Origin of the sequence: Aeromonas sp. 603079, from assembly GCF_049172135.1 — a bacterium.
Taxonomy (GTDB): Bacteria; Pseudomonadota; Gammaproteobacteria; order Enterobacterales; family Aeromonadaceae; genus Aeromonas; species Aeromonas veronii.
Genome location: NZ_JAAKPX010000013.1, coordinates 57,251 through 113,724 on the forward strand (window position 1 = coordinate 57,251; position 56,474 = coordinate 113,724).

General features: G+C 57.9%; 56 protein-coding genes (2 of these 56 running past the window's edge). 23 read left to right on the forward strand and 33 right to left on the reverse strand.

Features of this window, described 5'->3' with window-relative positions; translation table 11 throughout:
- The 9 genes from sfsA to G5287_RS11435 all read left to right on the forward strand — a co-directional run.
- Positions 1–344 carry the 3' end of a DNA/RNA nuclease SfsA gene (gene sfsA / locus G5287_RS11395; RefSeq protein WP_421231303.1) on the forward strand. Its footprint begins 400 nt before the window's first position, so the window shows 344 of its 744 coding nt (coding positions 401–744); its start codon lies beyond the left edge, outside the window; it ends in the stop codon at positions 342–344.
- A 119-nt stretch (positions 345–463) separates the two neighbouring features.
- Positions 464–913, forward strand: coding sequence for an RNA polymerase-binding protein DksA (dksA, locus tag G5287_RS11400; protein WP_005335644.1), 450 nt, complete (start codon positions 464–466; stop codon positions 911–913).
- A gap of 111 nt (positions 914–1,024) precedes the next feature.
- Positions 1,025–1,933, forward strand: a complete 909-nt coding sequence (gluQRS, locus tag G5287_RS11405; RefSeq protein ID WP_421231304.1) for a tRNA glutamyl-Q(34) synthetase GluQRS — start codon at positions 1,025–1,027, stop codon at positions 1,931–1,933.
- Between the two features lie 257 nt (positions 1,934–2,190).
- A complete protein-coding gene (gene pcnB, locus G5287_RS11410) occupies positions 2,191–3,657 on the forward strand; it encodes a polynucleotide adenylyltransferase PcnB (RefSeq protein WP_323888564.1) in 1,467 nt (488 codons plus the stop codon).
- An 11-nt stretch (positions 3,658–3,668) separates the two neighbouring features.
- Complete coding sequence (gene folK / locus G5287_RS11415; protein ID WP_202005848.1) at positions 3,669–4,178, forward strand: 2-amino-4-hydroxy-6-hydroxymethyldihydropteridine diphosphokinase; 510 nt, start codon at positions 3,669–3,671, stop codon at positions 4,176–4,178.
- Positions 4,175–4,969, forward strand: a complete 795-nt coding sequence (panB, locus tag G5287_RS11420; RefSeq protein ID WP_005335640.1) for a 3-methyl-2-oxobutanoate hydroxymethyltransferase — start codon at positions 4,175–4,177, stop codon at positions 4,967–4,969. Before folK ends, panB begins: the two co-directional genes overlap by 4 nt.
- Before the next feature lie 201 nt (positions 4,970–5,170).
- Positions 5,171–6,028 (forward strand): pantoate--beta-alanine ligase, encoded by an 858-nt coding sequence (gene panC, locus G5287_RS11425; RefSeq protein ID WP_005335639.1) that lies wholly within the window; start codon positions 5,171–5,173, stop codon positions 6,026–6,028.
- A gap of 24 nt (positions 6,029–6,052) precedes the next feature.
- Positions 6,053–6,403, forward strand: coding sequence for a putative quinol monooxygenase (locus G5287_RS11430; protein ID WP_005354654.1), 351 nt, complete (start codon positions 6,053–6,055; stop codon positions 6,401–6,403).
- Between the two features lie 152 nt (positions 6,404–6,555).
- The gene (locus G5287_RS11435) at positions 6,556–7,920 is read left to right on the forward strand and encodes a cation:dicarboxylate symporter family transporter (protein WP_421231339.1); all 1,365 of its coding nucleotides are present in this window, start codon (positions 6,556–6,558) and stop codon (positions 7,918–7,920) included.
- An 83-nt stretch (positions 7,921–8,003) separates the two neighbouring features.
- Here G5287_RS11435 and G5287_RS11440 read toward each other — a convergent pair whose 3' ends face one another.
- From G5287_RS11440 to hpt, 8 genes are all read right to left on the reverse strand, one after another.
- Positions 8,004–8,531 carry a rhodanese-like domain-containing protein gene (locus tag G5287_RS11440; RefSeq protein ID WP_421231305.1) on the reverse strand — a complete coding sequence of 176 codons (528 nt, stop codon included), beginning with the start codon at positions 8,529–8,531 and terminating at the stop codon, positions 8,004–8,006.
- 4 nt (positions 8,532–8,535) lie between these two features.
- The gene (locus G5287_RS11445; RefSeq protein WP_149152220.1) at positions 8,536–8,973 is read right to left on the reverse strand and encodes a MauE/DoxX family redox-associated membrane protein; all 438 of its coding nucleotides are present in this window, start codon (positions 8,971–8,973) and stop codon (positions 8,536–8,538) included.
- Positions 8,970–9,278: a DUF3343 domain-containing protein gene (locus G5287_RS11450; RefSeq protein WP_149152221.1), complete on the reverse strand. Its 309-nt coding sequence runs from the start codon at positions 9,276–9,278 to the stop codon at positions 8,970–8,972. Before G5287_RS11450 ends, G5287_RS11445 begins: the two co-directional genes overlap by 4 nt.
- Positions 9,275–10,057: an acyl-CoA dehydratase activase gene (locus G5287_RS11455; protein WP_421231306.1), complete on the reverse strand. Its 783-nt coding sequence runs from the start codon at positions 10,055–10,057 to the stop codon at positions 9,275–9,277. The genes G5287_RS11450 and G5287_RS11455 overlap by 4 nt, the downstream gene beginning before the upstream one ends.
- Positions 10,058–10,066: 9 nt before the next feature.
- Positions 10,067–11,218, reverse strand: coding sequence for a double-cubane-cluster-containing anaerobic reductase (locus G5287_RS11460; RefSeq protein ID WP_421231307.1), 1,152 nt, complete (start codon positions 11,216–11,218; stop codon positions 10,067–10,069).
- A gap of 226 nt (positions 11,219–11,444) precedes the next feature.
- Complete coding sequence (locus tag G5287_RS11465) at positions 11,445–12,218, reverse strand: ABC transporter permease (protein WP_005362866.1); 774 nt, start codon at positions 12,216–12,218, stop codon at positions 11,445–11,447.
- Positions 12,215–13,132, reverse strand: a complete 918-nt coding sequence (locus tag G5287_RS11470; protein ID WP_005354634.1) for an ABC transporter ATP-binding protein — start codon at positions 13,130–13,132, stop codon at positions 12,215–12,217. Before G5287_RS11470 ends, G5287_RS11465 begins: the two co-directional genes overlap by 4 nt.
- Positions 13,133–13,243: 111 nt before the next feature.
- On the reverse strand, positions 13,244–13,774 hold the full coding sequence (gene hpt / locus G5287_RS11475; protein ID WP_368166394.1) for a hypoxanthine phosphoribosyltransferase: 531 nt from the start codon (positions 13,772–13,774) through the stop codon (positions 13,244–13,246).
- A 201-nt stretch (positions 13,775–13,975) separates the two neighbouring features.
- On the opposite strand from hpt, the gene G5287_RS11480 reads away from it, so the two are divergent.
- Positions 13,976–14,590, forward strand: a complete 615-nt coding sequence (locus tag G5287_RS11480; RefSeq protein WP_245148390.1) for a TetR/AcrR family transcriptional regulator — start codon at positions 13,976–13,978, stop codon at positions 14,588–14,590.
- A 67-nt stretch (positions 14,591–14,657) separates the two neighbouring features.
- Here G5287_RS11480 and G5287_RS11485 read toward each other — a convergent pair whose 3' ends face one another.
- Positions 14,658–15,269 carry a flavin prenyltransferase UbiX gene (locus tag G5287_RS11485; protein ID WP_421231308.1) on the reverse strand — a complete coding sequence of 204 codons (612 nt, stop codon included), beginning with the start codon at positions 15,267–15,269 and terminating at the stop codon, positions 14,658–14,660.
- Positions 15,266–16,636: a UDP-N-acetylmuramate:L-alanyl-gamma-D-glutamyl-meso-diaminopimelate ligase gene (mpl, locus tag G5287_RS11490; protein WP_421231309.1), complete on the reverse strand. Its 1,371-nt coding sequence runs from the start codon at positions 16,634–16,636 to the stop codon at positions 15,266–15,268. The genes G5287_RS11485 and mpl overlap by 4 nt, the downstream gene beginning before the upstream one ends.
- Before the next feature lie 258 nt (positions 16,637–16,894).
- Between mpl and G5287_RS11495 the strand changes: the two genes are divergently transcribed.
- Positions 16,895–17,596, forward strand: coding sequence for a phosphatase PAP2 family protein (locus tag G5287_RS11495; RefSeq protein ID WP_042052374.1), 702 nt, complete (start codon positions 16,895–16,897; stop codon positions 17,594–17,596).
- A gap of 69 nt (positions 17,597–17,665) precedes the next feature.
- On the opposite strand, the gene galE is transcribed toward G5287_RS11495, so the two are convergent.
- The 7 genes from galE to barA all read right to left on the reverse strand — a co-directional run bounded on the left by galE (position 17,666) and on the right by barA (position 26,677).
- Positions 17,666–18,679: a UDP-glucose 4-epimerase GalE gene (galE, locus tag G5287_RS11500; protein WP_042052373.1), complete on the reverse strand. Its 1,014-nt coding sequence runs from the start codon at positions 18,677–18,679 to the stop codon at positions 17,666–17,668.
- Between the two features lie 116 nt (positions 18,680–18,795).
- Entirely contained in the window at positions 18,796–19,785 is a 990-nt protein-coding gene (locus G5287_RS11505) for an FAD-binding oxidoreductase (RefSeq protein ID WP_421231310.1), read from the reverse strand.
- Positions 19,786–19,906: 121 nt separating this feature from the next.
- The gene (hcp, locus tag G5287_RS11510; RefSeq protein WP_245098425.1) at positions 19,907–21,556 is read right to left on the reverse strand and encodes a hydroxylamine reductase; all 1,650 of its coding nucleotides are present in this window, start codon (positions 21,554–21,556) and stop codon (positions 19,907–19,909) included.
- Positions 21,557–21,845: 289 nt separating this feature from the next.
- On the reverse strand, positions 21,846–22,313 hold the full coding sequence (locus tag G5287_RS11515; RefSeq protein WP_021229540.1) for a Dps family protein: 468 nt from the start codon (positions 22,311–22,313) through the stop codon (positions 21,846–21,848).
- Between the two features lie 155 nt (positions 22,314–22,468).
- A complete protein-coding gene (locus G5287_RS11520; protein WP_245098402.1) occupies positions 22,469–23,356 on the reverse strand; it encodes an N-acetylmuramoyl-L-alanine amidase in 888 nt (295 codons plus the stop codon).
- A gap of 34 nt (positions 23,357–23,390) precedes the next feature.
- On the reverse strand, positions 23,391–23,870 hold the full coding sequence (locus G5287_RS11525) for a DUF1456 family protein (RefSeq protein ID WP_005343323.1): 480 nt from the start codon (positions 23,868–23,870) through the stop codon (positions 23,391–23,393).
- 89 nt (positions 23,871–23,959) lie between these two features.
- Complete coding sequence (gene barA, locus G5287_RS11530; protein ID WP_421231311.1) at positions 23,960–26,677, reverse strand: two-component sensor histidine kinase BarA; 2,718 nt, start codon at positions 26,675–26,677, stop codon at positions 23,960–23,962.
- A 153-nt stretch (positions 26,678–26,830) separates the two neighbouring features.
- Between barA and rlmD the strand changes: the two genes are divergently transcribed.
- The 5 genes from rlmD (at position 26,831) to eno (ending at position 34,639) form a co-directional block, all read left to right on the forward strand.
- Positions 26,831–28,153, forward strand: coding sequence for a 23S rRNA (uracil(1939)-C(5))-methyltransferase RlmD (gene rlmD / locus G5287_RS11535; RefSeq protein ID WP_421231312.1), 1,323 nt, complete (start codon positions 26,831–26,833; stop codon positions 28,151–28,153).
- Positions 28,154–28,384: 231 nt separating this feature from the next.
- On the forward strand, positions 28,385–30,598 hold the full coding sequence (gene relA / locus G5287_RS11540) for a GTP diphosphokinase (RefSeq protein ID WP_005335588.1): 2,214 nt from the start codon (positions 28,385–28,387) through the stop codon (positions 30,596–30,598).
- 73 nt (positions 30,599–30,671) lie between these two features.
- Complete coding sequence (gene mazG, locus G5287_RS11545) at positions 30,672–31,469, forward strand: nucleoside triphosphate pyrophosphohydrolase (protein WP_139401179.1); 798 nt, start codon at positions 30,672–30,674, stop codon at positions 31,467–31,469.
- A gap of 141 nt (positions 31,470–31,610) precedes the next feature.
- Positions 31,611–33,248 (forward strand): glutamine hydrolyzing CTP synthase, encoded by a 1,638-nt coding sequence (pyrG, locus tag G5287_RS11550; RefSeq protein ID WP_033113091.1) that lies wholly within the window; start codon positions 31,611–31,613, stop codon positions 33,246–33,248.
- An 89-nt stretch (positions 33,249–33,337) separates the two neighbouring features.
- Positions 33,338–34,639, forward strand: a complete 1,302-nt coding sequence (gene eno, locus G5287_RS11555; RefSeq protein WP_005335583.1) for a phosphopyruvate hydratase — start codon at positions 33,338–33,340, stop codon at positions 34,637–34,639.
- Between the two features lie 123 nt (positions 34,640–34,762).
- Here eno and G5287_RS11560 read toward each other — a convergent pair whose 3' ends face one another.
- The 5 genes from G5287_RS11560 to G5287_RS11580 all read right to left on the reverse strand — a co-directional run bounded on the left by G5287_RS11560 (position 34,763) and on the right by G5287_RS11580 (position 38,899).
- A complete protein-coding gene (locus tag G5287_RS11560) occupies positions 34,763–35,266 on the reverse strand; it encodes a GNAT family N-acetyltransferase (protein WP_421231313.1) in 504 nt (167 codons plus the stop codon).
- A gap of 343 nt (positions 35,267–35,609) precedes the next feature.
- On the reverse strand, positions 35,610–37,016 hold the full coding sequence (locus G5287_RS11565; protein ID WP_421231314.1) for a UvrD-helicase domain-containing protein: 1,407 nt from the start codon (positions 37,014–37,016) through the stop codon (positions 35,610–35,612).
- 191 nt (positions 37,017–37,207) lie between these two features.
- A complete protein-coding gene (locus tag G5287_RS11570; protein ID WP_421231315.1) occupies positions 37,208–37,549 on the reverse strand; it encodes an NERD domain-containing protein in 342 nt (113 codons plus the stop codon).
- Between the two features lie 291 nt (positions 37,550–37,840).
- Complete coding sequence (locus G5287_RS11575) at positions 37,841–38,134, reverse strand: hypothetical protein (protein ID WP_421231316.1); 294 nt, start codon at positions 38,132–38,134, stop codon at positions 37,841–37,843.
- Between the two features lie 48 nt (positions 38,135–38,182).
- Positions 38,183–38,899: a hypothetical protein gene (locus G5287_RS11580; protein ID WP_421231317.1), complete on the reverse strand. Its 717-nt coding sequence runs from the start codon at positions 38,897–38,899 to the stop codon at positions 38,183–38,185.
- Positions 38,900–39,749: 850 nt separating this feature from the next.
- Here G5287_RS11580 and G5287_RS11585 point away from each other — a divergent pair.
- Complete coding sequence (locus G5287_RS11585; protein WP_421231318.1) at positions 39,750–40,925, forward strand: retropepsin-like aspartic protease; 1,176 nt, start codon at positions 39,750–39,752, stop codon at positions 40,923–40,925.
- Positions 40,926–40,964: 39 nt separating this feature from the next.
- Here the strand turns inward: G5287_RS11585 and G5287_RS11590 are convergent, their stop codons facing one another.
- On the reverse strand, positions 40,965–41,561 hold the full coding sequence (locus tag G5287_RS11590) for an MliC family protein (protein WP_421231319.1): 597 nt from the start codon (positions 41,559–41,561) through the stop codon (positions 40,965–40,967).
- Between the two features lie 186 nt (positions 41,562–41,747).
- Entirely contained in the window at positions 41,748–42,113 is a 366-nt protein-coding gene (locus G5287_RS11595) for a DUF2061 domain-containing protein (RefSeq protein ID WP_005343334.1), read from the reverse strand.
- Between the two features lie 191 nt (positions 42,114–42,304).
- On the opposite strand from G5287_RS11595, the gene G5287_RS11600 reads away from it, so the two are divergent.
- Entirely contained in the window at positions 42,305–42,511 is a 207-nt protein-coding gene (locus G5287_RS11600; RefSeq protein ID WP_421231320.1) for a hypothetical protein, read from the forward strand.
- A gap of 191 nt (positions 42,512–42,702) precedes the next feature.
- On the opposite strand, the gene G5287_RS11605 is transcribed toward G5287_RS11600, so the two are convergent.
- The 6 genes from G5287_RS11605 to G5287_RS11630 all read right to left on the reverse strand — a co-directional run bounded on the left by G5287_RS11605 (position 42,703) and on the right by G5287_RS11630 (position 49,162).
- Positions 42,703–43,230 (reverse strand): hypothetical protein, encoded by a 528-nt coding sequence (locus tag G5287_RS11605; RefSeq protein WP_421231321.1) that lies wholly within the window; start codon positions 43,228–43,230, stop codon positions 42,703–42,705.
- Positions 43,231–43,277: 47 nt separating this feature from the next.
- A complete protein-coding gene (locus G5287_RS11610) occupies positions 43,278–43,709 on the reverse strand; it encodes a hypothetical protein (RefSeq protein ID WP_371167473.1) in 432 nt (143 codons plus the stop codon).
- 553 nt (positions 43,710–44,262) lie between these two features.
- Positions 44,263–45,207, reverse strand: a complete 945-nt coding sequence (locus G5287_RS11615; RefSeq protein ID WP_421231322.1) for an SIR2 family protein — start codon at positions 45,205–45,207, stop codon at positions 44,263–44,265.
- Between the two features lie 742 nt (positions 45,208–45,949).
- Positions 45,950–46,804 carry a 23S rRNA (adenine(2030)-N(6))-methyltransferase RlmJ gene (locus G5287_RS11620; protein WP_421231323.1) on the reverse strand — a complete coding sequence of 285 codons (855 nt, stop codon included), beginning with the start codon at positions 46,802–46,804 and terminating at the stop codon, positions 45,950–45,952.
- Positions 46,798–47,259 carry a DUF2390 domain-containing protein gene (locus tag G5287_RS11625; protein WP_005343337.1) on the reverse strand — a complete coding sequence of 154 codons (462 nt, stop codon included), beginning with the start codon at positions 47,257–47,259 and terminating at the stop codon, positions 46,798–46,800. The genes G5287_RS11620 and G5287_RS11625 overlap by 7 nt, the downstream gene beginning before the upstream one ends.
- Positions 47,252–49,162, reverse strand: coding sequence for an ABC transporter ATP-binding protein (locus G5287_RS11630; protein ID WP_043821646.1), 1,911 nt, complete (start codon positions 49,160–49,162; stop codon positions 47,252–47,254). The genes G5287_RS11625 and G5287_RS11630 overlap by 8 nt, the downstream gene beginning before the upstream one ends.
- Positions 49,163–49,316: 154 nt before the next feature.
- Between G5287_RS11630 and G5287_RS11635 the strand changes: the two genes are divergently transcribed.
- Positions 49,317–49,730 carry a CBS domain-containing protein gene (locus tag G5287_RS11635; RefSeq protein WP_227341361.1) on the forward strand — a complete coding sequence of 138 codons (414 nt, stop codon included), beginning with the start codon at positions 49,317–49,319 and terminating at the stop codon, positions 49,728–49,730.
- 152 nt (positions 49,731–49,882) lie between these two features.
- Here the strand turns inward: G5287_RS11635 and G5287_RS11640 are convergent, their stop codons facing one another.
- From G5287_RS11640 to G5287_RS11650, 3 genes are all read right to left on the reverse strand, one after another.
- The gene (locus G5287_RS11640; protein WP_421231324.1) at positions 49,883–51,544 is read right to left on the reverse strand and encodes a hypothetical protein; all 1,662 of its coding nucleotides are present in this window, start codon (positions 51,542–51,544) and stop codon (positions 49,883–49,885) included.
- Between the two features lie 125 nt (positions 51,545–51,669).
- On the reverse strand, positions 51,670–52,137 hold the full coding sequence (locus tag G5287_RS11645; RefSeq protein WP_421231325.1) for a hypothetical protein: 468 nt from the start codon (positions 52,135–52,137) through the stop codon (positions 51,670–51,672).
- A 54-nt stretch (positions 52,138–52,191) separates the two neighbouring features.
- Positions 52,192–53,568 carry a PLP-dependent aminotransferase family protein gene (locus G5287_RS11650; RefSeq protein ID WP_421231326.1) on the reverse strand — a complete coding sequence of 459 codons (1,377 nt, stop codon included), beginning with the start codon at positions 53,566–53,568 and terminating at the stop codon, positions 52,192–52,194.
- A gap of 116 nt (positions 53,569–53,684) precedes the next feature.
- Between G5287_RS11650 and G5287_RS11655 the strand changes: the two genes are divergently transcribed.
- The 4 genes from G5287_RS11655 to G5287_RS11670 all read left to right on the forward strand — a co-directional run.
- Entirely contained in the window at positions 53,685–54,281 is a 597-nt protein-coding gene (locus tag G5287_RS11655) for a LysE family translocator (RefSeq protein ID WP_040068356.1), read from the forward strand.
- A 125-nt stretch (positions 54,282–54,406) separates the two neighbouring features.
- Positions 54,407–54,997 (forward strand): LysE family translocator, encoded by a 591-nt coding sequence (locus tag G5287_RS11660; RefSeq protein ID WP_139430473.1) that lies wholly within the window; start codon positions 54,407–54,409, stop codon positions 54,995–54,997.
- Positions 54,998–55,123: 126 nt separating this feature from the next.
- Positions 55,124–55,822 (forward strand): aspartate/glutamate racemase family protein, encoded by a 699-nt coding sequence (locus G5287_RS11665; RefSeq protein ID WP_042084525.1) that lies wholly within the window; start codon positions 55,124–55,126, stop codon positions 55,820–55,822.
- Positions 55,823–55,952: 130 nt separating this feature from the next.
- Positions 55,953–56,474, forward strand: the start of a protein-coding gene (locus G5287_RS11670) for a 1-acyl-sn-glycerol-3-phosphate acyltransferase (RefSeq protein ID WP_005362790.1). Its footprint extends 585 nt past the window's final position; the window shows 522 of its 1,107 coding nt (coding positions 1–522); its start codon is at positions 55,953–55,955; its stop codon lies beyond the right edge, outside the window.

Sequence of the window (56,474 nt, forward strand, 5' to 3'; positions counted from 1 at the left end):
TCGAGGTAAAATCGGTCACCCTGCTCGACGAGCGGGAGGAGGCTGGCATGGGCTACTTCCCGGATGCGGTCACCGCCCGTGGTGCCAAGCATTTGCGCGAGTTGATGGCGATGAAAGCGGCGGGCCACAGGGCTGTGCTGCTCTTTATGGTGTTGCACTCAGGAATAAGCCGGATGCGCCCTGCAACCCATATAGATCCGCACTATAGTCTGCTAATTGAGCAGGCAATTGCGGCGGGGGTTGAAATTTTATGCTGTCGGCCCCATGTTGGGGTGCAAGGCATGGTGGCTCAAGGGTTTATCCCGTTTGAATCTGGTCACCTGTTACCCGAGGGGAGGGCATAAATATTGGAGTGGGTAACATTATTGGTACGGCTCGTTTGCTTACCCGTTACCCTTCTGCTATAGATGTCGCCCTCAATTTATGGATGGCACGGGTAGCGTGCTGAATTAGGAGACAGGGCATGCCAACAGGCGAAAACAGGAAATCTCTGGGCCCCCTGGCCATTGCGGGTGTCGCGCCTTACCAGGAAAAGCCGGGTGAGGAGTACATGAATGACCAACAAAAGGCGCATTTTCGCAAGATCCTGGGTGCCTGGCGCAACCAACTGATGCAGGAAGTTGATCGTACCGTCGACCATATGAAAGACGAGGCTGCCAACTTCCCGGATCCCGTGGATCGTGCCGCGCAAGAAGAAGAGTTCGCTCTTGAACTGCGTACCCGCGACCGTGAACGCAAGCTGATCAAGAAGATCGAGAAGACCTTGCAGCTGCTTGAAGACGATGATTTCGGTTACTGCGAACACTGCGGTATCGAGATCGGTATCCGTCGTCTGGAAGCCCGTCCGACTGCCGACCTCTGTGTCGATTGCAAGACGCTGGCCGAGATCAAGGAAAAACAGATGGCCGGTTGATCCCGACCCTCTGGTAAATGAAAAAGGGAGCTCGCGGGCTCCCTTTTTTATTGAGCTTTTGGCGGTCGCGCCCCAGAATGCAGCCTCAATGAATCGCTTACCCGAACAGTCATGCCAGTGAATCCCCCGTCCTCACCCCTTGCGCGCCCCTATGTCGGCCGCTTTGCCCCCTCACCCTCAGGCCCGCTTCATTTCGGTTCGCTGATCGCCGCCCTCGGCAGCTTTTTGCAGGCCAGAGCGCAGCAGGGACGCTGGCTGGTGCGCATCGAAGATATCGATCCGCCGCGGGAGATGGCGGGGGCTGCGACCCTGATCCTCAAAACCCTTGAGGCATACGGTCTTGAGTGGGATGGCGAGGTGATGTTCCAGAGCGCGCGCCACGGCCGCTATGACGAGATCATCGACCAGCTCTATCGGGCGGGGGATCTCTACTGGTGCCGTTGCACCCGGCGCGAAATCATGGCCGCGGGCGGTCTCTACAGCGGCCACTGCCGCACCCTCGGGCTTGCGGCCGAAGGTTGCGCCGCCCGGCTGCGCCAGCACCATCCGGTCTACCACTTCGATGATCGCTTGCAGGGCCATATCGCGGTCCCGGCGGCGCTCGCCGAGGAGGATTTCATTATCCGTCGCCGCGACGGGCTCTACGCCTACAACCTGGCGGTGGTGGTGGATGATATGGACAGCGGCATCACCGAGATAGTGCGCGGCGCCGATCTGCTGGAGCCCACGGTGCGCCAGATTGCCCTCTACCAGACCCTGGGTGCAGCGGTGCCCGACTGGGTGCATCTGCCGCTGGCGGTGCTGGCAGATGGCAACAAGCTCTCCAAGCAGAACCATGCGCCGGCGCTGGCGCTCGATGAGGTGCGACCGGCCCTGTGGCAGGCGCTGCACTTCCTCGGCCAGTGCCCGCCGCCCGAGCTGATGGCGAGCCGGAGCGACGAGATCATCGAATGGGGCATTGCCAACTGGCTGCTAGAACGGGTGCCAGCCAGCGAGAAGATCCCGCTCGCGGATTGCTGAGTCGACCAGGTGATTTTTGTTTGATTGAGCGTAAATTGCCGCTGTTGATTGTGATTTTATCGGGATGATCCGTTTCAAACGGGATCAATTGTCAGCACGGTTTTTCATTTGGTCAGGCGTGAGCTATGCGCAGGTAGACCGCTATTTATTGGCTCGGTTTGATTCAAATGAGCTGAAGTAGCCACATGGTTTTTCATTTGTGCAGGCGTGAGCTATGATAGGCCGCTATTTTTTGGCCTCCCGTCAATTTAGAAGTCATGAAGAGGTGTACCATTTTTTCCCAGATCGCAAACTTTTGCCGCAAGGTGCTCGGCAAGGAAGACGGCGAGCAGTCGGTGGAATCCCCCATTCCAGCCCGTGTCGCCGGTCAACGTCGTACCTTAAGCCGTGATCAGCACCCTATTTCGCGCAAAGAGATCAGCGAGAATGCACTCAAGGTGCTCTATCGCCTGAACAAAGGGGGCTATGAGGCCTACCTGGTCGGCGGCGGAGTCCGGGATCTGCTGCTCGGGAAGACGCCCAAGGATTTCGACATCGCAACCGATGCGACGCCGGAGCAGATCAAGGCGCTGTTCAGCAACTGCCGCCTGATTGGCCGTCGTTTCCGCCTGGCCCACATTGTCTTTGGTCGTGACGTGATCGAAGTGGCCACCTTCCGGGGTCACCACCATCAGGTCAATACCAGCAAACATGTGTCGGCCCAGTCTGATGAAGGCATGCTGCTGCGCGACAACGTCTACGGCACCATCGAAGAGGATGCCGAGCGCCGCGACTTTACCGTCAACGCCCTCTACTACAGCGCCAAAGATTTCACCCTGCACGATTTCGAAGGGGGTCTGGAAGATCTGGCCGAGCGCAAGCTTGAGCTGATCGGCGATCCCGAGACCCGTTATCGTGAAGATCCGGTGCGTATGCTGCGCGCCGTGCGCTTTGCCGCCAAGCTGGATATGACCATCAGCCCGCGTACCGCCGCCCCCATCAAGGAGCTGGCGCCTCTGCTGCAAGACATCCCTGCAGCCCGCCTGTTTGAGGAGACCCTCAAGCTGTTCCTGGCTGGCGACGGTCTGGCGACCTACAAGCTGCTGCGTGAGTATGGCCTGTTCCAACAGCTCTTCCCGCAAGTGGCTGTGCTGTTTACCCCGCACGGCAACTCGCCCTACGAGCAGTTTATCGAGCAGGCACTGATCGATACCGATACCCGCGTTCGTGAAGATAAACGCGTCACTCCCGCCTTCCTCTACGCCACCCTGCTGTGGGGCTGCGTCGAGGCCCGTGGTCGGGTGCTGGAGAACGAGAGCGGCCTGCCCTGGTATGACGCTTTCATGCTGGCGATCAACGAGGTGCTGGACAATCAGGTGCGGATCATCGCCGTTCCCCGCCGTTTCACCACCGATGTCCGCGACATCTGGGCACTGCAACAGCGGTTGACCCGTCGTCAGGGCAAGCATCCCGAGCGCGCCATGGAGCATCCCAAGTTCCGCGCGGCGTTCGACTTCCTGTTGCTGCGCAACCGGGTCGAGCGCGGTCTCGGCGAGCTGGCCAGCTGGTGGGAGCGCTATGTCGCCTCCAATCCGGATGTGCGCCCGCAACTGCAGCGTGAAGCGACCCGTCGCCCGGCTAGCGGTGAGCGCGGCGAGGCTCGCAGCCACGATGGCGAGAAGCGCAGCAGCAACAGCCGCAACCGCCGTCGCCCCCGTCGCCGCAAACCGAAAGTGGCCGAGTGACAACAGACGTGATGACCGAGGTCTTCATCGCCATTGGTTCCAACCTGTCTGATCCGCTGGGTCAGGCTCGTCGCGCCGTTGCCGCGTTGGCAAGGTTGCCGGAATCTGTGCTGGTGGAGGCCTCGTCGTTTTACAGCAGCCGCCCCATGGGGCCTGCTGACCAACCGGACTACGTCAATGCCGTGGCCCGGCTCAATACCCGGCTCGCGCCCCTTGCGCTGCTGGATCAATTACAAAAAATCGAGCTGGAACAGGGACGTGTGCGCAAAGATGAGCGGTGGGGGCCGAGAACTCTGGATCTCGATCTGCTGCTCTGTGGGGATCAGGTGATCAACCATGAGCGTCTGATCGTACCCCACTACGGCATGAAGGAGCGGGAGTTCGTGCTGCTGCCCCTTGCCGAAATTGCGCCTGCTCTGGTGCTGCCCTGCGGCACCCCGCTCGCCCGACTGGTTGCCCGCTGCCCGCACAATGATCTGGCCATCATTGCCCCGCGTGCAGACGTACAGGAGCCTCTATGAGCAAGATCACCACCGCCAGCCTGCTGAAGATGAAGCAGGAGGGTCAAAAGTTCACCGCCATCACCGCCTATGATGCCACCTTTGCCAAGCTGTTCGACGACGAGGGGGCCCACGTGCTGCTCATCGGCGATTCACTGGGCATGGTGCTGCAAGGGGGTCAGGATACCCTGGCGGTCAACATGGATGAGATGGTCTATCACACCCGCTGTGTGGCGCGCGGTGCCAGCAAGGCACTGGTGGTCGCCGACATGCCGTTCATGAGCTACGCCACCCCCGAGCAGACTTACCAGAACGCTGCCCGCCTGATGGCGGCCGGTGCCCGCATGGTGAAGATGGAAGGGGGCGACTGGCTCTGTGACTCCATCCGCCACCTCACCCGCAACGGGGTGCCGGTGTGCGGTCACCTCGGCCTCACTCCGCAATCCGTTCATGTCTTTGGCGGCTTCAAGGTGCAGGGGCGCGATGAGTTTCAGGCGCAGGAGATCTACCGTCAGGCCCTCGAACTGCAAGCGGCCGGTATCCAGCTGCTGGTGCTCGAGTGTGTGCCCACTGCGCTGGCCGAGCGCATCACCAAGGCGCTTCGCATCCCGGTGATCGGCATTGGTGCCGGCCCCGCGACCGATGGTCAGATTTTGGTAATGCACGATGCCTTTGGCGTCACCTCCGGCTATGTGCCCAAGTTCACCAAGAACTTCCTGGCCGAGACCGGCGATGTGCGTGCCGCCATCCGCCTCTATGTGCAGCAGGTGAGCGAGGGGAGCTTCCCCGGCCCGGAGCACTGCTTCAACTGATCCTGGCTGTTGCATGATGGGGGCTGCGGCCCCCGTCTCTGCTTGTCAGCCTCGCACAGTTAATCCGTATAGCTAATCCGTATCTTATTGATTCATCTAAAGGTGAACTGCTGATAGCCATGTTCGTGCCCCATTCCGCCCGAGTGCTACCGGTAGATGCAACCCGTCTCTCTTTTTGATTTATCGGAAGGTGAACTGCTGATGTTGGTCGTAAATAATCCCGTCGTTCTGCGTGAGCAGATAAGCCAATGGCGCCGTGAAGGGCGTGCCATCGCATTTGTGCCCACCATGGGTAACCTGCATCAGGGCCACCTGACGCTGGTGAAAGAGGCGCACAGCCACGCCGAGAAGGTGGTGGTCAGCATCTTCGTCAACCCGATGCAGTTCGACAAGGCCGAGGATCTTGCCAACTATCCGCGCACCCTGGAGCAGGATTGCGCTGCGCTGGAAGCGGCCGGCGTCGATATGGTGTTCACCCCGACCCCGGAGATCATGTATCCGCAGGGTCTGGCCAGCCAGACCTTCGTCGAGGTGCCGGGCCTCTCCAATCTGCTGGAGGGAGCGCTGCGCCCGGGTCACTTCCGCGGGGTCAGCACAGTCGTTACCAAGCTGTTCAATCTGGTACAGCCGGATGTGGCCTGCTTTGGCCAGAAGGATTACCAGCAGTTGGCGCTTATTCGAAAGATGGTGGCCGACATGGCGATGCCCATCGAGATCGTCGGTGTGCCCACCGTGCGGGCCGAAGACGGGCTGGCGCTCTCTTCGCGCAACGGCTACCTGACAGCTGCCGAGCGGGCCATCGCCCCCGAGCTGGCGCGCACCATGAACTGGATCGCCGAGCAGATTGAAGCGGGTGACCACCACCTGCCCTCCTTGGTGGCGCAGGCCAGCCAGCGTCTCGACAACGCCGGTTTTCGTACCGATGCCATCGACATCGTCGATGCCGCCACCCTCGAATCCGCCACTGACGAGAGCGCGCAGCTGGTGATCCTGATGGCTGCTTATCTTGGCAAGGCCCGCCTTATCGACAATCAAGTGGTCACGCTGCAGCAAGCCTGAGCCCGCCACAACCAGGAGGACTCCATGTCCAAGAAGGTTTACTGCATTGCCCAATTCCTGCCCAAACCCGGTCAGGAGCAGGCCCTGTTTCAGGTGCTGCAGGCGCTCGAGCCCAATACCCTGCGTGAGGATGGTTGCCTGCAATATCGGGTAACCCGCCACATCGCGAGCCCGTTTGCCGAGGGGGAAAGCTTTCCCATCGTATTCAACGAGATTTGGCAAGATATGGCGGCTTTCGAGGCGCACTGCCAGCGCGCGGAGATCAAGGCTTTCTTCGAGCGTTACTGTCTGGCGGAAGATGGTTTGGCCGCCAAGTGGAACGTCTGCGTCTATAGCGACGAACCCGAACAGTACGACGCCCCCGTAAAGAAGTAATTCCCCCGAATGCCAGCGGACGCCCCCTCGGGCGTCCGCTGCTTTTTCACGCCTGCACTCTCCTGCATTCCGGCGTTTTGTTCTGCGGCCCAGCCCGCATTTCCCTTCGTTTCTATCCACTTTCGGCCTGATGGCCGCTACAGGTATTCATGATGTTTGTCCTGATTGCATCGCTTTTTTTCTGTCTGCTCTGTTTTGCTCTCACCCGGTTGCCTACCGGTTTGCCGCTCTCGCGGAAGGTGCTTGCGGGTCTGTTGCTTGGTGCCCTGTTCGGACTGGCGCTGCAACTGGGCTGGGGCGCCGATGATGCCGGCGTTCAGCAGACCCTGGAGTGGGTCAATATCATCGGCGGCGGCTATGTCAGCCTGCTCAAGGTGGTGATGATGCCGCTGGTGTTCACCTCGATCCTCTCCGCCATCAACAAGCTGGAGCAGGCCCAGTCCCTCGGCAAGATCAGCGCCGTGCTGATCGGCTCCATGCTGACCCTGGTGATGATCGCCGGTATGGTGGGGATGACCATCACCCACCTGAGCGGTCTCACCGCAGCCGGGCTGCTGAGCCACGGTAGCGACAGCGTCACCCTGCAACAGAGCATGAGCACCATCGATAGTGCCCAGACCCTGCCTGCCCTGCTGCTCTCGCTGGTGCCCACCAACTTTGCCGCCGATATGGCGGGTAGCCGCGGTCTCTCGGTGATCGGCGTGGTGATCTTCACCGTGTTGGCCGGGGTTGCTCTGCTCCAGCTGAAGGCGGAGCATCCGCAGGCGGGGGCTCGCGCCGCCGTGGCCATCGACACCCTGCAACTGTGGGTGATGAAGATGGTGCGGGTGGTGATTGCGCTCACCCCCTATGGCGTGATGGCACTGATCGCCCGGGTGGTGGCTCACTATCCGCTGAGCGAGATCCTCAGCCTGCTCGGCTTTATTCTGGTCTGCTACGTCGCCATTCTGGCGATGTTTGCGGTGCACATGGTGATCCTGCTGCTGATCGGCCAGAACCCGCTGCACTACCTGCGGGAAGTGTGGGGCGTGCTCACCTTCGCTTTTGTCTCCCGCAGCAGCGCCGCCTCCATTCCCCTCAGCATCGAGACCCAGCAGCGCCTTGGGGTGCCCGCCAGCATCGCCAACTTTGCCGCCTCGTTCGGTGCCAACCTCGGCCAGAACGGCTGTGCCGGCATCTATCCGGCCATGATGGTGGCGATGATTGCTCCCATGCTCGGTATCAACCCGTTTGATCCCCTGTTCCTGCTGACTCTGCTGCCGGTGATTGCGCTGGGCTCCATCGGGGTGGCTGGCGTCGGCGGTGGTGGGACGTTCGCCTCGCTGATCGTGCTCTCCACCCTCAACTTCCCCATCGCGCTGGTGGGGGTGATGATCGCCATCGAGCCGCTGGTGGATATGGGCCGTACCGCGCTCAACGTCAACGGCTCCATCATGGCGGCGATGATCTCCAAACGGTTGCTGGGCAAGCAGCAGCTGGCCAACGTGGAGACGGTGCAGACGCAGGCCGCCAGTTAACTCCGAGTGTTGCCCAATATGAAAGAAGCCCGCAGTTGCGGGCTTCTTTCATATCGACTGTGTTGCCTTGTGGGCAGACGCGGTTACTCGGCAGAGACGGGGTAACCGGCGCCTTTCCAGGCGAAGATGCCGCCCGGCACCCGATAGACCTGTTGATAGCCCTGATTGACCGCCCAGGCGGCGGCGTTGTGGCTGCGGCCGCACTTGACGAAACCGCAGTAGATCACCACAGGGCGAGCTTTGTCTTCACCCAGCAGCGCCTGGAACTGCTCCGCCGTGCTGCTCCCCTCGACAATCTCGCTCCAGTTGTCACCGGCCTTGGCCTCCTTCACGAAGACAAAGTTCTTGGCCCCCGGGATGTGCTCCTTCTTGTAGGAGTCCTCATAGGGCATGGTGTCGATGATCACCAGCTCCTCGCCTTTGTCCATCCGGGTTTTCAGCTCGGCCACGGTCAGCAGCTGATAGCCCCCCTGCTGCGTCTCCTGTGCCAGCTGCACAGCCGATTGCTCAAGCTTCACCTCCTGCTCGAACTGGTTGTCGCCACAGCCCGCGAGGGCAAAGCTGGCGGCGATCAGCGAGGCCACCAGAGTGCGGGATCGCAATGTCATCATGTCACTACTCCTTTCGAACGAAAAAAACGGGGCGGGAAGTTCGCAGCAGGGCGCCCGCAAGCGTCAGTAGCAGCAGATCCCGCACAATGGCCTCCGGCAACGAGCCGAGATCAGCCCTGCCCAGACAGCCGCAAGAGATGTCGAGCCCGATGGCAACGCCATAGCCCAACACCGGAATAAACAGGGTGAGCAGCCCGATCACCAGCCAGAGTCCCCAGCGCCGGTTGGCGATGACCGCAAGCCCTGCGCAGAGCTCCAGCGCGATCAGCCCCCAGGCCACCGGCGGGATCAGCAGCGGCCAGATCAGGCCAAAGGCGCCGATCTGCTCGATGAACAGGGCGGGGGAGGCCAGCTTGAACCAGGCGGAGGCGAGGAAGAATCCCCCCAACGCCAGATTGGCCAGCATGCGCAGATAAACGGCCATGGGATAGATCTTTATCATCCATGACTCCGACTGCCAGCCACAAGCGTTTGCTTCGCCATGTCCGGGCTATCGGCCGGGTAGCGTGCCAGCTCCTGATAGTCGCCGTCCGCTTCGCAGTGAAAGACAGCGGCGGTTTCACCGTGCTGACACCACTGTTGCCACTCGTCTGGCGGGCAGTGCAAGCGAATGGCGAGGCCACAGCCGGCGCTGAGCAGGCGCGGTACATCGCAGACCCGAAACGACTGACCGTGCTGCTCCAGCCGCTTGCGCATCCTGATCGTGCCGAGGGTGGAGTGGAACAGGTAGAGAAACTCCTGATTCATGATTTGCCTCCCGTGCTGGCGCGCGCGCCGAACAGGGCAGCCCCCAGCGCACCGGCAAACTGGGCGTCCGGGTGGGTGGCCACTTCGCAGCCCAACCCTTCGGCCAGATAGTGGCGGAAGGTGGCGCAGTGGCTGACGCCGCCGGTAAAGAGCACGGTCGGTCGGGCGCCGAGGCGGCCGATAAAATTGGCACTGCGCCGGGCCATGGAGCGGACGATACCGGCCAGGATCGACTCGGCGGGAATGCCCGCCGAGCGCAGGCTGATCGCCTCCGATTCGGCAAACACGGTACACATGCTGCTGATGTCGTGGGGCTCGGCCCCTTGCAGCAGTTCGTCAAGCTGCTCGACCCGGGCACCCAGAGTGCGGGTGATCACCTCGAGAAAGCGACCGGTACCGGCGGCACACTTGTCGTTCATCAGAAAGTCGGTGAGGTTGCCGTCGCTATCGAGCTGGATCACCTTGCTATCCTGCCCGCCGATATCGATGACGGTGTGTACCGACGGGCAGAGCAGGCGAGCCCCCAGCCCATGGCAGGAGATCTCGGTAACCCGGCGATCGGCGAACGACGCCAGATCGCGGCCATAGCCGGTCAGGGTCAGGTGGGGGCGCTCTGGCAAATCGGACGAGAGCTCCTCCCAGCCTTGCTCGATGGCGGCCAGCGGACGAAAGGGGGTCGGCACCAGAAAACGGCGGACGATACGCCCGCCATCCCTGTGGTCGAACAGGATCCCCTTGGTCGCGGTGGAGCCCGAGTCAATCCCGATGGAGAGTGACACGACGCCTCCTCACAGCATTTCGATAAAGGCAGCCAGCCGGGTCGCCAGTTGTCCCTTGTCGGCGCTGGAGTAGTCGGTCTCGACTGCCATGTAGGGGATGCCATGGCGTTCGCGCACATGGCGCTTGATGGCGAGCGACTCCACCGCATAGGTGTGGCAGGCCTGCAGGATCACATCGATCACCCCGTCTGCCTGATACTCCTCCACCATCTGGCTCAGCAGATTCATGCGCTGGTGGTTGGGGGAGATGCAGGAGCAGCCGATGGCCAGATACTTGTCGGTCAGCGCATCGAACAAGTCGCCCTCCTCGCTGACGCACTGCTCGGTCGCCTTGGCGCCGGTGCAGTTCTCGTAACCTACCACCCAGCCGCCGTGCTCCTCGATGAGGCGCACCACCTTGTCAGCTGCGCCGCCGATGGGGCAGCCGGTGATGAGGATGCGCGGACGGGCATTGAGCCGCTTGCCCTCGGCATACTCGGCCTTGATGCGGCGGGTCATCTCCTGCAGCTCGCTGATGAGCTGCTCCTTGTCGAAGCGGAAGGTGGCACCATAGACCACCTTGAGCAGGTCGGTACCGCTGAGTGCCGGTGGATTGAGCTGGCCCAGCCGGTAGAAATCGGCCAGCGCGCGGCGCTCGCGGTTTTTCAGCACGATGGCGTCTCGCAATGCCTGCTCGCTGATGGGCTTGCCGAACTGCTGCTCCAGCAACTCCTTGAAGCGGACGATTTCGCTGCGCCACAGGGTGCGGGAGGCTTCGTCATCGGCGCGGTTGGGCAACTGCATCACATGCACCGGTTTGAACTCGGTCATGTACTCGTACATCTTCTTCTTACCGTCGCAGGTGGTTTCCCCCACCACCAGATCGGAGAAGTAGAAGTAGGGGCACTTGTCGGTCTTGCCAAAACCGTAGCTGCTCTTGATTAGCGGGCAGAGGTTGCGAGGCAGCTCTTTCTCGGCCTCCTCGATGGTCTCGTCGCTGGTTGAGCAGAGCGATACCACCACGGCGCCAGCGGCCATCGCCACCTCTTGCGGCATGAAGGTGCAGTAGGTGCCGACCAGGGGGATCTGTCGCTCCTTGAGTGCCATCACAGCCAGAAAGCCCTGACGACGGGCATCTGAAAAACTATCGAAAATGGCTGGCAACTCGGTGATAAGTGACATAGGCGATCCTGCCCTGATGAGAGAAATGAAGAGACGGAGGTGCCATCCGTGACGGCACATCCAATCGCGAGAATTATATCTTTGGGGGTAATTCGAAAATTGCGGTGGATCACAAGGTGTCAGGTAAAGCCTTAATAACAGGCAGGTTATTGCGAAGGGGGCTGGCAGGTTGAAGGGGCTACAGGGGGAATAAAAAACGGGCACCGCGAGGTGCCCGTTTTGGTCATTAGTGGCGCAGCCCGGTGCCGCGGGAGATAAGCCACCAGGCGATACCGTAGAGGGCCACGATAAAGCCGATGATGATGAGGTAGGCGGTGCCGAGCGGCACGTCGGAGATGCCGAGGAAGCCGTAACGGAACGCGTTCACCATGTAGATGATGGGGTTCACCTGGGAGACCCCCTGCCAGAAGGGGGGCAGCAGGCTGATGGAGTAGAACACCCCGCCCAGATAGGTGAGCGGCGTCAGCACGAAGGTGGGGATGATGCTGATGTCGTCGAAGGTCTTGGCAAACACCGCGTTGATAAGGCCACCCAGCGAGAAGAGGATGGCGGTCAGCAGCACGGTCACGCAGACGCTGAACAGATGGTGGATCTGCAGCGGCACGAAGAACAGCGACACCAGGGTGACGATAAGGCCGACGCAGAGGCCGCGCGCCACGCCACCGCCCACGTAACCGGCGATGATGACGTAGTTGGGCACCGGTGCCACCAGCATCTCCTCGATATTGCGCTGGAACTTGGCGCTGAAGAAGGAGGAGGCAACGTTGGAGTAGGAGTTGGTGATCACCGACATCATGATGAGGCCGGGCACGATGAACTCCATGTAGGTGAAGCCACCCATGTCACCGATGCGCGAACCGATCAGGTTGCCGAAGATGACGAAGTAGAGGCTCATGGTGATGGCCGGTGGCACCAAGGTCTGGATCCAGATCCGGGTAAAGCGGCTCACCTCTTTGGCCAGAATGCTCTTGAAGGCGATGTAGTAGATGGCCAGATTCATGCTTTTCTCCCCTCTTCGACCAGATTGACGAACAGCTCTTCCAGCCGGTTGGCCTTGTTGCGCATGCTCACGACCTGCACCTGCTGGTTCGACAGCTGCTCGAACAGGCTGTTGAGTGACTGGCTCTTGTCGAGATCCACCTCAAGGGTGCGCTCATCCGGCATGCGGCCGTTGAACTCTGGCACCTCGGGTACGGCAGAACCTGGCGCAAGGTCGAGCAGGAAGGTCTCGCGACCCAGCTTGCCCAGCAGATTCTTCATGCTGGTGTTCTCGATCAGACGACCCTTGTCGATGATGCCGATGTTGCGGCAGAGCATCTCCGCCTCTTCCAGATAGTGGGTGGTGAGAATAATGGTGACACCCTGCTCGTTGAGATCCTTGAGGAAGGTCCACATGGAGCGGCGGATCTCGATATCGACCCCGGCGGTCGGTTCATCGAGGATCAGCAGCTTGGGCTCGTGCATCAGGGCGCGGGCGATCATCAGGCGACGCTTCATGCCGCCTGAGAGAGTGCGGGCTGGCATGTCGCGCTTCTCCCACAGATCGAGCTGGCGCAGGTACTTCTCGGCGCGGATCTTGGCTTCCGCCTTGGGCACGCCATAGAAACCGGCCTGATGGGTGACAATCTGGATCACCTTCTCGAACTGGCTGAAGTTGAACTCCTGCGGCACCAGTCCGAGCTGGGCCTTGGCCTGTTCGAGATCGCTGTCGATGTCGTAGCCAAACACCTTCACCTTGCCGGCGCTCTTGTTCACCAGCGAGCTGATGACGCCGATGGTGGTGGACTTGCCCGCGCCGTTCGGGCCGAGCAGGGCGAAGAAATCCCCCTGCCTGACGGTAAGATCGATGCCTTTAAGGGCTTCGACGCCCCCCTGATAGGTCTTTTTCAGGCCGCTGATTTCCAATGCGTTCATTGCAACCTCTGTGATGGTTGAATCCGGCTTGATACAGAAAAGGCGGCCAAGGCCGCCTGCACAGAGTAAAGGGCGCAAGACCGCTTCACCCGTGATATTCCTGAACCTGGCTTACTCCTGGGGTACCACTTTGCCGATAAACGGCAGGTTGCGGTACTTCTGGGCGTAGTCGATGCCACAGCCGACCACGAATTCGTCCGGAATGGCGAAGCCAATCCAGTCGACCGGCACCTGCACTTCGCGGCGGGAGGGTTTGTCCAGCAGGGTGCAGATGGCCAGGGATTTCGGCTCGCGCAGGGAGAGGATCTCGCGCACCTTGTTGAGGGTGTAACCGGTGTCGATGATGTCTTCCACGATCACCACATCCTTGCCCTTGATGTCATCGTCCAGGTCTTTGAGGATGCGGACGTCACGGGTGCTGTGCATGCCGGAGCCGTAGCTGGAGGCTGTCATGAAGTCCAGAGTGATGGGCAGCTGGCACTGGCGGCAGAGGTCGGCCAGGAAGATGCAGGAACCGCGCAGCAGCGCAATCATCACGACTTCGTCAGAACCCTGATAGCGGGCGGTGATCTCTTCACCCAATTTGGCGATCCGGGCGGCGATTTCAGCCTCGGAGATCATCACCTCGACGGTGTGTTTCATCACTTACTCCCATAAGGCCAAAGGGGATTTGGCCGTTCATGAATATCAAAACCGATGATTCTACCACTCATGTCGAAGGGTGCTAGAGATACGTGGTGCTTTTATCAGCTTATTTTAATTGATAGAGTTAGCAGGCACTCAGGCATGATTAGTTAAAATACTATAAACACCATAATCAATAACTATTAGATGATAAAAACTATGGAACCACGCGCAGAAATAAGACGTCGTACCCGGCTGTCGCCGGAAGCTCGTCGCTCCCAATTGATGGAATGTGCCATCGAGGTGTTCTCCCGTCGCGGTATTGGCCGTGCAGGTCACGCCGAGATAGCCGAACAGGCCAAGGTCTCTGTGGCTACTGTCTTCAACTATTTCAACACCCGCGAGGAGTTGGTAGATGAGGTGCTGGCCGAGATCGAACGCTTTGTGAACCAGATGCTGTCGCAGGCATACGGTGACCAGGGCTCCATTTTCGACAAGATTCAGCGTCATGTACGCCTCTCTGTCGATGCGGCCTACGATCAACCGGATTATGCCGGTATCTGGCTGGAGTGGAGTTCCTCGGTTCGGGAAGAGGTATGGCCCCGCTATACCCGCCTGCTCGATCAGTGCCTTGAGCTGATCGCCAGCGAGCTGCAAACCGCCATGGATGCAGGGGAGATCACTAGCGTGCTGTCGGCACAGGATCTGGCCCGCTCTTTGACCGGTTTTGGCTATGTGATGATGCAGATGATCAATCAACCTCAGCGCCCGGCGCGCCAAGAGGTGACTGATTTCCTGTTCAAGTACGTGACGGCACCTATTCAGGCTTGCTGATACGGCTTAACGAAAAAAGGCGCCCCTCATCGAGGGGCGCTTTTTTTATCCGGTTTGTCTGGTCAGCTCAGCCGTGGCCATAGCCCCAGCGGCTGGTCAGCTCATGCTCGACACCCAGATGATCGAGGATGCGGGCGACCATAAAATCTACCAGATCCGCGATGCTTTTCGGCTCATGATAGAAACCCGGCGCGGCAGGCATGATGGTCACTCCGAGCCGCGCCAGTTTCAGCATGTTCTCCAGATGGATCGCCGAGAAGGGGCTCTCGCGGGGCACCAGAATGAGCTGGCCGCGCTCCTTGATCACTACATCCGCCGCCCGCTCCAGCAGGTTGTCCGAGGTGCCGTTGGCAATGGCCGAGACGGTGCCCATGGAGCAGGGGCAGACCACCATCTGTTTGGGGGCTGCCGAACCGGAGGCGACTGGCGAGAACCACTCCTCCTTGCCGCAGGCGACAATCTGCCCCTCCTTGGCGCCATATTGGCGACAGAGATAAGCAGAGAGCTCTTTCGGTGAGCCCGGCCACTCCTGCTGCTGCTCGGTCTTGAGTACCACACGAGCCGCCGAGGAGGCGAGCAGGTAGACCCGATAGTCCGCCTGCACCAGACACTGGAGCAGGCGCAGGGCGTAGGGGGCGCCGGAGGCACCGGTCAGCGCCAGGGTGATCGTTTTGTTCATAGTTCGCCGTGGTAATCCTTGAGGCGGGCGATCAGCTTGTCATGAATGCCACCGAAGCCGCCGTTGCTCATGATCAGAATATGGTCGCCATCGCGGCTCTCGGCCACCAGCCGGTTGATCAGGGTCTCCAGATCGTTGAACACCTTGGCCGGTCGGGTCATATGGGCAGTCACTTCGCCGAGATCCCAGCCGATGTTGGGAGGCTGGAAGAAGAACACTTCATCGGCGCCATCAAAGCAGCCGGCCAGCTCCTCCTTGTGTACCCCCAGTTTCATGGTGTTGGAGCGCGGCTCCAGCACTGCCAGGATACGGGCTTTGCCTACCTTGGCGCGCAGACCGCCAAGGGTGGTCTCGATGGCGGTGGGGTGGTGGGCAAAGTCGTCATAGACACTGATGCCAGCTACCTCGCCCTTGAGCTCCATCCGTCGCTTGGGGGATTTGAACTGGCAGAGCGCCGCGATGCCGTGCTCCACCATCACGCCAGCATGACGTGCGGCCGCGATGGCCATCAGACCATTGTTGACGTTGTGCTCGCCGATACACTCCCAGTGCACCTCGCCCTGTTTTTCGCCATCCAGCCACACTTCGAAGGCGGAGCCGTCATCGGCCAGCTTGACCGCCTTCCACTTGGCGTCGTCCTGACCTACCAGCTCCACTTCGCTCCAGCAGCCCATCTTGCGCACGGCGGTGAGGTTGTCATCGGCTTGCGGGAACAGCACCCGGCCGTTGCTCGGCACGGTGCGCATCAGGTGGTGGAACTGGCGCTGGATCGCGGCGAGATCCGGGAAGATGTCCGCGTGGTCGAACTCCAGGTTGTTCATCACCAGGGTGCGCGGGTGGTAGTGAACGAACTTGGAGCGCTTGTCGAAGAAGGCGCAGTCATACTCGTCCGCTTCGATGACAAAGAAGGGGGCGGAGCCGAGACGGGCCGAGACCGGGAAGTTGCCCGGCACGCCGCCAATCAGGAAACCGGGCTCCAGCTTGGCGTACTCCAGCACCCAGGCCAGCATGCTGGCTGTGGTGGTCTTGCCATGGGTGCCGGCGACGGCCAGTACCCAGCGATCCAGCAGCACGTGCTCCAGCAGCCACTGGGGGCCGGAGATGTAGGGCAGATTGCGATCCAGCACATATTCAACACAGGGGTTGCCGCGGCTCATGGCGTTGCCGATCACCACCAGATCCGGCGCCGGATCGAGTTGGGAGGGGTCATAGCCTTCGGTCAGTTCGATGCCCTGTTGCTCGAGCTGGGTACTCATGGGGGGATAGACGTTGGCATCCGAACCGGTCACCCGGTAACCAAGCTGTTTTGCCAACACCGCCAGACCACCCATAAAGGTGCCGCAGATCCCGAGAATGTGAATATGCATACCGCTTCCTTTCGCAGTAAAGGGAAGTGCGCATTCTAGGGGGTGTTGCGGTGGTGGCACAAGCCGCACTCATGGTGAGAAGCCCACAGATGCAGCACCGGAGGCAGAAATCTTGGCGCTGTTGGGATATGCGAGATTGGAATAGGCTGACGGGCTTTGTTTGAGGCTTGATATTGTGTCGCACTTTCTTACAATTCTTCGGTTTTGTGACGCACGCTACAGTTTTACGATATCGCCCTTTTCCAAAGGAGAGTCCCCATGGGCAAGTTCCTGCTTTGCTATCTGGTCGGTGGTCTGGTGGCCATCAGTTGGGCTGCGCTGCCCGCTCATGGTCCCTGGGAACAGTGGGACCTCGCGATTTTTCATACCGTTAACGGCTGGCTCGGGCAGTCGGCTCTGTGGGCCGATCTGGTGGCCATCACCAATAACCGGCTGTTCGATCTGGCGGTGCTGGCCTGTATGGGGCTGATCCTGGCCCGCTGCTTCTTCGCCCGGGATTTGGTGGGTCGTCGCCAACTGGTGGCGATGGGCATAGTGATGCTGCTGAGTGCGTTAGTGATCAACCAGCTTGGTCACCGATTGCCGGTGGAGCGTCCCAGCCCGACTCTGATGGTGGCCGATGCGCTGCGGGTGACCCAGATCAGCGGTATTCCGACCAAGGACTCTTCCGGCGATAGCTTCCCGGGGGATCACGCCCTGTTCCTGATGATCTTTGCCGGTTTTGCCCTGCGCTATCTGCCGCGCTGGGCGGGAGTCACCGCATTGCTGATGGTGCCGATCTTTTCCGCGCCGCGCATTCTGGTTGGCGCTCACTGGTTTACCGATGTCTATGTCGGCGCGTTGGGGCTGGCGACCCTCTGTCTGCCCTGGGTGCTGCTGACCCCGCTGGCGGATCGGCTGATAGAGCGCCTCGCCCCCCGATTGGCCCGTGTGCCGCTGCTGCGCAGTCAGACCCACTGATTGAACGTCGCAAAATAAAACGCCCCGACATGAAAATGTCGGGGCGTTTTATTATCCACCCACGAGATATCAGCCTTGATAGCCGTTCGGGTTGTTGCTTTGCCAGCGCCAGGTATCGACCATCATCTGCTCCAGACCGCGCTCAGCCTGCCAGCCCAGCTCGGCACGGGCCAGTGTCGGCTCTGCCCAGCACTCGGCGATGTCGCCCGGGCGACGGGGTTTGATCTGGTAGGGAATGGGTCGGCCGCTGGCCGCTTCAAACGCCCTGATCATCTCCAGCACCGAATAGCCCTGACCTGTGCCCAGGTTGTAGGTGAAGACGCCGGTGTCGCTCTTGATGCGCGCCAGTGCTTTCAGGTGGCCGATGGCGAGATCCACCACATGGATGTAGTCACGTACGCCGGTGCCATCCGGGGTCGGGTAGTCGTTGCCAAATACCCCCAGCTCCTTGAGCTTGCCCACGCCGACCTGGCTGATATAGGGCAACAGGTTGTTGGGGATGCCGTTGGGATCTTCACCAATCAGGCCGCTCTCGTGGGCGCCGACCGGGTTGAAGTAACGCAGCAGTACGATAGCCCAGCGGGGATCGGATTTGGCGAGATCGCGCAGGATCTCCTCCACCATCAGCTTGGAGCGACCATAGGGGTTGGTGGCGCTGGTGGGGAAATCTTCCCGCAGCGGTACCGAGGCGGGATCGCCATAGACAGTGGCCGAGGAGCTGAATACCAGCCGGAAAACCCCGGCCTTGGCCATCTCTTCGCACAGCACCAGAGTGCCGCTGATGTTGTTCTGGTAGTAGGTGAGCGGGATCTGGCTCGACTCCCCGACCGCCTTGAGGCCGGCGAAGTGGATGACCGATTCGATCTGGTGGTTGGCGAACAGCTGCTGCAGGCAGGCTCTGTCCAGCACATCCCCTTCGACGAAGGTGACCGGTTTGCCGGTGATCTGCTCGACCCGCTTGAGTGACGCCGGTGAGGAGTTGGATAGGTTGTCGAGTACCACGACCTGCTGCCCCGCGCCCAGCAGCTCAACCAGGGTGTGGGAGCCGATATAGCCGGCGCCCCCTGTGACCAGTATTGTCATTTTTTATCCCGTGTTCTGGTGAAACTGGGGCAGAGTCTAGCGCCCCTGTCTACTTGGGAAAAGGTTGGGATACCGATGACGCTTTCACCGCACCTCACAAAAGGCTTCACCACGCCTCAATAATCGAGTCCGATATCCCCTTTTGCGGTGCAGGAGCAGGCCAGAGCAACGCCGCTCTCCAGATCCTGCGCACTCAAGGTCATCACGCTCTGGCGCTCGATGTCACCTGTGGTGGTGCAACGACAGCTGCCACATACCCCGGCGCGACAAGCAGCCATCATGGTTTCGCCCGCAGCTTCCAATGCCGCCAGCAGGGTCTGACCCGGCAGGATTTTCACTTTCTTGCCGCTCTTTTTCAGGGTTAGCCAGAAGTGGTCGCTGGTGGTCTTGATGGGCTCTGCTGGAGGAAGACCGAAGGACTCCTGATGCTGCTGCTCCTGCGGCAGTCCCAGTTCGGCCAGCATGGTTTTGACCGCCGCCATATAGGGGGCCGGGCCACAGAGATAGACATGGCGTTCGCGCAGATCCGGGGCCAGTTCGGCCAGCATGGCGGGGGTGAGTCGGCCAATCCAGGGGTGATCTGCAGGGGCCTCTTCCATAATCAGGGCATGGCGTACACCGGCATGGGCCTCAGCCAGTGCAGCCAAGTCATCTGCGAAGATCACATCTGCTGGCGAGCGGGCGCTATGGATAAAGCGGATATCGGCATCCGGTCGTTTGGCGAGCTCGTCTCGCAACATGGCCCACATGGGGGTAATGCCGGAACCAGCGCTCAAGAGCAGTGGCCGTTCGCAAGGCAAGGCGGTCAGGTTGAAATCGCCGAACGGGCCATCCACCCGGATTTTGTCTCCCACTTGCAAGGTCTGATGCAGATGGTGGGAGACCCGTCCCACATCCTTGATAGTCACTTGCCAGAATACATCCTGTGGGCTGGAGGAGAGGGTATAGGCGCGGCACTCCGGCTGGCCGTCGATCTCGGTATGCAGGGTGATGCACTGGCCAGCCAGTACGGGAGGGAGGCTGCCGGAAAGGGGCGCCAGCTGCCAGCTCACGACGTCGTGGGTGTTCTGTTGGCGGCCAATGCAGGTGAGCGTGAGAGAGGTCATCACAAGGCTCCTTGGGTTTGATAAGGTTTGAAACGGTTTGAAAAACGTCTGGTGAAAAAGCCGGATCCAGAAAAAAGGCGAGCCGGGCGGCTCGCCAAACGCTTACAACATGAGGTACCGATCAGGCCGCCAGGATCTCGGCCAGGTCAGCCTCGGCCGTGGTGGTCCCTTTCAGGCCAAATTGCTCCTCCAGTACCTTGAGCAGCGCCGGGGTGAGGAAGGCGGGGGCGGTTGGCCCGGTGCGGATGTCCTTCACCCCGAGGGAGAGCAGGGTGAGCAGAATGACGATGGCTTTTTGCTCGAACCAGGAGAGCACCAGCGTCAGCGGCAGATCGTTGACCCCGCACTCGAACGCCTCGGAGAGTGCCAGCGCCAACTGAATGGCGGAGTAGGCATCGTTGCACTGACCCACGTCCAGCAGACGCGGAATGCCGCCGATGTCGCCAAAGTCGAGCTTGTTGAACTTGTATTTGCCGCAGCCCAGCGTGAGCAGCAGGCTGTCGCGCGGCGCCGCCTTGGCAAACTCGGTGAAGTAGGCGCGCTCGGCCTTGTCGCCGTCACAGCCACCCACCAGGAAGAAGTGGCTGATCTCCCCGGCTTTGACCTTCTCAATCACTGCGGGCGCAGCCTGCATCAGGGCGTTGCGGGCAAAGCCGATGGTGATGAAGTGCTCGAGCTCGGTGTGCTTGAAGCCTTCCAGCGCTTGTGCCTTGGCGATCACGGCGGAGAAATCATCCCCCTCCAGATGGGTGACGCCCGGCCAGCCGACGATGGAGCGGGTAAAGATGCGATCCGAGTAGTTGCCCACATTCGGGTCGATGATGCAGTTGGAGGTCATCACCACGGCGCCCGGGAAGTTGGCAAACTCCTTCTGCTGGTTTTGCCAGGCGGAGCCGTAGTTGCCCACCAGATGGGGGTACTGCTTGAAGAAGGGGTAGGCCAGCGCGGGCAGCATCTCGCCGTGGGTGTAGACATGAATGCCGGTCCCCTTGGTCTGTTCCAGAATGAGTTTGAGATCCATCATGTCGTGGCCGGAGACCAGAATGCACTTGCCGGGGATCGGCGTGACCCTGACCCGGGTCGGCTCCGGATGGCCGAAGGCGCTGGTTTCACCGAGATCCAGCATCTCCATGATTTTGAAGTTGAGTTGACCGATCTCCATGGCGCAGTTGAACAGCCGACCCATTTCGCTCGGATCTGTGCTGAGCCAGCTCATGATGCGGTGGAATTCGGCGGCCACCTCGTCACTCTGCTGATCCAGCACCCGGGCGTGCTCCATATAGGCGGCTGCACCCTTGAGGCCGTAAAGGCAGAGCAGACGCAGCCCCATGATGTCCTCGTTTACCTCGTTCTTGCCCCGATTCGGGGCGGCTGGTGCGGCATGGGCAAGTTGTTCCAGCAGTTCGGCACCGGGTTCGAAGTAAGCGGAGTGTGGCAAGTCGTTCACCTGCACCGCCATGGTGCTCAGACGATCGGCCAGCTGCTGGCGATAGGCGAGGGCCTGATTGACGTAGGCCACGATGCGATTCGAGTCGAAGTTGACGTTGGTGAGGGTAGCGAAGAAGGCCTTGGGCACGAAGGCATCGATTTCGCGATCCATGATGCCCTGCTCACGGGCGGCCAGCGCCCAGGCGCTGAGCCCCTGCAGGGTATAGATCAGCACATCCTGCAGATCCGAGGTTTCAGCCGTCTTGCCGCACATACCTTGTGCGTAGGCACAGCCGTTGCCAGCCGGGGTACGAATAGTCTGTTCACATTGCACACAAAACATCATGCCTCTCCTAATTGGACATTTCAGTTGTCTGTTTTGTGGCGATTCTATTCCTCTCGCGAAAAACTTAATAGGTATTCAATTTGCCAATTAAGATTCCCTTGATGCAGATCAAAAACAAAAAAAGCCGCCCAAACAGGGCGGCAAGCGGGTGGATAAAAGGAGAGACAACTCAGGTTTGCAACAGAACATAACAATCAGATGGATTGGGCCGTGGTCTGGTCAGGAGCTTTCGGCCCGGTGCTTACTCAAGCCAGCATACGTACGCTGTAGTCGACTTGGTTCACTATCAGGCCAGATAAGCGCGCAGCATCCAGACCAGTTTTTCCTGCTGCTGCACATAGTCGGAGAGGATGGAGGCAGTGCCCTCATCACCAGCTTCGGCTGCTTGACCCAGAATACGGCGCTGGGCGACCAGCAGTTCGCGGAAGCTCTCCAGCAGGGATTCGACACAGGCGCGGCCATCGTGCAGCCCTTTTTGCTCCGGGATGGCAGAGACTTTCAGATAGTCGCTGAAGCTGTGCATCGGCACTCCATCCAAGGTCAGGATCCGCTCGGCCAGTGCATCGACTTTCAACAGCAGGTCGTTGTAAATCTCTTCAAATTTCAGGTGCAGTTCGAAGAACTGGTTGCCACGGATATTCCAGTGGAAGCCGCGCACGTTCATGTAGAGGATCTGGTAGCTGGCCAGCAATTTGTTCAACTCGGCTGCCAGGGCTTGTGATTGAGCAGTATCAAGACCAATCGGGCTTTTCATCATTCACCTCCAGATTTGGAAATCGGTTTGAAATTCTCTTTCGGAACGCAGTCAGAATAACGCCTTGCAAAATGCAGGGACAATTGCTTGTGCCTAACTGTTTGATAGCTAACGGCTATCAAACAGTACGCAGCAACGGTGACAATGGATGAGGATTAGGGGAAGTATTTTTCGAGCAGCGCCATCAGGATGGCCTGGCACTCGCGGTCCGGTTTGCTATCGACCCTGCTGGCTCGAAAGTGGAGCTGAAAGGCGCCCATGACGGCGCGGCTCTGCTCATCCCACTGGCCGCTCCGGGGCAGGCCATAGCCATAGCGGGCCAGCTGCTGCTGCCACATGGCCGCATCCCAATCGGGCAAGGGGCTGGCCAGTAACTCGGCCACCCGACCTTCATCTGGCCAGGCGCCGACTCCGTACGTCAGATAGAGCTGGCGCCAGGGGAAGTGGGGGCCGGGATCCTGCTTGCGCTCGGGGGCGACATCGCTGTGGCCCAGCACCTGGGTCGGTGGAATCTGGTAGCGGGCGACCAGCTCCCGGCTGAGTGCGCCGACGGCAGCTATCTGCTGCGGGGTATAGGGTTGCCAGCGGCGGGCATCGGGGGCCAGCGGCTCATCTTCCGCTGGATAGCCGAGGTTGACGATCTCGATGCCAAGGGAGCTGGCATTGAGCCCGGCATATTGGTGCCAGCGGCTGCGTCCTGCATGCCAGGCGCGCGCACTGTCCGGCACCAGCTGATAGACCGGCAGCGGGGTCTCGTGGCTGTCGCGGGGGATCAGGTAGTGGGCGCTCACCTTGTGCTCCGGCTCGGTCAGCAGGCGCAGGGAGTTGGCATCATCTTCATCGGTGTAGTGGAGGATCAGAAAGGCGATCCGCTCGTTCTGGTTGGCGCTCTGATAGCGGGTAGATAGCTGGTACTCGGACGGGGTGCAGGCACCCAGTAGCAGAACCAGTGGCAGAAAGAAGAGGGGAAGAAGAAAGCGCCAGCGCCATCCCCCTGCCGCAGCCAGTCTGCTGAGCGTGGGGGGAGTGAGTCGCTGGCACATGTCGAAGGCCCTGTCTGTTCAGTCGCGCGGCTGGTTAGCCGCGGTATTTGGCCGTGAGACCGATCAGGAAGTTACGCAAGATCTGATCCCCGCAATCCTGATAGTGCTTGTGATCCTTGGAGCGGAACAGGGCGCTGAGCTCGGACTTGGAAAGATTGAAGTCGGCGAGCTTGAGGGTGCCGAGCATATCCTCTTCCTTGAAGTTGAGACCGATGCGCAGCTTGCGCAGGATCATGTTGTTGTTGATCCGGTTCGGGATCACCTGGGGCGGTGCATCTTCGCGCACGCCGCGGCGGGCGATGATGAAACCGTCGAGGAACTGGCTCAGGGCCGAGTCGGGACAGGCGACATAGCCTGCCTCTTGCTCTTCACCTTCCGCTGCCTCTTTCATCAACCAGCTGTGCAGCTGGGCGTGAGTGACCGTCAGGTTGCCCTTGGCAAACATCTCGACCATCTGGTCGTTGCTGATGGTGAGGGCGTAGCGCAGACGGCGCAGAATATCGTTGTTGGTCATGCTGACTCCTGTGTAAACGGCGCAACTTTACCATCTGGCAGCCCTCGCGTCAGAAAAAGCGGGGGCCGATACAGTTCGGGTCAAGCTCATCAAGCCTTGCCGAGATAGCGGGGCGCCTCCTGGCGCACCAGTTCCAGCGCATCTTGCAGCTCCAGCAGCTCGGGTTCCAGTTCGCTCACCGGCACGCCGTCACGCAGCTGTTGCTCCAGCTGGGAGAGCAGCCGTTGCAGTCCCGGCACCCCGGAATAGGCACAGCCACCGTTGAGGCGATGGAGCTGGGCCAGTACCTCGCTATCTTCAATTTCGCCCGCCAGTGCGCTATCCAGCACAGGTTCCACCTCGTCGAAACTGGCCAGCAGCATGGTCAGCATCTCTTTGGCGAGATGCTCTTTCCCCGCCGCCTGTCGCACCGCCAGTGCCCAGTCGATCTGTTGGGCACCATTATTCTGGTGGCGGCGATGGGCAAAGTCGGTGATGAGCTGGGCCAGCATGCTCTCGTCGATGGGCTTGGCCAGATAGTCGTCCATCCCCTGCCGGATCAGCCGCTCCCGTTCTCCGGGGATGGCGTGGGCAGTCACCGCCACGATCGGGGTGGTGGTGTTGAGGGACTGGTTGCGGATCGCCTGGGTGGCGCTGATGCCATCCATGATCGGCATCTGGATATCCATGAAAATGATGTCGAACGGCTGGCTCTGTGCCTGTTTGACCGCCTCCTTGCCGTTTTTGCACACCACCACCTGACTCACCATCTCCTTGAGCATGGCGGCGATCAGCTTGAGGTTGGCGGCGTTGTCATCCACCGCCAGCACCTTGATGGGCTGCAACTGGCGCGGTGCAGGTTGCGCAGGCAGCTTCTGGCGGCTCGATTCCGGCGAGAGCAGGGCGTGCAGCAGCTTGCGGTGGTTGACCGGTTTGGAGAGACAGTGCTGGGCGCCATGGGCCAGCATAGCTTCATAGAGCGCCGGCTCGTGGCTGCTGAGCAGCACTATGGTGTTCTGCTGCTGGCCGTGCAGTCTGTCGAGACGGCCGAGCACCTGCTGCGGCGTATGCAGGGTGCTGCTGCCGATGATCACCATCTCCTGCTCGCTCATCTCGGGCCAGGGATCATCGCTGGTCAGTGGGTGCACATCGAGGTGCCACTCCGCCAGCAGGGCGAGCAGAGAGGCTTGCGCGAAGGGATCCGGTTCCAGCAGCCAGAGCCGTTTGCCACGGATCCGATCCAGTGGCAGTTGATCGGTCTGGGGCAGGGGGGAGACCTCTACATCCAGACTGAAGGAGAAGATGGAGCCCTTGCCGAGCTCCGATTCAAAGCGGATCTGGCCGCCCATCTGCTGCACCAGCTTCTGGGTGATGACGAGGCCCAGGCCCGTGCCGCCATAACGGCGGGAGATGGAGGAGTCGGCCTGATTGAAGGCCTGGAACAGCTGATGTTGCTGCTCTTGGGAGATACCGATGCCGGTATCGCGGATCTGGACGTTGAGCCTCACCTTGTGGTTGCCACTGCCGGTCTGCTCGATATGGACATCCACGTTGCCCTGTTCGGTGAATTTGATGGCGTTGCCGGTGAGGTTGGTCAGCACCTGTTGCAGACGCATGGGGTCGCCGGTGAGGTAGTCCGGCACATCGGCATCCACCCGCAGGGAGAGCTCCAGTTGTTTGTCGTGGGCGCTGGGGCCGAGCAGGTGCATGGTCTCGTTGAGGGTATCGCGCAGGCTGAACGGGATATGTTCCAGCTGCAGCTTGCCCGCTTCCAGCTTCGAGAAGTCGAGGATGTCGTTGATGATGCCAAGCAGGTTGCGCGCCGATTTCTCGATGGTCTGCATGTAGTCGGTCTGGCTCGGGGTCAGGCTGGTTTTCAGCAACTGGCGGGTAAAACCGATGACCCCGTTGAGTGGGGTACGCAATTCGTGGGACATGTTGGCCAGAAACTCCGACTTGACCCGCGCCGCCTCCTGCGCCCGCTTCTTGGCCATGTCGAGCTCGACGTTCTGGATCTCGATCTGCTCCAGGGTTTCGCGCAGGTCAGAGGTGGCCTGATCGATATTCTGCTGCATCTCTTCGTGATATTCGGAGAGCGCCTTGGCCATGGCGTTGATGCCGTTTTTCAGCATATCCAGCTCGCCGGTGAGCTGGCCGCTGACTCGGGTATCGAGCCGTCCCTCCCTGATCTTGTGCACCGCCTGCACCATGTTGGTGATGGGCTGGGTTACGCTCTTGACCAAGCGGAAACCAAACAGGGTACTGAAGGCGACCCCGATGAGCACCATGATTACCGCAAAGAAGGTGTCGCGGTACTGCAGCAGCATGGCCCGATCGGTCGCCATCTGCATCGAGATGTAGCCGATCATCGGCGGCTCTACATCGCTGGGCAGCGGGAAGCCATCCAGACTGGTTTCGGCCTGGATCGGGGTGCGTAAAATGATGTCGTCCCCCTGAAACGTCACGCTGGTCAGATCCGGAATTGGCTCGCCATCGGGCAGCCTGAGCCGGGTGAAATCCCGGTGGTAGTTCGAGGTGACGAACAGCTGGTTGTCCTGGGTGAAAACCGCGATGGACTTGATGAAGGGGGAGTTCTTGCGATGGGTCAGGCCAATGAGCCGCTTGAGGGATTCGCGACTGTGCTGGGTCATCCCGTATTCACTGGCGATCGCCAGCGGTTCGATAATGTTGATCCCCTGATCAATAAGGTTGTTTTCCAGCTGCTGGTAGCGGTGGAAGGTGAAGTAACCGGCCATCAGGCCACCAATGATCAGGGTCGGCAGGATGGTGAAGGCGAGAACGCGTGCTCTCAGGCCATATTTGGTCATACGAACAGGCCACCAGTGAACAGGGTTGGCGATAGGGTTGATGGCAATACACGGGCTCTGTGGCCGTATTTGGTCATACTATTATTCTTGTGGGACAATACCCGGCAGCAGATTCCACAATCATGACATAGCCACCTATAGGCACCAAGTTTTATGGCCCAGTTTTTCAAGCCCCAAAAGAAGTCCACCCAGCTCCAACGCATTGAATTTACGATAGACACCCTCGATCACCACTGCGTCGGTATCGGTCGCCATCAGGGCAAGGCGATCTTCGTCGAAGGGGCGCTGCCCGGCGAGACCGTCAAGGCACGCATCACCGAAGAGAAAAAACAGTATGGTCACGCCGCCTTGCAACAGGTGGTGACCCCGGCGGCCAATCGTATCGCTCCCTTTTGCGGCCACTATCGCGAGTGCGGCGGTTGCAGTGCCCAGCACATGTCGGTTGCCGATCAGCAAGCCGCCAAGGCGGCCGGACTGGTCAGCCTGTTCGAGCGGTTGGGCAACATCAAGGCACCGGCGCTGGAGCCGGTACTGACCGGTGAAGATCGCGCCTACCGCCGGGTCTGTCGTCTGGCCATCAAATTTGACAAGAATGGTCGCTGCACCCGGGTCGGTTTCCGTCGCCGCAACAGCAACGATCTGGTGGAGATTGACGGTTGCCCTGTGCTGGCCGAACCGATCTCTGCGCTGATTGCCCCGCTGCGTGAGTGCCTCAATCGCCTCAAGAGCCAGCGCGAGCTGGGCCATGCGGAGCTTATCCAGGCCGAGCAGGGGATCATGATGCTGCTGCGCCACACCGGCCGCCCCAATGAGGCGGATCGCGCCCTGCTGGTGGAGTTTGCCAAAGCGCAGGGGATAGACCTCTATCTGCAGGCGGCCGATGATCGCATCGAAGCGCTGCAGCAACAATTTTCCCCGTCCTACTCGCTGGATGGCCTGTCTCTTGCATTTGCTCCCGGCGATTTCATTCAGGTCAACGGCCCCATCAACCAGAGCATGGTTGAGCAGGCGCTGACATGGCTCGGGGCGAGCAAGGATGACAAGGTGCTCGATCTCTTCTGCGGTATCGGCAACTTCACCCTGCCGCTGGCCCGTCAGGCTCGCGAAGTGGTGGGTGTCGAAGGTGAACTGGCCATGGTGCAGCGGGCCGAAGAGAACGCCCGTCGCAACGGCATCACCAATGCCCGTTTCTACAAAGCCGACCTGAGCGATGACATCGTCGGCATGTCCTGGGCGCGGGAAGGGTTTGATCTGGTGCTGCTGGATCCGGCTCGTCCCGGCGCGCTGGAAGTGATGGGACACGTCGTGAAACTTTCACCCAAGCGGGTGGTCTACGTCTCCTGTAACCCGGTCACCCTGGCGCGGGACAGTCAGGTGCTGGTGAAAGGGGGTTATCGTCTGGTGCGCCTCGGCATGCTCGACATGTTCCCTCACACCGGTCATCTGGAGTCCATGGCGCTGTTTGAACGGGAGTAAATGACTCATCAGCTGGGCGATGCGGATATGTAATCCGGCATGTCTGCGGCTGTTTGAGCTGATGTGATTGGGGTAATCTAGACCCTCGTCGTTCGGCAGGGCCTGTTGGCGCGCTCTATTGTCTTTCTGGACAATATGCCTTGAAAAGTGCGCTGGATATCCCCATTTGAGGCAATCTCATGAGGGGAGAAAGTGACAGCTTTCGGCCCGATAATTTAAAGGATTGATACCATGGTTGCGGTTCGCGATATTCATTTGAAAGACAACTTCACCCTGGAAGAGTGGGTCAGCTCGCTCTCCTTGAGTGACAGTGAAAAGGATCAGCTGCGAACCGTCTACCAGTATTGTCTGACGCTCGGTGACGAGGCGCTGACCAGCAAGCTGCTGGTGCGCGGTATCGAAATGGTGGGCATCCTGCAGATGCTCAGCATGGATATCGGCACCCTCAAAGCGGCCATCATCTACCCCTTCGTCGAAGCCGGTCTCATCAGCCAGGAGCGGATGGACGAGGACTTCGGCTCCAAGATCGCCAAGCTGGTGGAAGGGGTGCTGGAGATGGAGGCCATCCGCTCCCTGCAGACCCTCCATCGCAGTGAAACCTCGCCGGAGCAGGTCGACAACGTGCGTCGCATGTTGCTTGCCATGGTCGAGGATGTGCGCGCCGTGGTGATCAAGCTGGCGGAGCGGATCGCCTGCCTGCGGGAAGCGAAGACGGCAGATGAAGAGACCCGGGTGCTGATGGCCCAGGAGATCACCAACATCTATGCGCCGCTCGCCAACCGTCTGGGCATCGGCCAGCTCAAGTGGGAGCTGGAAGATCTCGCCTTCCGTTACCTGCACCCGGATACCTACAAGCAGATCGCCAAGCAGCTCGACGAGAAGCGGCTTGACCGCGAGCGCTACATCCGCGAGTTTGTGCAATCCCTGCGTAATGGCCTGAAAGAGGCGGGAGTTGACGCCGAGGTGTACGGTCGGCCGAAACACATCTACAGCATCTGGCGCAAGATGCAGAAGAAGCACCTCGAGTTCAACGAGTTGTTCGACGTGCGCGCGGTGCGGGTAGTGACCAAGCGGCTGCAGGATTGCTATGCGGCGCTCGGCATAGTCCACACCCAGTTCCACCACATTCCCCGCGAGTTTGACGACTATGTCGCCAACCCCAAACCCAACGGCTATCAGTCGATCCACACCGTAGTGGTGGGGCCGGAGGGCAAGACAGTAGAGATCCAGATCCGTACTGACCAGATGCATCAGGATGCCGAACTCGGCGTCGCGGCGCACTGGCGCTACAAGGAAGGGGCACAGGCAGGCGGCAAGGCCAACACCTTCGAAGACAAGATCGAGTGGCTGCGCAAGCTGCTCGCCTGGCAGGAAGATCTCTCCGAGAGCGGCTCCCTGCTGGAAGATCTGCGCAGTCAGGTGTTCGAGGACAGAGTCTACGTCTTCACCCCGAAAGGGGATGTGATCGACCTGCCCGCTGGCGCTACCCCGCTTGATTTTGCCTATCACGTCCACAGCATGATCGGTCACCGCTGCATCGGCGCCAAGATTGATGGCCGCATCGTGCCTTTTACCTACGCGCTGCAGACCGGCGATCAGGTGGAGGTGATCACCCAGAAAGAGCCGAACCCGAGCCGCGACTGGATGAACCCCAACGCCGGCTTCCTGCGCTCCAGTCGGGCGCGGGCCAAGGTGGCGACCTGGTTCAGAAAGCTGGATCGGGACAAGAATATCGTGGCCGGTCGCGAGCTGTTCGAGAAGGAGCTGGATCGCCACAACCTCAGCATGTCCAAGATCGACAAGGGCAACATGCTGCGCCGCTTCAATCTGGAGAGCACCGACGATCTGCTGGCCGGTATCGGCAGCGGCGATATCCGCATCAACCAGGTGCTCAACTATCTCGACACCTGTTACAACAAGCCGACGGCGGAAGAGGAAGATCGCCGCCTGCTGGAGAAGCTGGAGCAGAAGGCCAATGCGCCGATGCGCCACAAGCCCAAAGACCATATCGTGGTGGAAGGGGTCGGCAACCTGATGACCCATATCGCCCGCTGCTGCCAGCCCATTCCGGGGGACTCCATTCAGGGCTTTATCACCATGGGGCGCGGCGTTTCGATCCACCGGGAAGATTGTGAGCAGCTCAAGGAGTTGTCACGGCGCAACCCTGAGCGGCTGATCGATGCGGTGTGGGGGGAGAACTACTCCGGCGGCTATGGCCTCACCATCCGGATCATCTCCAACGATCGCTCCGGCCTGCTGCGCGATATCACTACCGTGCTGGCCAACGAGAAGATCAATGTGATGGGGGTGCGCTCGCGCTCCAACGTGCGCGAGCAGACTGCCGAGATCGACATGGAGCTGGAGATTTACAACATCAACGCCTTCAACCGGGCGTTGGCCAAGCTCAGTCAGCTTAACGACGTGATCAGCGCCAAGCGGCTTTGATATCGAACCGACCGGCCCCAGTGGCCGGTCTGCATTTACGACCCTTTTTGAACGAATCGAAAGCGAATATCCCATGTCCCAACGTTATGACCTCTCTCAATTGCTCGATATCATGGCTCGCCTGCGCGATCCGCAAAACGGCTGCCCCTGGGATCTTAAACAGGACTTCCAGAGCATAGTGCCGCACACTCTGGAAGAGGCCTACGAAGTGGCCGATGCCATCGAGACCGAAGATTGGCAGGGGCTGAAAGGGGAGCTGGGGGATTTGCTGTTTCAGGTGGTGTTTTACGCCCAGCTGGGTAAAGAGCGGGGCTTGTTCGACTTTGCCGATATCGTCGATACGGTGAGCGAGAAACTCATTCGCCGTCATCCCCATGTTTTTTCCGATGCAGACCTTGCCAACGAGCAGGCGGTAAAAGCGAACTGGGAGGCGGAAAAAGCCAAAGAACGAGCGGCCCTCGACAAAGAGAGTGTGCTGGACGATATCCCGCTCTCGCTGCCAGCCCTGACCCGCGCCGCCAAAATTCAGAAACGTTGCGCCACCGTCGGTTTTGACTGGAAGACGTTGGGGCCTGTGGTGGACAAGATCCACGAGGAGATCGACGAGGTAATGGAAGAGGCATTGATGGCCGATGTGGACGAGGCGCGGGTGAGCGACGAGCTCGGCGACCTGCTGTTTGCCACCGTCAATCTGGTGCGTCATCTGGGCAAGGATCCGGAGCAGGTGCTGCGCGGTGCCAACGCCAAGTTCGAACGTCGTTTTCGTCAGGTTGAGCAGATAATCGCCGCAGAAGGCTTGAAAATGACCGATTGCACCCTCGAAAAGCTCGATGCCGCCTGGGATAAGGCGAAGGAAACCGAGCAAAGTTGATTTGGCGCAAGATGGGGGGGCGGTGAGCCTGATAGATTTTTGCTCATTGTTTGGGAGAGGGGTTTTTGGTATACTGTTTCCCCGTCCTGCTTCATCCCCGAAGCACCCCTTAAAATTCCCTAAACTTCTTTCAGGTTCAGCATGACGACCAAATATATTTTTGTTACTGGTGGCGTTGTTTCATCCCTCGGCAAAGGCATTGCCGCAGCTTCTCTGGCAGCCATTCTGGAAGCCCGTGGTCTGGATGTGACCATCATGAAACTGGACCCGTACATCAACGTGGATCCGGGCACCATGAGCCCGACCCAGCATGGTGAAGTGTTCGTAACCGAGGACGGGGCCGAAACCGATCTGGATTTGGGCCACTACGAGCGTTTCATCCGCACCAAGATGACCCGTCGCAACAACTTTACCACCGGCCGTATCTACGCCGACGTACTGCGTAAAGAGCGTCGTGGTGACTATCTGGGCGCCACCATTCAGGTTATCCCGCACATCACCAACGCCATCAAAGAGCGGGTGATTGCCGGTGCCGAAGGCCATCAGGTTGCCATCGTCGAAGTGGGCGGTACCGTAGGTGACATCGAGTCCCTGCCGTTCCTCGAGGCCATTCGTCAGCTGGCTGCCGAAGTGGGCCGCAACAACGCCATGTTCATGCACCTGACGCTGGTTCCTTACCTGGCTGCTGCCGGTGAAGTGAAGACCAAGCCGACCCAGCACTCCGTCAAAGAGCTGCTCTCCATCGGTATCCAGCCGGATGTGCTGATCTGCCGCTCTGACCGTGCCATTCCGGCCAACGAGCGCGCCAAAATTGCACTGTTCTGCAACGTGCCGGAGCGCGCCGTCATCTCCATGAAAGACGTCGACTCCATCTACAAGATCCCGGCACTGCTCAAGTCCCAGAACCTGGACTCCTACTTCACCGAGCGTTTCGGTCTGGAGTGCAAGGAAGCCGATCTATCCGAGTGGGAACAGGTTATCTACGAAGAGGCCAACCCGACTGGTGAAGTGACCATCGGTATGGTCGGCAAGTATGTCTCCCTGCCGGACGCCTACAAGTCCGTCAACGAGGCGCTCAAGCACGGTGGTCTCAAGACCCGTCACTCCGTCAACATCAAGTACATCGACTCTCAGGATATCGAGACCCGTGGCTCCGAGCTGCTGGAAGGTCTGGACGCGATCCTGGTGCCGGGTGGCTTCGGTGAGCGCGGTGTGGAAGGCAAAATTCTGGCTGCCCAGTATGCCCGCGAGAACAAGATCCCCTACCTGGGTATCTGCCTCGGCATGCAGGTCGCCATGATCGAATTCGCTCGCAACGTAGCGGGCATGGAAGGGGCTCACTCCTCCGAATTCAAGAAAGATTGCGCGTACCCGGTTGTTGGCCTCATCACCGAGTGGGTGGATGAAGAGGGCAACATCGAGACCCGTACCGAGAAGTCCGATCTGGGCGGCACCATGCGTCTGGGTTCCCAGCTCTGCCACCTGGTCGAAGATTCCAAGGTGCGTCAGATGTACGGCAGCCCGACCATTTACGAGCGTCACCGCCATCGTTATGAAGTCAACAACAAGCTGCTGCCGCAGATTGAAGCGGCAGGTCTGAAAGTGACCGGTCTCTCCGCCGACAAGAAGTTGGTGGAAATCATCGAGATCCCGGATCACCCCTGGTTCGTGGCTGCGCAGTTCCACCCGGAGTTCACCTCTACTCCTCGTGATGGCCACGCTCTGTTCGCCGGTTTTGTGAAGGCGGCAGGCGAGTATCAGAAGCGTAATTTGAAGTAATTGAAAATAAATGCGGTTGGGGCACTGTGCCACAGCCGCTTTTTTTGGCATATTTTTGTTGTTTTTTTACGAAACCTGAGGAAATACACATGTCCAAGATCGTTAAAGTGATCGGTCGTGAAATCATCGACTCCCGTGGTAACCCGACCGTTGAGGCCGAAGTTCACCTGGAAGGTGGTTTTGTTGGTATGGCAGCCGCTCCGTCTGGCGCGTCCACCGGTTCCCGCGAAGCGCTGGAACTGCGTGACGGCGACAAGAGCCGTTTCCTGGGTAAAGGCGTGCTGAAAGCCATCGAAGCCGTAAACGGCCCGATCGCTCAAGCTCTGCTGGGTAAAGATGCCAAGGACCAGGCCACCGTTGACCAGATCATGATCGACCTCGACGGTACCGAGAACAAATCCAAGTTCGGCGCCAACGCCATCCTGGCTGTTTCCCTGGCTAACGCCAAAGCTGCCGCTGCTGCCAAAGGCATGCCGCTGTACGCCCACATCGCCGAGCTGAACGGCACCCCGGGTGTTTACTCCATGCCGCTGCCGATGATGAACATCATCAACGGTGGTGAGCACGCCGACAACAACGTCGACATCCAGGAGTTCATGATCCAGCCGGTTGGCGCCAAGACCCTGAAAGAAGCCGTTCGCATGGGCGCAGAAGTGTTCCACAACCTGGCCAAAGTGCTGAAGTCCAAGGGCTACAACACTGCAGTTGGTGACGAAGGTGGTTTCGCTCCGAACCTGAAATCCAACGCCGAAGCGCTGGAAGTTATCGCTGAAGCCGTTGCCGCTGCCGGTTACAAACTGGGCACCGACATCACCCTGGCTATGGACTGCGCTGCTTCCGAGTTCTACGACGCAGAGAAGAAAGAGTACAACCTGAAAGGCGAAGGTCGTGTCTTCACCTCCAACGGTTTCTCCGACTTCCTGGCTGACCTGACCACCAAGTTCCCGATCGTCTCCATCGAAGATGGCCTGGACGAATCTGACTGGGAAGGTTTCGCCTACCAGACTGCTGAACTGGGCAAGAAAATCCAGATCGTTGGTGACGACCTGTTCGTAACCAACACCAAGATCCTGAAGCGCGGCATCGACAACGGCATCGCCAACTCCATCCTGATCAAGTTCAACCAGATCGGTTCCCTGACCGAAACTCTGGCTGCCATCAAGATGGCCAAAGACGCTGGCTACACTGCCGTCATCTCCCACCGCTCCGGTGAGACCGAAGACGCTACCATCGCCGACCTGGCTGTTGGTACCGCTGCTGGCCAGATCAAGACCGGTTCCATGAGCCGTTCTGACCGTGTTGCCAAGTACAACCAGCTGATCCGTATCGAAGAAGCTCTGGGTGCCAAAGCTCCTTTCCGCGGTCTGAAAGAAGTTAAAAACCAGGCTTAATTTGCTGGTTTGCCAGCTTCGACTGGAATGAAAAAAACCGGAACCCTTGGGTTCCGGTTTTTTTATGCCTGATCCTTGCCACAACGGCCTGAGAGGCGAGGGCGTTGTGGCTCTGGTCTCGGGTCAGACAAAGGGGTGCATGCGCTGATAGCGCCCTGCATGCGCCTTGAAGCCCAGTTTTTCAAACAGGGCGATAGAGCGGACATTATCGGCATCGATATCTGCGGTGAGGCAGGTGACTCCCAGTGTGCTAGCGTGGGCGAACAGCAATCCCAGCGCCTCCGACATAAACCCTCTGCGCCAATAGGCCGCATTGAGCAGGCAGCCCACCTCACAGCTGTGACCCACCTCACAGCTGTGACCCGCCTCGCTGAAACTGTGCAGGCCGCAGGTGCCGATCACCTTGTTGCCCTCCCGCTCGACAATCGCCCACTCCAGCGACTCACCGGTTTGTTCCAGCCGCACCACGCTCGCCATCATCTGCGCCACCATGGCGGGAGAGGTAAAGCAGGGATCAGAGGCAAACTCCATGATCAGCGGATTGCCATAAATCTCGAACAGATCGGCAGCATCCTGCGGGCCAATGGTACGCAGTACAACCCGAGTGCCGGTTAAGTCAGGTTTCATTAATCTCCTTGGGTAGTATTACGCCAGCAAAGCTACAGGTGAATAAAGATGCCATCTGAAAGTCGGTGTCTAAAGGCAATTGGTGCTATCACGAAATATTTCTATCGTGAACGTCCGATTACGCTTCGCTAATCGAGCCTACGGGCTGCAGGGGAGCGCCTTCAGCAATTAACGCTCCAGCCCCAAACATGAAGAGAACAAACATCTCGTTTTTCGTCGTATTTTATGTAGGTTTCTCTTTGCGATATCAAAACTGCGCCTAAGGCCGCGCTCTGCGGCAAATTTGGAGCGCAGCGGAAAATTTGTCCGACATCAGCGCCTTGTTAGCTTTCTTAGCCTGATGTCAGTTAATAGCTTTTTGTAGAAACTCAGAACATTTGTTTTTACATCCGACATCAAAGATCACGAGATTTTCTGATGAGCGAGTTATAGAAGTGTATACAATTTCTGGATCATCCTTCTCGTCCATAACATAGAAAACAGTTTTTGACTCAAGCCCTTTATAACTATGGGTAGTCGAAAGCTTGACTAGACCGCTATTCGCATAGAAATGATTCTTCTTTGCCCGCCTAATTCTCTCGATATCGTCTTTTTTTTGATTTACAAGAGCATTTATCTCGCTTTCGTCTAATTCTTTTAATTCCTCAGTACTCATATTGGTGCATGCAGAAAGTTCTTCATATGTTTCAAACATGCAGTGCGTCTTTTCAACTTCCATCAATAATTCATTTAGCTGTCTAACCAGAGAGATTTTTGAAGACAAAATAACCACATCATTTGGGTGTAAATCGTAACCCCTGATATAGTTTTTTACTGATTCGAAAATGGATTCCCTCCAATCGGCCAAGGTGGATTTTTCGTATTTTAGAAGACTGAAACCCATGCTCATTTGAGTGGGGCTTACTTCTGTTATTTCTATATCTGAGTGCCTTTCAAGCAGAAAATTTATTTGGAAATCTTTAAATAACTGATTTAATGGTGAATCTAAATTAGTTCTATAAGATCGAGTAAGCTTAATCCATCGCCCAAAGCCTTGGGCTATAACGGGGGATCTAGAAAAATCTCTCTGGTAAATGTTCTGAGATTCATCCCCAAACAGGATCATTTCACCATCTTCCTTGAGGAAATTATCACGAATAATTTTGACCCACTCGGACTGATAATCCTGTATCTCATCAACAAGAATGGTTTGATACTTTGGTAAATCTAGCCCTTGAAAAACATCTATAGAATAAAGCTTGTCTATACCATATGTATCAACTAGCTCACCAAAATCTTGGCCACTGTTATTGACCTGAGAGTTAAAGAATTGGTGGTAATTTGAAATTTCAAAGGTTGAAAAATCTCTGCTCCCCTGCATATCGCTAATCTTATCCCTGATGTAATTTTTGAGCGTAATATTAAATGTCAATATAAGGACGGTTGAGTTGTGCCTTTGAGATGCCTTTATAGCCCGCTGAGATAAAATAGACGTTTTACCACATCCAGCGACGCCTTTTATTTTTCTTTTTACATTTTCGCTGTTGGTTAGGGGTAACTGTTTATTATCGAATTTGATTGACACTCCCTGATTTAAGGTGTGTTCCGGCGGACTTAGCCTCCGTTTAAAATCTCGATAAACATTTTCGTTAAATAAAACATGTTTCGAGTTTTGCTTGATCTTTTTTATTAGGTTATCTAACCGATCACTACCAAAAGACATATTTTTGTCTCTTTGCAGATTACGCTTTTTACGTTCTTGGTATTCCATAGACTTCTTGTATGAATCGAAGGCAATTTTCTTTTCCTGTAAGGACTGATTTAGCGTAGATTGCTCGTCTCTCAGCCTTTCCTCCGCAGGGTGGTACAGTAAATCAATTAAACTTCTATCAGAATTGTGAAAATACACAAAACAATGAACCAGATTATAAAAGTTTGGGTTAGTTAGTCTTGCTAGACCGACTACTGGCAAATGCAAGTCGTAAAGATTTTTTTATATCGAAAAGCCTGAGATTGAGGGGATGCCTTTCTCGAATATCTTGCGCCATCAAAAACTTCCCAACTGTTATTTTCCGTGATTCTATAGTTTTTTAAATCCCAGTCTTTGTCCTCAATTATGAACGCAGAGCAGTGCTCTTTTAAAATAATAATGTCGGGTCTATCGCCATCTAGATATGGGTTAAAAAACACCTCATAAGTATCATCAAGGTTGTCCTTGAGATGATTTATCAGGCTCATCTCTCCTGGGGTTGGCAGAACTTTAAGACGCTGAATGTTTTCGATGTCAGGGTAAATAACAGCCATTATCTAATCAATCCTCTATGTATCAACTTGGGCACAGAGCAATGGGCTCTCATAAAAGCTAACATTTGGTTAAGGGGCGGGCTTTAGCCCGTCCCAGTGAGCGAAGCGAACGATTTGAACCATTTGTTAGAGGCACGACACCAAAGAATAGGTGTTCAATTTTCAACGATGATTTGTTGACCTTTAAAAGGTAGGCTCTTGCTGTGGTCAAGTTTATGGTCGGGTCTTTATAGTTTGCCTTGAACATGAAAAGTAAATTGTTGTTGTCGCTATTTAGGAGGACCTCAATATCTACAAGTTTGTTCCAAACGTGTTCTGGCTCACTACTCGATGAGCAGGGTTGGTAAAATGCTGAGTTATTTGACCAGTATTTAGCATGGATTGATGCTTTCTTTCGATACATGGCGTTAATTCATCATGCTTGTAATTTTTATTTGCCATGACGGCTACTTCGTTAAGTTCTACTTCTAGTATTTCAGAGTTGTAGTTCTTCATAACCGCACATACTGCTCTTTCCATCTGGTCATATATTTCAGGAGGGTATTCAAGTCGCTGTATTAGCTTGAGCGCTTCATTGATTTCCATGTGTGCCTCTAACGCCGCATTCAGCTGCTTGTTCGCTGCAATACTTTGTTATGCAATAATTTCACGTTCAGCACGATGAACTCTCTCCATTAGTCGTCTGAAATGCATGTGCTCACTTTCGCTTCTACAGGTATGCATTAATTCCTCAACTTCACGCATTAACAGGTGATACCGGTCTATTCTTTCTTCAATAGGCAGTCTCTTGGAGCTAACTAGCTTGTCAAGATTTGCTGATAATCGTTGATATTCAATAGCAGCAATTGATTCACCTTTAAGGTTTTTACGGCTTTCAAAAATAGACATTTCCATCATTTGTCGCATATTTCGAAGTTCAGCTTGCATTACTTCTAGAGCGAGACCTTCTTTTCCATTCTCTAAGTCAGGAATTTTGGCAGGTGAATTAAGCGCTAAAAGCTTAACGATGGAATTAACATTTGAAGAGTCACCTTCAGTCAATGCTGTTGCCTCAATAGAGGATTTTAGTTTTTGCTGTATGGCAAGAACTTCGTGATATTTCATTTCCTGAGAGTATTCGAGATAACGAAGAGGAGCGATATCAAATATTTTCGGTGTATCTTTTTCCTGTATTAGAACAACTGGCTTATCGAAAGCTTGTCTTATTCCAAGTTCAAAAAGAACATTTGGGTTTCGGCTTGATAGATCACAAATGGCGATGGGAGTCTCTATTAATTTCTTTAAGATATCGAGGTGAATTAAATTTTTTTCCTTAACTTCATCCGCTCTAACTGGATTATAACCAGCCATTTCACAAGATGGCCGAATAATATTTTCATAAACATGGCCGAAATGTCACTTTGGATAGCCTTCTTGATCTGCAATTGGCATGATCACAAAGCAATCTTTTTCTTCTTTTTTAGCCATGGGCTACTCCATTAGTCTGAGAGTTGCATAACAGTGATTAGATGGAAGGTGGCATTAATCCGTTAGCAGAGCATTCCATATAACTCCGTAACATTTTCACTGCCGCCAAGTAAAAACAACCATTAAATCATAATTTTACCCGTTTGCTTCTTATGCTGGGCGTATTCGCTTGACTTCCTCTTTTTGCGCCATCGTCACTACTGTGTGAAAAAACAGTGCTCAGCGCACTCTTGGCAAGCGCCGCCAAAGCACGCTTGCTTGGGCAGGTCAGAAATAAAAATGAGGTCGTCACCATTTTGAGTGGGTCGAAGGCAACTCTCGCTTATCCATTCCATCCGGCATGGCTACCGCCCCTGAATTTCAGCCTCCAGTCTGCTGCTTTTTACCTGCGAGATAGCTGGCATGGTTCATGGGAGGCTCCGACGAGGCAAGTGTTGCCAATTGGCAATATTAACCATGGCGCTGTGGAGAGAAAGCTCAATATTGAGAATTTCTGTGCAAGATCAATAAATTAATCAAATGTCACCCACGATTGATGACGCGCCGAGATAGCGTGAACAACCATTCTTGAGCTATCGCCATAGAATATTCATGGTTATATCTGGCTTGAACCAGCATAAAACTCTTTGTTATTGTCCGCGCTCCCCGCTGAAATAGCTTATTTATCTATAAATCAACAAGATAGCATTATGCGGTGGCGTCGCGGGGGCATCTGCTATCGGGAAGGAGAGTTATGAAGTCGCAGTTCAAAGTGGCGCTGGCCATGTTGGCCCTGTTCGTCGTCCAAGGCTGCACAGCCCCGGATTCATCCACCAAGCGCCATGCACCCGGCCCAGTGCTGACAGTGCATTACGAAAGTGCCCCCCTGATCCCCGTCACCATCGCTGGTGAGCAGTACCAGTTTTTGCTGGATACCGGGGCGAGTATCACCTTTATCGATCGTCGTCTGGCCAGCCGCTTCAAGGCGCTGACCTTAAGCGAATTGCCCAGGGCCTATCAGGCTGATTTTGCCACTGTGAACAGCGTTTCGAGCCAACTGGGCAGCGAGCAGCTTGGCTTTGTCGAGCCGCAGCCCTTCTCGCTGGGGTCGGTCACCATTGATGACAGCGATCTGTGGGCAACTATTGATTTCGATCTCTTCTCCCAGTCTCTTGGCAGCCGTATCGATGGCATCCTCGGGATCGACACCATCCGCCGTTTCAACTGGGTGTTTGATCGCGACAGGCATCAGCTCACGGCTTTGCTGACGGCACCGTCGGCAGCCACCTTCGAGCGTTGCATCGGCTATGAAGACAGCTACAACCGCTCCCCGGCCGTGTATCTGACCCACGGCGAGAGCAGCGTGCGCATGTATCTGGATACCGGGGCCGATCAGAGCTATGCCGACCATGCCTTTATCGACTTTATGGCGAGCCAGAAGGCGATCTCTGGCGAAGATGCGATGCCACGCAAAGGGGTGGATGCCAGCGGTATGGTGGAGGGGCGTGAACATATCCTCACCGGCCTGCATTTTGATGAACGCCAGCTCGGTGAGCTGCGCGTGTCGGAAAACAGCAATGAGCAGTATGGTCTGGGGCTGGATTTTGTGAACCGCTTCAATCGCTTTGCGATCATGCCCGGGCGGATGATGCTCTGCTACGACGCCGACAGCCTGGCGCGAAAAGTGCCGCCAATCCTGCGCAATATCGGGGTGCGTTTTGATGGCGAGCATCTGCAGGTCTACTACAGCGACGAACGGGATCTTGCCCCCTATGGTCTGGCCAACGGCGACATTCTGGAACAGATCAACGGGGTGGCTTATCGTCCCCTCGAGATCGACAAGGTGCGTGAACTGCTCAGCACCAGCAAGCCGTGGTCGCTCAAGTTGCGGATTGTGCGGGAAGGAAAACCGCTGGATATCGCCATCTAGTCAAGATGGGGGCGGCATGATGAGCCGCCCCTATGAGCCTCAGCCCTTGGTCGGATTTTCCATGCAGGTGAGGGTTGGCTGGCCGTAACGCTCCAGCGTGGCTTCATCCCCTTTGGTGAAAAAGGTGAGATTTTGCCCTTCATAACGGGCGCCGCTGGCGCTGGGGGTTTCATAGGCGAGCACTTGTTGCTGCTTGTCGCCCTCGCTCAGGTTGATCACTGCGGCGGGCAGCTTGGCATCGTTATAGAAGTAGGTGGAGAGAGTGACGTTCTTGCCGCACTGGTAGTTGACCGGTGCCGGCACCATCAGCTGGCCGCCGCTGATCTGCAGTTCGGTGATCCGCAGCAGGTAGTTATCCTCCACACACTGGCGCAGATCCTGCCCCTTCCAGCAGTCGTTACGTCCCTTGATCCAGCCGCGCTGCATGGCGCGCTCTGTCTTGAGCTGTTCGGGAGAGAGCGCAGCAATCGCCTTGGGGTAGAGGGCCGCCAGTTCGTTATCAAGGGCGGCCAGTCCGGCATCCTTGCAGATCAGAGTTTCGACCGACCCGGAGGCTTTGGTGCAGTCAAAGGAGGGGGTTGCGGCACTGGCCAGCAGAGGGGCAAACAGCAGGGTGGCAAGCAAGGTCTTGTTCATCGATAGATTCCAGCAATGAAGAGGGCATATCTGCCTACTACAGCACACTCTACAGGGCAATGCAGCAGGGGATCTGTGCGCACTTGCACTGCTGAATGGTTGCCAAACGGAAAATCCCGACACTCCTGGCTGGAGTGTCGGGTTTTTTGTGGCCGCGATAGAGGGGGAGGCGGCTTGCCCGGTTGATCAGGCCAGCGCCAGTTGCTGACTGCGGGCGCGCCACAGCCGCTCGTGGAAGAAGAACACCACGGTGTTGATGGCCGGTTCGATCATCGCCATCACGCCGCCGGTGAGCAGCTCGCCGCTCAGCAGGAAGGCAACCCCGAAGGCCACCGAGAAGTGGACCACCGCGAAGCTGCTGGTCTTGGCCTGCAGGCTGTGCTTTGGCTTGAGCTTGTGCCAGCCAAGGTCATGAAAGTAGAAGGCGACCGTGTTGACGGCGGGCTCGATCAGGGCGATCAGGCTGGCGGTCAGCAGCTCACCGGTCAGCAGGTAAGCCACGGTAAAGGCGACACCGAAGTGCAGGATGGCAAAGCTGATGGTCTTTTTCATGATGGCGGCTCCCTCTGTTGATGATGAGAGTATCCGCCGAAATGAGATTAAATGAAAACTATTCTCATCTATTGCCCGGATAGGGAAAACCTATCAACGGGCGAGTGGCCGGTGCGGTTCAGCGGTTGCCAATCGCAACCAAGGCGATAAAGTACAGCTTCTTCACACTTGCCCATGAAAAAGGATCTTTCATGAATATCAATGCCACCCTGCTTGGCCAGTTCATTGCGTTGCTGATGGTCATCGTCGGCCTCATCGCCTGGCGACTGGTGCGCCGCAAGAGCGAGCATCCGGTGCTGATCACCCTTATCTGCTCCCTGCTCTGCCTGTTTCCGCCCTTTGGCCTGCTGGCCCTGTTGCTGGTTGCGCTGAAACAGGATCTGCCCGCCCGCTCATAGGGCGGGCTGGTTCAGGCTGCCGCACACACCGGCCGCACCAATAGAAAAAGCCCCGTGATGGGGCTTTTGCTTTTGAACTCGGTGAGCAGAAAACCTTGGACACCCATCTTTTGGGTTCGGGCTATGCTACGCCTTGCTCAAAAAGGTGGGTGTCCCAGATTTGCTGCATTTCTTATACTCCCGTTACTTTGTTACGGCCAATTGGGAACGTTTTTGTAAAGAGAGCTGGTGCCAAGCAGCCGCTTGGTACTGCTCACATCAGCCTCAACATAATTGGCAAAATTATTCATGGCATAGTCAGCAAGCTCTTGTGCACTTATCTGTAAACTCATGTCACTCGGTTCTACGACTTGCAGCCACGCTGTCCTGCCAGCCTCTACAGCGATAACGGCATAAAGATTGACCTGATCAGATCGGCAGACTAGCGCGACGCCATCGATAATCTGCGGTTTATTGCCGGTATTCAGGCAGTGGTCGAAGAAGTCAGCATAGATGCCCACAACACCAGGTAATTTGACCGTTAATTTTTCCTGGATAGTATAGGAGGAGCGGAAAAACTTACCTCTCGGAAAATCAAATGTGTCATCAACCGAAACCATGAGAACGCTGAATTTGTCATGTGCGAACTCAATTCCCGATGCAGGTGTGTTCTGGGAAGGGTTGGATTGGCAACCAGCTATCAAAAATGCACTGGCAACTACCGGTATCAGGTTCTTCATTTTTTTCCTCGGTCTCAGTACTTCATGCACATTTCAACGCCTTTCGATCATGAGGCTATTTGCTCTACTTTAACCGTACCTTTCATTCTTGATGCCACTTCGGTTGCTTGCTCATGGTCGAATCCTCGGGCCTCATGAATTTCTGATGATGCGCGAGGTTTGCCATCTTTACTCAGACTCGTAATGTAAAGTGGCCCCGTGGGAAGTCCGTGGTCTTCGATTTTAACGATCCAGCTCCCTGGAGGGGCCTTCATGGGAGGTGGAATTTGCTCATGCTCAAAATTGCCATTTTCATTACGATTGATTGCAACAGCAATAGCATATCCTGCGCCTCTACGTTTGGCTGATGCCCACGCTTTTGCAGCAGTTTCATAGATTATCGCAGCTGCTGGATCCCATAGATAGTTACTCGGAGATGCGGTTACCAAGTAACCAGCCTCTATCTCGCTGTAAACTGCATAGCCTATTCGTTCTGACATCCTGTTTTTCCTTTTCTGTTGATGCCTAACGCTGTGTTAAGCCGCCGCCGCGCGGCAGACTGGATTGAGCGAAGGTCCTGTTCGGCGGTCGGCTTGAACACATAGTTAGATTTCGCTGCCTCACTGCCGCCTCCAGCACACGAACAACCACGCCAATACCAGCCACGACCACGCAGGCACCGCAATGGCGCGACCGCCCGCCAACTCCGCGCGGACTTGTGCATCCTCTTCATCCTTGAAGGTTCGACGCGCGAGGGCGCGGATGGCTACTAGGCGCGACACGACAACTTGCTGCGAGCTCTGTGACGACCACGGTGCCTTGCAGATCAACCGCCCGCCAACCGTGCGCGGCTGCGCAAGCTCCTTACCGCCTTGAAGTCATTCTGCCGCGCACCACAACGCGGCAATCTGGCGACACAACTTCAATGACCACGGATTACCGACGAAGCTGAACCAACGAAATCTAACGCCGCATTAAGGTGTGAGCGGCGCTTGCCTATACTTTGAGCGAAGCGAAAACGGCAAGCGTTGCGAATCACTCTTAAATGCTTTGTTAGGCGATGGCCACGCGCGATACGGTACACGTTTCTACCCACGGCTCAATATCAAATTCTTCTCTAGGGTCCAACACCTCAATTTTACTATTAGCCCATAAGCTCTTGGCACTTTCAACCTGCGGATAAGGATCAATTAGAAGAACGTTTTTGATGTTTGAACCAAACTTTTTAAGATACTCCAATAGTGCTTGGTCATAAGGGTTAAACGCAAAACCAAAAATAATAATGCTTTGTGATTGAGATAATATATTTGCCCCTAGATCCCAAACTTCTTTTAGTTCAGATGGAGGCTCTTTTTCAGGAGCCGGAGGGACAATTAGTGCGTTACCCGCCTTTCCTGGCTTACCGCTAGTATATTTAGTGTCTTTATCCCACGAAAGTGAGCCATGGAGCTTAACCAATGGCGTGTCACCGGTAACTCTTAAATGCGCATTTTGCCATGGAAACTGTGGGTTGATTCCTCGACCTCTTAATTGCTCCCCAACCACGCCATAATTGAAGCCCGATGTTCCAAGCGCACATTCGACAATCGTGTCATAGTTACATGTAATAATGCCGTTTAGACCAAAAACTTTCAGCTTTTCAAAGAATTGCTTTAGAACAATAATTTTTTCATTTTCTCTAACAACACGCTCGTCAAACATTGCTGCTGAATACGACCCACTAATTCTAGTTATAAATGGTTCTGTAAGGCGTCGATTCACATACCAGATAACTCGACTTTTCCTGTGGCTAGATTTTTCAACGCACCAATGAACAAACTTTTCTGGAGTGCAATCGGGGTTGCTTTCCCTCCACATAACCCAGTCTTTTTTGATAAGCTCAAGTCTTCTCTCTTCGGCGTCAGAGGTGGTGCCTATATCAAAATCAAACAGATTATTAACTAACGGCAGGTCAAACGCCCATTTCGAAAAGCCCGCACCTAGAAATAAAGTTACCAATGAATCCTCCTCATATCGCCTAACAGTGATTAGATGGAAGGCGGCACTAATCCGTTAGCAGAGCATTCCATATAACTCCGTAACATTTTCACTGTCGCCAAGTAAAAATAATCATTAAATCATAACGTCATCAGCTTTCTTCGCATGCTGGGCGTATTCGCTTGACTTCCTCTTTTTGCGCCACCGTTACTACTGTATGAAAAATCAGTGCTCAGCACACTCTTGGCAAGCGCCGCCAAAGCACGCCTGCGTGAGCGGGTCAGAAATCAGCATAAGGCTGTCACCATGTTGACTGGGCAGTCGTGGGCAACGTTCGCTTATCCATTCCATCCGGCATGGCTACCGCCCCTGAATTACAGCCTCCAGTCTGCTGCGTTTAACCAACTGGATGGGGTTGGCATGGCTCATGGGGTGACTCCTACGAGGCTTTGTTGCCAATCGGGTATATTAGCGGCGGGTAGGCGGAGGGAAAGGACCAGATGGCCGATTTCTGATCTGGATCGGCTAATTAGTCAATAACGACTGATCTGGTGTGCAAATGGGGCGGGTGCTGCCATTGGTGAGGAAAATGGTGAGGAAAACCGTTAGTGGGGAAAGAGTGGGTGGGTAAAGCGGTAGCGGGTAAAAAAACAAGAAGCCCCTGAACGGGGCTTCTCTTTGCTGGCCATGCCGCCACTGTGAACGGTTTGGGTGAGCGACTTGCTGGCGCGTTGACCGGGCGCCAGAGCGGGCTGGTGCAGGTTTACTCTTCGACCTTGTTGAGCCACTCGACCTTGTATTGGGCACCGGCACCCTGCGCCAGCTTGGCACAGAGCGGTTTGAGGAAGGCTTCAATCTGCTCGTCCAGCATCCAGGGCGGGCTGATGATCAGCATGCCTGAGCCGTTCATGCCCCAGTCGGCAGTCTGACCGGCCACTTCCAGCTCGGCCACCAGCACGTTGCCGAAGTTTTCCCGCTTGATGGCACGCAGCATGTCGCGGGATTTGTCCGCCTCCTGCCCGAGGATGGGATACCAGAGGGCGTAGATGCCGGTCGCCCAGCGTTTCTGCGCCTTTTTCAGGGTGTCGACCACGGCGAAGTAATCTTCTTTGAGCTCATAAGGCGGGTCGATCAGCACCAGCCCGCGGCGCGGGGTCGGTGGCAGCAGGGCGATCAGCCCCTCGAAGCCGTCACGGTGGTGGACGGCGACGCGAGGGTCGTAACCCATGTTGGCGCGCAGATCGTCCACTTCGTTGTTGTGCAGCTCCATCAGCGCCAGCTTGTCCTGCTCGCGGGCGAGGCGGCGAGAGAGCTCCGGCGAGCCGGGGTAGTAGTGCAACTCGCCGTTCTGGTTCATCTCCTCGATAACACCGAGATAGGGGGCCATGGCAGACCATTGGGCCCGCTCGTCCCACAGGCGGCCGATGCCGTCGGCATACTCGGCCTTCTTCTGGGACCAGTCGCCGCGCAGGTCGTAGAGACCGCCACCGGCATGGGTGTCCAGCACGATGAAGGGTTTCTCCTTCTTCTTGAGGGACTCGATGATCAGGGCCTGAACGGCGTGTTTCAGCACGTCGGCATGGTTGCCGGCGTGAAAGGCGTGGCGGTAGCTCAGCATATTAGATCTCTGAGGGGGCCCTGCTGGGCACCCAGTAACGATAGATAGTTCAACAAATTGCGGCTGTTGCCGCGAAACAGGGAGAGGCTGCGCAGGGTCTGCAACAGGACGCCCTGTTGCAGCCGCTCCAGCTCCAGCTCGTGGGCCAGCATCGACTGATACTGCTGCTCGTCGAGTCGCGTCTTGGCGCTCTGGCGCAGGGCGCGCCACGGGGTCAGCACCGCTTCGGTCTGCACCAGCGCCGGTTGCAGGTCGGTCAGATCGACCACGATGCCGAGCTGATCGAGCCGGTGCAGCAGCAGCGCGAGATTGACGTTGCCCCCCTGCTCCTGCACGGTGAGCCAATCCTGGCTGCGCTCACCATAGACCTTGCCGCTCCAGTGCCAGAAGCCGATCGGGGTCGGCAATTCGTGTACCGCGACCCGCTCGCTGGCCATCAGCTGTTCGTCACGCAAAGAAGGCTTGCTCCATGGTTTCCAGCTCTTCGGAGAGGCTCATCCACTCCAGCTCTACCTCTTCCAGCTGCTCCTTGAGGGGGCCCTGGGATTTGAGCAGTTCGGAGAGCTTGGTTTTAGCGCTCTCTTCGTAGATGGCGGGGTCGGCCAGCTGGCTCTCGATGTCGGCCAGCTTGCCCTGCAGCTTCTCCATGCTCGCTTCGAGCTTTTCCAGCTTCTGGCGCAGGGGACGGGTTTGCTGGCGGAACTCCGCCTCGCGCCGCTTCTGATCCTTGCGAGCCACCGCCGAGTTGGCGGAGACCGGGCCATCGGCCGGCTTGGCGTTGGCCTCTTTCTCCTGCTCGCCGAGCCACTTGTGGTAGTCGTCCAGATCGCCGTCGAACGGCTCGACCCGGCCACCGTGCACCAGATAGAAGTCATCTGTGGTGGTGCGCAGCAGGTGACGGTCGTGGGAGACCACTACCATGGCCCCTTCGAAGCCTTGCAGCGCCATGGTGAGGGCGTGGCGCATCTCCAGATCCAGGTGGTTGGTCGGTTCATCCAGCAGCAGCAGGTTGGGTTTTTGCCAGGTGATCAGCGCCAGCACCAGCCGCGCCTTTTCGCCGCCAGAGAAGGGGGCTACTTTGTCGAGCGCCTTGTCACCGTGAAAACCGAAGCTGCCCAGATAGTTGCGCAGCTCCTGCTCGGTCTTGTCCGGCGCGAGGCGGGCCAGATGATCGAGCGGGGAATCGTCGAGACGCAGGGTCTCCAGCTGATGCTGAGCGAAGTAGCCGATGCTCACCCCGGCGCTCACTTCGAGCTTGCCCGACAGCGGCGGGTTGGAGCCCGACAGCATCTTGATAAAGGTGGACTTACCGGCGCCGTTGCGACCGAGCAGACCGATGCGCGAACCCGGTACCAGATTGAGTTTGATCTTCTCCAGGATCACCTTGTCACCGTAACCGGCAGAGAGGTTTTCCATGGCGATGAGCGGGGTCGGCAGGGCCGACGGCTCGCGAAACTCGAAGCTGAACTCGGAGTCGGCGTGGGCGGGCAGGATCTTCTCCATCCGCTCCATCGCTTTCAGGCGGCTCTGGGCCTGACGGGCCTTGGAGGCCTTGTAGCGGAAGCGATCCACATACGCCTGCATGTGGGACATCTCCCGCTGCTGCTTCTCGTACATGGACTGCTGCTGGGCCAGATGTTCGGCGCGCTGCAGTTCGAAGTCGGAGTAGCCGCCGGTGTATTCGTTGAGCTTGCCGTTCTCGATATGGATGATGCGGCTGATGACCGAATCGAGGAAATCGCGGTCGTGAGAGATGAGCACCAGCGTGCCCTGATAGCCCTTGAGCCACTTCTCCAGCCAGATCACCGCATCGAGATCCAGGTGGTTGGTCGGCTCATCCAGCAGCAGCAGATCGGAGCGGCAGAGCAGCGCCTGAGCGAGGTTGAGGCGCATGCGCCAGCCACCGGAGAAGCTGCGCACCGGCGAGCTGAGCTGCTCGTCGCTGAAACCGAGGCCGTGCAGCAGTTCGGCGGCGCGGGCGCGAATGCTGTAGGCGCCGATGGTATCGAGGCGGCCGTGCAGCTCGGCCACCAGCAGACCATTGTCATCCTGCTCGGCCTGTACCAGCTGGGCTTCCAGCGAGCGGAACTCCTTGTCGCCGTCGATCACATACTCGAGCGCGGAGCAGTCGAGCGCCGGGGTCTCCTGCGCGACGCCCGCAATCTGCCAGCCAGCGGGCAGGCTGAAGGTACCGCTGTCGATGGCCAGCTCGCCCCGTACCAGTGCAAAAAAGGTGGACTTGCCACAGCCGTTTTTGCCCACCAGACCCACTTTGTGGCCGGGGTGAATGGTGGCGGAGGCGTTGTCCAGCAGCTTGCGGCCGCCGCGGATCAGTTCGATTTGACTGGCAACTATCATGGGTGGGATCTGCTTGCTCAAAATGGAGGAGAAAAACTGGCGCGGATCTTACGTGAAATGACGCTGATTTGCACTGTAGCGAAGGGCTGGCCACTGGCTGGCGCTGCAAAAACATGCCATAACAGAGAAACCAGTTTGGTTACGGGAGGTTAGCATGCATATCAGGGATATTATGACGACCCGGGTCGCCACCGTTTCAATGGATGATCGACTCCGAGTCATCAGGGATATCTTCGAGCAGGCACACTTTCGCCACCTGCTGGTGCTGGAAGAGGAGGAGCTGGTAGGAGTTATCTCGGATCGGGATCTGTTCCGCGCCATCAGCCCCTATCTCGACTCCGAAGCCGAGATGAGCCGCGATACCGAAACCCTCAACAAGCGGGCCCACCAGATCATGAGTCGTCAGCTCGTCACCATCGCTCCCCATCTCACCGTGCGCGACGGCGTCAAGCTGATGCTGGAGAAGGGGGTCTCCTGCCTGCCGGTGCTGGAGAATGGCGCCCTGGTCGGCATCATCAGCTGGAAAGATTTTCTCAAGGCGGCGCTGGAGAGTGATGCACTGGGCTGAGCCCGGGTACATAACAGTCATCTGTCACCGTAGCTGCTTGTGCCCGTCCTTGAGGGCCATAAGGGTACACGAAATGAATAGAGGGGAGCCAAGGCTCCCCTCTCTCTATGTGGTGGCTGGTGGCGCAGGTAAGTGCACCCCCTGCTGCTTCATCATGACTCCGGGGGCCCCTTGGCCAGGCTGGATGGGCCACTGCCGGAGAGGTGCGGCTGCAAGTGGGTGCGGATCTCCTGCAGAGTACGCTGGTACTGCTGGGCATGTTGATCCAGAAACGCAGGGCTGTGCTTGAGGCGCCGCTCCAGGGTATCGACCAGCAGCGCTACCTTAGGGGCAGCCATGCCCGTCGGCCAGCTGTGTTGCAGCAGTTCCAGCAATTGCCAGGCATCGCCGGGCAGGGCAGGGAACTCCTCCAGCAACTGCAAGCCGGCCTGCAGAGCCAGTTGATAATCACCTTTTTGTATCCCCTGATGGCGGGTCTGGCGCAAGCTGGTCAGGCGCTGCTCCCGCGTCGTCAACCGTTGGCCCAGTTCCGTTAGCAGATGGTGAAACAGTTTACGGGTCAGTGGGTGGGGCGCGACACGGTCACGGTAGTGTGCCAGTTGGGCGAGATAACGCTGGGCATGATGGGGCAGGCCACAAAACTGACAGACGGCAAAGCCCAACAACAGGGTGAGATGGTTCTCGCTCGCCTGGTTGGGTTGATGGTGGGCGATCAGGATCAACGCCTCGTCGAAGCAGTAATCCAGTCCCTGCATCAGTGCTTGCAGCAGCTCGTACTCCTGGGGAGGCAGGTTCACTGTTCGCTGCAGGTGGGTCCACTCCTGTTTCAGGGAGCGGATCCGGTTGCTGGACGGTGCATGCCACAGTACCGCCAGCATGGCATTGATCATGAAGTGGTCGATGGCCAACCGGACGCGCAGCTCACTGAAATAGTGAAGATTCAGGGTGCAGGCTTGTTCCAGTACCTTCCTCTCGTCTTGCTGTAACAGTCCCAGAATCATGGCCAGCTGATGCCAGCGTGGTTGATGAGGGCGGACTTGCTGCAGCTGCACCATGGTCTCCCAGGCTGCCTGCCACTGATGTTGGTGCAGCTGGCTGGCGAGTTGCAGCTCCAGTCGGGTGGCGGTCGGCAATATGGCCTGATGACGCTGCAAGTCAGTTTCGGCACTCTGCAGTTTGCCCAATCCCAACATGGCGTAAAACAGTCCGACCCTTGGCCAGCTTGCCCGATACTCGTTGGCGCAGAGGGCATAATGCTGAGCGGCAGTGAGCTGTTCGCTGGATTGCAGCAGCAGGTAGCCCTTGAACCGATCCAGCCAGGGGGCAAGGGGGCGGTTGTCCCGTTGATAGAGCAGGTCTTCACAGAGTGCGGTCGCCAGTTTCCACTCCCGCAGCAGGGCCGGAGGGGCGAGGGTGTGGGTCATTTTGCTCAGTTGTGCCAACTGCTTGAGCACAGTCGTGAGCTCTCCTGCCATGAAGGGGAGTGGCAGATGGAGGGAGAAGTAGAGGTCCGAGGGGAGAAAATCCTGCTCGTTCTGGTCCGCATCCAGCAACAACAGGACGCAGGCGGGTTGCAGCAGGCCGAGGTAGTGTGCCTCATGCAGCAGGCGGGCGCCGTCATGGCCCAGTTTTCTATTTTGCTGGCAGACAATGGCATCGAATGGCTGTTGTTGCAGCAGGGTGAGCAGACCGCTGCGTTCCTGACCCGGATGGCTGTGGTGGTGGATCCGTTCAGCAGGAATACCCTGTTCGGTCAGTTCTCTGGTGATGGCGCTACGGAGCAGGGGATCCTCTTCGAGCAGCAGTATCGTCATGCACGCGTCCTTTCAATACTCCACGAGTAGATCAGAGTAGACCCAAGAGGAACATAGCGACAACTCTGCGGAGGGAGGAAAAGTGACAGTAGTCAGCGCGGGAAGGGAGAGGGCACTATAGGTGGTTACCGGGAGCCATGTACCCCGGTGAGAAAGACACACTCTGTTTGACGGATCAGGTGTGAACCACTCCCTAGTTTCCCTTGCCAGCTGACTTCGAGCTTGCCGAGGCGGCCCAGATGGCGCAGCTCGAACTCGTAGCGCTGGCAGAGGTTGTCCTGAGGTAGGCTCGCCATCCCCGCTGGCAGTCGGTATTGATAGCGCAGGAGTGGCCCATCTTCCAGCTTGCTGGTCACTGGCACCAGCCCCTCTGGGGTGGGCTGCGGCGCCCCGAGTGCACGGCGCAAACTGAGCGGCGCATCGATCGCCTTTTGATAGTGCAGGCCATTCATCGCCGCCAGCTCCTCTTCCAGTCGTTGCAACTCCCCTTCCAGTCCATTGAGCGCAGCCCCCAGCTGCTGGTGGGTCGTTGACGAGGCGCAGCCACCCAGCAACAGGGTGGCAAGCAGCAGGGCGGCTCTGATGGGGGGCACGGCATCTCCTTGGCTATGACGATGAAGCGTGAAGGTCAGGTCTGCTGGCCCTGACTACAGCAGGGGATTGCTGGGGGGCGTCCCCTGCAGCAGTTGGGCCAGACGGGCCAGCCCCTCGCCGACCCGGGCGTCGGTGGCGGGTTGGCTCAGGCTCAGGCGCACCCCTTGCGGAGCGGCAAACTGACCGGCGGCGAAGTGTTCCCCGCTCGCCACGCCAACGTCAAGGGCATCGGCGGCGGCAGCAAACTGCTGGCTGCGCCAGGGCTCAGGCAGCGGCAGCCAGGCGTGCATGCTGCCCGGCTGCCAGCGGGCGGCGGGCAGCAGGTGGCGCAGCAGTTCGCCACGGCGCTTGAGGATCTCCCGCTGCTGCTCGACCAGCGGCATGATCTGGCGCTGACTGACCATTTTGCAGGCGAGCTCGATCAGCAGCGGACTCACCATCCAGCTCGACAGCCGCATGGTCTGGGCGAAGGCGCTGCGCAGGGCAGGGGGCGTCAGCACGAAGCCGACCCGCAGGCCGCCGCAGGCGATCTTGGCCAGACTGCCCAGATAGATGACCCGCTCCGGCGCCAGATTGACCAGAGGGATCACAGGTTGCTGGGGCAGCAGGCCATTGACGTCATCCTCGATGATCAGCAGATCGTGGCGACGGGCGATGGCGACGATGGCCTCCCGCCGCGCCAGACTCATGATGGCGGTGGTGGGGTTTTGCAGGGTCGGGGTGAGGTAGAGCAGCTTGGCCCGGCGGGTACGGCAGGCGGCGTCCAGTGCCTCGGGCAGCAGCCCCTCCTCGTCCATCGCCAGTCCCACCACCTGATTCTTCAGCTGGCGAGCGTTACCCAGCATACCGGGGTAGCTCAGCCCCTCGCACAGGATGGTCTCCCCCACGCAATTGGTCGCCAGCAGCGCCAGCATGATGCCGTGCTGGGCGCCGTGGCTGAATAGCAGGCGATCCTCACTGCAGGCCACCCCTTGCTCCGCCAGCCAGTCGACGAACTGCTGGCGCTGATCCGGTCGTCCCGCCTCCTTGTCGTAGCCGAGCAGGGCGTTGAGATCCCCGTCCGCCACTTCCCCCAGCATGGGGCGAATGATGGCCGCCCGATCCAGCTGCACCGGCAGGTTCTGCCACAGCTCGATGCGGTGCCCCTCCTCCTGGCGGATCACCCACTCATTGGCGGGATCCGTGTTCGCTCCCTTGACCCAGGTGCCGTGGCCCACCCGGGCGGCCAGCAGGCCGCGCCGCTCCGCCTCGCTGTAGGCGCGAGTGACGGTGCCAACGGTGACACCCAGACGATCCGCCAGGGATCGGTGGGTGGGCAATCGGGTCTGCGGTGGCAGCTCGCCATTCGCGATCCCCTGTTCGATCGCTTTGACCAGCTTGAGGTAGAGGGGGCCATCGAAGGCCGTAAGGTCGGGCGTCCAGATTGTCATGGTGACAATAAATCCATTGATCAAAATTTGTTGTCAATATAGCGTGAATTTCAACCTGATAACAACCAAATAGCACGCATTGTATCGATACAATGTGGCAAGCAAGGAGTCACAATATGACGATGGAGTGGTATGTCACCCTGTTCGGTTTTGCCGTACTCACCTGCGGTACGCCGGGGCCCAACAACCTGATGCTGACGGCTTCCGGCGCCAACTTCGGGGTGCGCCGCACCCTGCCACATCTGCTTGGGGTCGGATTGGGGCAGCCGGTGTTGCAACTGGTGCTGGCGCTGGGGCTCTATCCGCTGTTCGAGCGCTGGCCCCTGCTGCGCCTCGGTTTGCAGATCTTCGGCAGCCTCTATCTGCTGTGGCTGGCGTGGCGTATCGCGGTGGCTGGTGCGCCGGGGGATCCGGCCCGGAGGGCCCGCCCGCTAACCATGCTGGAGGGGCTGGGCTTTCAGTTCCTCAATCCCAAGGCGTGGATGATGGGGATCTCCGCCATCAGTCTGTTCAGCCTGCCCGGCGCCAGTTACTGGTCGAGTCAGCTGGCGGTGATGGTCATGTTTGCGCTGGTGGCCCTGCCGGTCTGCTTTGTCTGGGTGCTGTTCGGCCATCAGCTGAGCAACTGGATAAGCTCGGATCGGGGCTGGCGGCGACTCAACGGCTCCCTCGGTCTGCTGACGGCGCTCTGCGTGGTGATGCTCTGGTATTGAGCCGTGTTGCGCCGATGGGGGAGGTGGCCGAGAAAGAGGCATTTCTGACTTGTCGCCACGGGGTTGGCTCTGCATATTAGAAGGCTTTCCCCATAACGGGGGCGTTGCATCGACAAGAGGTTGAGATGGATCTGAACTGGTTACTGCCCCTGGCGGGGTTTGCCCTGGTTACCTGCGGCACGCCGGGGCCCAACAATATGTTGCTCACCAGCGCCGGGGCGGCGCAGGGTTTTCGCCGCACGATTCCCCTGCTGGTGGGGGTGGTCGGGGGGATCAATCTGATGATCCTCGCCACCGCGCTGGGGCTTGGCGTGGTGTTCGAGAAGGTGCCGCTGCTGCACGATGGCCTCAAGCTTATCGGTTCGGCATATCTGCTCTGGCTGGCGTGGAAGGTGGCGACCGCCAGCGGCCCGGCCGAGGGCAACCGGCCGCTCATTCCCGCTCATCAGGGGGCCATGCTGCAACTACTCAATCCCAAGGCATGGATGATGGCGCTCTCCGCCATCAGCGGTTTCACCCTGGCGGGGGAGGCTTACTGGCCCTCCGCGCTCTGGGTGCTGGTGATCTTCTTTATTACCGGCCTCTATACCGGGGCGTTCTGGGTGCTTTTTGGCGCCCAGGTGCGGCAAATCATTCGCACAACCCGGGGGTGGCGGCGTTTCAATCTTGGCATGGGGCTGGCGACGGCCGCTTGTGTCGGGATGATCTGGATTTAGCCCGGGGTTGACCCGGGCCTTTACCGGCTGTCTTGTTGGCCCTGCGGGGCCTTTTTTATCTCGTCCGCGTGGCCTTGCCTGCAAGGTGGCGTGGTTCTGCCCTCCCTTGGGATAAAAGGAGTTCATATGAAATGTATCGGTCTGCTGGGTGGCATGAGCTGGGAGTCCACCGTCAGTTACTATCAGGCGCTCAACCGCGGGGTGCGCGCACAGCTTGGCGGTTTGCACTCGGCGCGGGTGCTGCTCAATAGCGTCGACTTTGCCGGTATCGAGAGGTTGCAGCATGCCGGTGACTGGCCCGCTACCGCCCGCCTGCTGGCGGCGGAGGCGCGCAAGTTGCAGGATGGCGGCGCCGATTTCTTGCTGATCGGCACCAACACCATGCACAAGGTGGCCCCCGAGATTGAGGCGGCCATCGATATCCCGCTGCTCCATATCGCCGATGCCACCGCGGCCAAATTGCGGGCGGACGGGATAACCCGGGTCGGCCTGCTCGGCACCCGCTTCACCATGGAGCAGGATTTTTACAAGGGGCGCTTGCAGGAGCGCTTCGGGTTGGCGGTGCTGGTACCCGATGAGGCCGGGCGGGAGCGGGTACACAGGATCATCTATGACGAGCTCTGTCTGGGGGAGATCCGTGAATCATCGCGGGCCGAGTATCTGGCCATTATCGAGGGGCTGGCGGCCGCGGGTGCCGAGGCGGTGATCCTCGGCTGCACCGAGATTGCCCTGCTGGTGGGGGATGCCCGGGCGGCAGTGCCGCTCTACGATACCACTGCCATCCATGCCGAAGCGGCGGTCGCGCTGGCACTGGCATCCGATTAATAAACTGGTCAGATCTCACTATTCATGCTTGTCTCATACCCCTTGCCATAAAAGCGTGTAAAATTGCGCCCTGAATTTTCCCCGGCCAACGCGGGTTGGCGGCGGTTTCCTAGCATGCAAGGCTGACATTGTGACTGAAGTAGATAGATTCGCGGATATTCGCCCCTACCGCGATGAAGAAGTGCCGGCAGCCATCGAACGGCTGATCCAGGATGATGAATTTATCGGCGCCATCGCCAAGTATCGTTTCGGTTCCCTGATGAGCTGGTTGGGTTGGGCCATCCGCCCGATGATCCGCCTGTTCCTGCGCCGCAAATGGTCAAAAGTGACCACAGTGCATCAGGTCCAGATGGGGGTCACCCGGTACATGTCCCGCATGATCGCCACCTCCACCAAGGGGGTGACCTTTTCCGGGATCGAGCATCTGAAGAAAGAGCAGGGTTATCTGTTTGTCTCCAACCACAGAGACATCGCCATGGACCCGGCGTTCGTCAACTGGGGGCTGCACACCCACGGTTTCGATACCGTGCGCATCGCCATCGGCGACAACCTGCTGCGCAAACCCTGCGCCACCGAGCTGATGAAGCTCAACAAGAGCTTTATCGTCAAACGCTCCGCCAAGGGGCCGCGGGAGATGATGAAGGCGCTCGGC

Bases quoted from the DNA above. Each gene is read 5' to 3' on its own strand.
- dksA (WP_005335644.1), top strand. From the start codon at position 464: ATGCCAACAGGCGAAAACAGGAAATCTCTGGGCCCCCTGGCCATTGCG.
- gluQRS (WP_421231304.1), top strand. From the start codon at position 1,025: ATGCCAGTGAATCCCCCGTCCTCACCCCTTGCGCGCCCCTATGTCGGC.
- pcnB (WP_323888564.1), top strand. From the start codon at position 2,191: ATGAAGAGGTGTACCATTTTTTCCCAGATCGCAAACTTTTGCCGCAAG.
- folK (WP_202005848.1), top strand. From the start codon at position 3,669: ATGACCGAGGTCTTCATCGCCATTGGTTCCAACCTGTCTGATCCGCTG.
- panB (WP_005335640.1), top strand. From the start codon at position 4,175: ATGAGCAAGATCACCACCGCCAGCCTGCTGAAGATGAAGCAGGAGGGT.
- panC (WP_005335639.1), top strand. From the start codon at position 5,171: ATGTTGGTCGTAAATAATCCCGTCGTTCTGCGTGAGCAGATAAGCCAA.
- G5287_RS11430 (WP_005354654.1), top strand. From the start codon at position 6,053: ATGTCCAAGAAGGTTTACTGCATTGCCCAATTCCTGCCCAAACCCGGT.
- G5287_RS11435 (WP_421231339.1), top strand. From the start codon at position 6,556: ATGTTTGTCCTGATTGCATCGCTTTTTTTCTGTCTGCTCTGTTTTGCT.
- G5287_RS11440 (WP_421231305.1), bottom strand. From the start codon at position 8,531: ATGATGACATTGCGATCCCGCACTCTGGTGGCCTCGCTGATCGCCGCC.
- G5287_RS11445 (WP_149152220.1), bottom strand. From the start codon at position 8,973: ATGATAAAGATCTATCCCATGGCCGTTTATCTGCGCATGCTGGCCAAT.
- G5287_RS11450 (WP_149152221.1), bottom strand. From the start codon at position 9,278: ATGAATCAGGAGTTTCTCTACCTGTTCCACTCCACCCTCGGCACGATC.
- G5287_RS11460 (WP_421231307.1), bottom strand. From the start codon at position 11,218: ATGTCACTTATCACCGAGTTGCCAGCCATTTTCGATAGTTTTTCAGAT.
- G5287_RS11465 (WP_005362866.1), bottom strand. From the start codon at position 12,218: ATGAATCTGGCCATCTACTACATCGCCTTCAAGAGCATTCTGGCCAAA.
- G5287_RS11470 (WP_005354634.1), bottom strand. From the start codon at position 13,132: ATGAACGCATTGGAAATCAGCGGCCTGAAAAAGACCTATCAGGGGGGC.
- hpt (WP_368166394.1), bottom strand. From the start codon at position 13,774: ATGAAACACACCGTCGAGGTGATGATCTCCGAGGCTGAAATCGCCGCC.
- G5287_RS11480 (WP_245148390.1), top strand. From the start codon at position 13,976: ATGGAACCACGCGCAGAAATAAGACGTCGTACCCGGCTGTCGCCGGAA.
- G5287_RS11485 (WP_421231308.1), bottom strand. From the start codon at position 15,269: ATGAACAAAACGATCACCCTGGCGCTGACCGGTGCCTCCGGCGCCCCC.
- mpl (WP_421231309.1), bottom strand. From the start codon at position 16,636: ATGCATATTCACATTCTCGGGATCTGCGGCACCTTTATGGGTGGTCTG.
- G5287_RS11495 (WP_042052374.1), top strand. From the start codon at position 16,895: ATGGGCAAGTTCCTGCTTTGCTATCTGGTCGGTGGTCTGGTGGCCATC.
- galE (WP_042052373.1), bottom strand. From the start codon at position 18,679: ATGACAATACTGGTCACAGGGGGCGCCGGCTATATCGGCTCCCACACC.
- G5287_RS11505 (WP_421231310.1), bottom strand. From the start codon at position 19,785: ATGACCTCTCTCACGCTCACCTGCATTGGCCGCCAACAGAACACCCAC.
- hcp (WP_245098425.1), bottom strand. From the start codon at position 21,556: ATGTTTTGTGTGCAATGTGAACAGACTATTCGTACCCCGGCTGGCAAC.
- G5287_RS11515 (WP_021229540.1), bottom strand. From the start codon at position 22,313: ATGAAAAGCCCGATTGGTCTTGATACTGCTCAATCACAAGCCCTGGCA.
- G5287_RS11520 (WP_245098402.1), bottom strand. From the start codon at position 23,356: ATGTGCCAGCGACTCACTCCCCCCACGCTCAGCAGACTGGCTGCGGCA.
- G5287_RS11525 (WP_005343323.1), bottom strand. From the start codon at position 23,870: ATGACCAACAACGATATTCTGCGCCGTCTGCGCTACGCCCTCACCATC.
- barA (WP_421231311.1), bottom strand. From the start codon at position 26,677: ATGACCAAATATGGCCTGAGAGCACGCGTTCTCGCCTTCACCATCCTG.
- rlmD (WP_421231312.1), top strand. From the start codon at position 26,831: ATGGCCCAGTTTTTCAAGCCCCAAAAGAAGTCCACCCAGCTCCAACGC.
- relA (WP_005335588.1), top strand. From the start codon at position 28,385: ATGGTTGCGGTTCGCGATATTCATTTGAAAGACAACTTCACCCTGGAA.
- mazG (WP_139401179.1), top strand. From the start codon at position 30,672: ATGTCCCAACGTTATGACCTCTCTCAATTGCTCGATATCATGGCTCGC.
- pyrG (WP_033113091.1), top strand. From the start codon at position 31,611: ATGACGACCAAATATATTTTTGTTACTGGTGGCGTTGTTTCATCCCTC.
- eno (WP_005335583.1), top strand. From the start codon at position 33,338: ATGTCCAAGATCGTTAAAGTGATCGGTCGTGAAATCATCGACTCCCGT.
- G5287_RS11560 (WP_421231313.1), bottom strand. From the start codon at position 35,266: ATGAAACCTGACTTAACCGGCACTCGGGTTGTACTGCGTACCATTGGC.
- G5287_RS11565 (WP_421231314.1), bottom strand. From the start codon at position 37,016: ATGGAATACCAAGAACGTAAAAAGCGTAATCTGCAAAGAGACAAAAAT.
- G5287_RS11570 (WP_421231315.1), bottom strand. From the start codon at position 37,549: ATGGCTGTTATTTACCCTGACATCGAAAACATTCAGCGTCTTAAAGTT.
- G5287_RS11575 (WP_421231316.1), bottom strand. From the start codon at position 38,134: ATGGAAATCAATGAAGCGCTCAAGCTAATACAGCGACTTGAATACCCT.
- G5287_RS11580 (WP_421231317.1), bottom strand. From the start codon at position 38,899: ATGGCTGGTTATAATCCAGTTAGAGCGGATGAAGTTAAGGAAAAAAAT.
- G5287_RS11585 (WP_421231318.1), top strand. From the start codon at position 39,750: ATGAAGTCGCAGTTCAAAGTGGCGCTGGCCATGTTGGCCCTGTTCGTC.
- G5287_RS11590 (WP_421231319.1), bottom strand. From the start codon at position 41,561: ATGAACAAGACCTTGCTTGCCACCCTGCTGTTTGCCCCTCTGCTGGCC.
- G5287_RS11595 (WP_005343334.1), bottom strand. From the start codon at position 42,113: ATGAAAAAGACCATCAGCTTTGCCATCCTGCACTTCGGTGTCGCCTTT.
- G5287_RS11600 (WP_421231320.1), top strand. From the start codon at position 42,305: ATGAATATCAATGCCACCCTGCTTGGCCAGTTCATTGCGTTGCTGATG.
- G5287_RS11605 (WP_421231321.1), bottom strand. From the start codon at position 43,230: ATGAAGAACCTGATACCGGTAGTTGCCAGTGCATTTTTGATAGCTGGT.
- G5287_RS11610 (WP_371167473.1), bottom strand. From the start codon at position 43,709: ATGTCAGAACGAATAGGCTATGCAGTTTACAGCGAGATAGAGGCTGGT.
- G5287_RS11620 (WP_421231323.1), bottom strand. From the start codon at position 46,804: ATGCTGAGCTACCGCCACGCCTTTCACGCCGGCAACCATGCCGACGTG.
- G5287_RS11630 (WP_043821646.1), bottom strand. From the start codon at position 49,162: ATGATAGTTGCCAGTCAAATCGAACTGATCCGCGGCGGCCGCAAGCTG.
- G5287_RS11635 (WP_227341361.1), top strand. From the start codon at position 49,317: ATGCATATCAGGGATATTATGACGACCCGGGTCGCCACCGTTTCAATG.
- G5287_RS11640 (WP_421231324.1), bottom strand. From the start codon at position 51,544: ATGACGATACTGCTGCTCGAAGAGGATCCCCTGCTCCGTAGCGCCATC.
- G5287_RS11650 (WP_421231326.1), bottom strand. From the start codon at position 53,568: ATGACAATCTGGACGCCCGACCTTACGGCCTTCGATGGCCCCCTCTAC.
- G5287_RS11655 (WP_040068356.1), top strand. From the start codon at position 53,685: ATGACGATGGAGTGGTATGTCACCCTGTTCGGTTTTGCCGTACTCACC.
- G5287_RS11660 (WP_139430473.1), top strand. From the start codon at position 54,407: ATGGATCTGAACTGGTTACTGCCCCTGGCGGGGTTTGCCCTGGTTACC.
- G5287_RS11665 (WP_042084525.1), top strand. From the start codon at position 55,124: ATGAAATGTATCGGTCTGCTGGGTGGCATGAGCTGGGAGTCCACCGTC.